This is a genomic window from Streptomyces sp. PA03-1a (genome assembly GCF_033792805.1).
Lineage (GTDB): Bacteria > Actinomycetota > Actinomycetes > Streptomycetales > Streptomycetaceae > Actinacidiphila.
On the sequence record NZ_JARAVO010000039.1, the window covers coordinates 1 to 49006 of the forward strand.

Consider the following 49006-nt stretch of genomic DNA (forward strand, 5'->3'; position numbering starts at 1 on the left):
GACCTGGTGGTCACCCCGGAGCGGGGCGTACGGGCGGTGGACGGCCTCCTCACCGGGCTGCACGACCCCGCGGCGTCGCATCTGCTGATGCTGGAGGCGGTGGCCGGGCGCGAGCTGCTGGAACGGGTCTACGCCGCTGCGGTGGGGGCCGGTTACCTCTGGCACGAGTTCGGGGACGTGAACCTGTTGCTGCCCTGACGGCCCCGCCCGGTGCACCCGCAGTCGCCCCGCGGTCGCGGTGCGCGACGCGCCTGTGAGGCGGCACATAGGGCGTACGTCACGTACGAGGACGCCTAGTAGGAGGCGGGGCGGCCGGATCGGCCGGAAGTGCGGGATGTGCCTACCCGGTCGGTCCGGCCGCTACGACTTCGGGTAGTAATGGACGGGTTTGGTCGGGGAATTTCCCGGGGCTAAGAATGCTCGGGTCGCTCCGCGCCGCGTTCGACACGCGGCGCCTCTCCTTGCCCGAGGGCGGAGTGGGGCGCAGCCGAATGGAAGAGGTCACTCCCCCATGCAGCTCCCGACGATCCCGAAGTTCGACCGCCTGACCAAGACCCACAAGTTCTCCGCCGCCGGCCTCGCCGCGGCCGGTGTGGGTGTCCTGGCCATCACCGGTGTGACCGGGACCAGCGGGACGGCGCAGGCCTCCGGCAAGGCACCGGAGGCGGTCGCCGGACAGGCACGGTCCGCCGCCGCCAAGCAGCACGCGTCGCACGTCGCGCACGTGGCGCACCGCAAGGCGCTCGCCAGGCAGCACGCCGCCCACGTCGCGCACCAGGCCGCGGTGCGCAAGCGCCACGCCGAGGAGCGCGCCCGCCAGGCCGCGCACGAGGCGCACCGGGCCCACGCACGCCTGCAGGAGCAGCAGGCCGCCAACCGCAGCCACGAGCGCAAGGCCCTCGTCCCGCAGCAGCGGCACGAGACCTCGCGTCCGGCACCGCGCGCGGCCGCCCCGGCGGCCCCGTCCGGCAGCCCGCAGCAGATGGCGCAGCAGATCATCGGCGACGCGGCCCAGTTCCAGTGCTTCGCCAACATCGTGATGCACGAGAGCACCTGGAACCCGTACGCGGTCAACCCCTCCTCCGGGGCGTACGGCCTGGTCCAGGCGCTGCCGGGCTCCAAGATGGCCTCCGCGGGCGCGGACTGGCGCACCAACCCGGCCACGCAGATCAAGTGGGGCCTGGACTACATGAACGGGCGTTACGGCAGCCCCTGCGGCGCCTGGTCGTTCTGGCAGGCCAACCACTGGTACTGAGCCGGCGGGCGCGGACCGTACGGACATGCGGAAGGCGGCGGTTCCCCTCCCCGGGGAGCCGCCGCCTTCCGCATCCGTACGCGGGGGCCGCTACTTGCGCATGACCTCCGGCTCGTGGCGGCGCAGCAGCCTCAGGACGAGGATGCCGCAGACGAGGGCGATGCCGAGCAGGATCGCCATGTCGAAGCCCCACTGGCTCGCCGAGTGCTCCCACAGCGGGTCCACGTTGTCGGGCTTGGCCTGGTCCCACGGCGGCATGAGCCGGCCGAGGTCGAGGGTGGCACCGGCGGCGCCGACGGCCCAGCGGGAGGGCATCAGCCAGGCGACCTGCTCCAGGCCGACGGTGCCGAAGATCTGGAACAGGACGCCGGTGAAGACGACCTGGACGATCGCGAACATCACCAGCAGGGGCATGGTCTTCTCGGCGGTCTTCACCAGCGAGGAGATGACCAGGCCGAACATCATCGAGGTGAAGCCCAGGGCGATGACCACCAGGGTGATCTCCGCGGCCGGGAAGCCCTTGACGATCAGGCCCTCCTCGGGGAGCTTGCGCACCGACAGCCCGATGGCGCAGATGATGACGCCCTGCAGGGCGCTGATCAGGCCCAGCACGAAGACCTTGGAGACCAGGTACGCGGAGCGGGACAGGCCCGTGGCGCGTTCCCGTTCGTAGATCACCCGTTCCTTGATCAGCTCGCGCACCGAGTTCGCCGCGCCCGAGAAGCAGGCGCCGACGGCGATGATCAGCATGATGGTGCCCGCGTCGGCGTTGAACTTCCCCGCCTCGTCGGGCGGGGCCAGGCCGGACTTCGCCGGGATGACCACGCTCACCAGGCCGAGGACGGCCGGGAGGATCACCATCAGCGCCATGAAGCCCCGGTCGGAGGCGATCACCGACAGGTAGCGGCGGACGAGGGTGACGAACTGCGCCGGCCAGCTCTGCGGCTTGGGCGGCTTGGCCCGCTGCGGGGCGGCGCCTACGGACTGCGGGGCGACCGCGTCCAGGTCCGCGGCGTAGATCTGGTAGTGCTGGGAGCCGCGCCAGCGACCGGACCAGTCGTAGTCGCGGTAGTTCTCGAAGGCGGAGAAGACGTCGGCCCAGGTTTCGTAGCCGAAGAAGTTCAGCGCCTCCTCGGGCGGGCCGAAGTAGGCCACCGCGCCGCCCGGCGCCATCACCAGCAGCTTGTCGCACAGGGCGAGTTCGGCCACCGAGTGGGTCACGACGAGCACGGTGCGGCCGTCGTCGGCGAGGCCGCGCAGCAGCTTCATGACGTCGCGGTCCATGCCCGGGTCGAGGCCGGAGGTGGGCTCGTCCAGGAAGATCAGCGAGGGCTTGGTGAGCAGTTCCAGGGCGACGGAGACGCGCTTGCGCTGGCCGCCGGAGAGCGAGGTGACGCGCTTGTCGGCGTGCACGTCGAGCTTCAGCTCGCGCAGCACCTCGTCGATGCGGGCCTCGCGCTCGGCGGCCTTGGTGTCGCCGGGGAAGCGGAGCTTGGCCGCGTAGCGCAGGGCCCTGCGGATCGTCAGCTCCTTGTGCAGGATGTCGTCCTGCGGGACGAGGCCGATGCGCTGCCGCAGCTCGGCGAACTGCTTGTAGAGGTTGCGGCTGTCGTACAGCACCTCGCCCTCTTCGGCCGGACGGTAGCCGGTCAGGGCGCGCAGCAGCGTCGACTTGCCGGAGCCGGACGGGCCGATGACGGCGACCAGCGACTTCTCGGGGACGCCGAAGGAGACGTCGTTGAGGATGGTCTTGGTCGTGCTGCCCTGCGGCACGCGGACGGTGAGCCGGCGGGCGGAGAAGGAGATCTCGCCGGTGTCGACGAACTCCTCGAGCTGGTCGCCGACGAGCCGGAAGGTGGAGTGGCCGACGCCCACGATGTCGTTGGGGCCCAGCAGATGACGCTGTATCGGCTGGCCGTTGACGTACGTGCCGTTGTGGCTGCCGAGGTCGACGATCTCGTAGCGGCCGTCGGGGTGCGCGCGGAACTCCGCGTGGAAGCGCGAGACCTGCAGGTCGGAGACGACCAGGTCGTTCTCCAGGGCACGGCCGATCTTCATGACGCGGCCGAGCACAAGGTGGTGGAAGGTGGTCGGGCTGCGGTCGCCGTAGACGGGCGGCGCGCCGGAGGCGCCCGACGGCCCGTGCGGGGACGGGATGTGCGCCTGCGGTGCGCGCTGGTCCGGCCGCGGGGCCTGCGAGGGCTGCGGCACGTGCGCGGCGGACGACCCGTTCCCCCAGCCGCCCTGCCGCGGCGGGGCGACGGAGTGGGGCGTCCCCTGCGCGGCGGGGCCGGACTGCCGGGCCTGCTGCTGCGGCTTGGCCAGTGCGGTGTCGGCGCTGTAGATGTCACCGCCGGCCGCGGCGCCGCCGCTGAAGCTCAGGCGCGGGCCGTCGGTGGCGTTGCCGAGGTTGACGGCGGCCCCGGCGGCGACGTCGTAGGCGTGGACGCGCTGGCCCTGGACGTAGGTGCCGTTGGTGCTGCCGAGGTCCTCGATGACCCAACCGCGTTCGCCCCGGCGGATGGTGGCGTGCCGCCAGGAGACCCGCGCGTCGTCGAGGACGACGTCCGACTGCGGATCCCGGCCGAGGCTGTAGGACCTGGCCGGATCGAGCGCCCAGGTCTGTCCGTTCAGTTCGAGTACGAGTTCAGGCACCCCAAGCCCCACAAAGTTGTCCCCCGGGTTATCCCCCATGGGGGGAGTCTAGGGATTGCGAACATCGGGAGGAACCATTCCAGGCACGCCCACCCGTCGGGAAGCCGCGCGAGGGGAGTGATGTGGACCCTCTTCCGAGAAGCCGTTGACGGCGCCGAAACACCACCGGAGAGTGGTAACCGCCCATGAACCGTGCGGATCATGACGGATCAGGGCACCATGCAGCGCAGGCGGTTCGGACGCGAGACCTCGGGGGCGGGCATGACCGCGTACACCTCCACACCTTCCAACGCGCCCGCGCGCCCGGGGCGCCCGGTCCCCTGGGGCGGTGTGCTGCTCTCCGCGGTCGCCGCGGTCAGCTGGGCGTACCTGGGGATGGTGGGGGCCGCCGCGCTGGGGCTGCACCTGCTCGGTGCCGACACCGCGGGCTCGCTGGGGCCGATGACGGCGGCCGTGGTCGCGATGGCGGTGGGCGGCAAGGTCGTCCCCTCCGGTGACGTCGCGGTGTTCGGGCTGGGCGGTGCGGGCGGCGAGGGCCGTCTCGACCTCATGCCGCTGGGCGTCGGCCTGGTGGGGGCCCTGCTGCTGGCCTGGGTGTTCCTGCGGTCGCTGCGCGGTGCGGGGCTGACCGTCTCCGGGGGTGAACTCGCCGCGCGGGCCGGGGCGGTGGTGGTGCTCTTCGTGACGCTGCTCGGCGCACTCGCCTGGGCCGGGGAGGACACCATCGCCCTCGACGGCGCCGCGCTGAGCGGGGGGAAGGGCGGTGGCCTGACGGACGGGATCCCGGGCATCGGTGACATCGGCGGGGGGCTCGGGGACGGGCTGCAGGACCTGATCGACGCCAAGGCCTCGGTGAGCTTCCACGTCGCCACCGGCCGCACCCTGCTGGGCGGCCTGCTGTGGGTGCTGGTCCTGCTGCTGCTGGCCCTGCTCACCTCGCGCCGTACGCCGCTGCCGCCCGCCCTCGAAGGGCTGCACCGGGCCGTGCGGCCCGCCGCGTCGGCGCTGCGCTGGGTGCTGCTGCTGGCCGTCGTCGCGGGCTGCGCCGCCGCGGGGTACGCGGCGGTGACTGGTGACGAGCCCGGCCGGATCGCCGGGGCCACCCTGCTGGGGGCGCCCAACGGGGTGTGGCTTGCGGTGCCGCTCGGGCTGTTCGTGTCCTGGCGGGGCACGGCCACCGGGGAGCTGGCGAAGGTGCTCCCGGATCCGCTGGACCGGCTGCTGTCGACCAGCGTGGCGGAGCCGGTGACGCCCGCCCGGCTGGCCGAGTACGACCAGCGGGTGTGGCTGCTGACCGTCGCCGCGGCGCTGATGATGCTGGCGGCGGGGGCGCTGGCGGCGGCCCGCACCCCGCTGTGGGGGGCGACGCGGGCCGGGTACGCGGGGCGTTGCGCGGTGCGGCTCGGCCTGGTCACGGCGGTCGCCTTCCCCTTGCTGGTGTGGGTGACGGGGGTCTCGGTGAACGCGGGCGTCTCGGTCTTCGGGTTCGACGCCGTGGGCGCCGGCGTCGACCTGCACGGCAGCCTTCCCCTGGCGTTCCTGCTGGGCGCCGCCTGGGGGGCGGTGGCGGGCGGCGCGGGGGCGCTGCTGGCCCTGCTGACGGGCACCGCAGGGCGCCGGGTGTCGCCGTACGCGCTGCGCCGGGCCGCCGAGGCGGCGGCCGGGGAGAGCAGCTCCCGCACGTACCCGGGCATCGCCTACCAGCCCGGTCCCTACATCCCGAGCGCCGGTTACGGCCGGCCGGACGCCGGGCCCAACCCCTACCGGCAGCCCCCGCAGGGCCAGGCGCCGCCGCAGGGACGCCCGCCGCAGGGCCAGGCGCCGCATTCCGCGCGGACCGTCACCGGGGCGCCGCTGCCCCCGCCGCCCGGGCCGCCCGGGCCTCCTCCGGGGCCGCCGCCCGGCCCGTCGCGCGAGGGCCCGCCGCCGCCCGGCGCGCCCGGAGGCCGCCGCTGACCACGGACGGTGTCCGCCAGGCGGAACACATGTCCGTCCGGGGCGCGGTGCCCGATACGGTGGAGGCACCATGAACGACGCATCGCAGGCGACCGCTGCCACCGCCGCCAATGTGCCGACGCTGCTGGTCAAGATCTTCGGGAAGGACCGGCCGGGGATCACCGCCGGGCTCTTCGAGACGCTGGCCCGCTTCCAGGTGAACGTCATCGACATCGAGCAGGTCGTCACCCGTGGGCGCATCGTGCTCTGCGCCCTGGTGCCCGCCCCCGCGGGCCGTTCGGTGGAGGGCGAGCTGCGCGCGACGGTGCATGCGTGGGCGGAGTCGATGCGCCTGCAGGCCGAGATCATCTCCGGCATCGGTGACAACCGGCCGCGCGGCGAGGGCCGCTCCCACGTGACGGTGCTGGGGCACCCGCTGACCGCGGAGTCCACTGCGGCCATAGCGGCCAGGATCACCGGCACCGGCGGCAACATCGACCGCATCTTCCGGCTCGCGAAGTACCCGGTGACGGCCGTGGAGTTCGCCGTGTCCGGTGTCGCCACCGCCACACTGCGTCCCGCGCTGGCCCTGGAGGCCCACGAGCGCGGGGTGGACGTGGCCGTGGTCTCGGCCGGCCTGCAGCGCCGGGCGCAGCGCCTGGTGGTCATGGACGTGGACTCCACCGTCATCCAGGACGAGGTGATCGAGCTCTTCGCGGCGCACGCGGGCTGCGAGGACCAGGTCGCCGAGGTGACGGCCGCGGCGATGCGCGGCGAACTGGACTTCGCGCAGTCCCTGCACGCGCGGGTCGCCCTGCTCAAGGGGCTGGACGAGTCCGTGGTGGACAAGGTCCGCCAGGAGGTGCGGCTGACGGCCGGGGCCCGCACGCTGATCCGCACGCTCAAGCGGATGGGCTACCAGGTGGGCGTGGTCTCCGGGGGCTTCACGCAGGTCACCGACGACCTCAAGGAGCGGCTGGGACTGGACTTCGCCGCCGCCAACACCCTGGAGATCGTGGACGGCAAGCTCACCGGCCGGGTGACCGGCGAGATCGTCGACCGGGCGGGCAAGGCCCGGTTGCTGCGGCGCTTCGCGGCGGAGGCCGGGGTGCCGCTCAGCCAGACCGTCGCCATCGGCGACGGCGCCAACGACCTGGACATGCTCAACGCGGCGGGCCTGGGGGTCGCCTTCAACGCCAAGCCGGTGGTGCGGCGGGCCGCGGACGCCGCGGTCAACGTGCCGTTCCTGGACACCGTGCTCTACCTGCTGGGCATCACGCGCGAGGAGGTCGAGTCGGCCGACGCCGGGGACGGCGCGCCCGCCGGGGCCTGACCGGCGCGGACCCACGGGCAGGGAAAGGGCTCCGGAGCAGGTGCTCCGGGGCCCTTTCCGTACGGTCCCTGCGGCGCTGCGTGTCGGCGGCTCGGCCGGCTGCGGGCTCAGTCGTGCGGCGACCAGAAGTCGACGAGGCGGCCGACGCCGTGCTCGACCGTCTTCCACGGACCGGAGAAGGTGATCACCGCGATGGCCGCCGTCGGGAATCCGGTGCGGTTCATCCGCGCACGGGCGTCCCCGTCGCTCTCCCCCGCGAGGGCGTCGGCCAGTGCGTGGATGGTCGGGTTGTGGCCCACCAGCAGCAGGTCGTCGACGTCCTCCGGGGTCTCGTTGAGCAGGGCGATCAGGTCACCGAGGGTGGCGTCGTAGAGGCGCTCCTCGTAGACGGTCCGCGGGCGGTGCGGGAGTTCGTGGGCGGCCAGCTTCCACGTCTCGCGGGTGCGCGCGGCCGAGGAGCAGAGGGTCAGTTCGAACGGGATCCCCAGTTCGGCGAGCCTGCGGCCGGCGACGGGGGCCTCCTTGCGTCCCCGTTCCGCCAGCGGTCGCTCGTGGTCGGGGACGTCGGGCCAGTCGGCTTTGGCATGCCGGAGCAGGACGATCCGGCGGGGCGATGCAGCTGCGCTCATGACCCTCAGCTTTCCAGAAATCCTGCCGCCAGGCGCGGGCTGCGGGACGGATCACGGATCGCCGCGGGAGCGTCACAGCAGGTGCTGCAGGAGCCCCGGGAGCCCTTCGCCGACCGCGTGCAGGAGCTGTCCGACGGGCTCCGCGGCCGAGGCGTCCGCGGCACCGGGGCCGGCGACCAGGGCGAGCAGCGCCACGAAGGCGAGTGCGGGCAGGGCGAGCGCCCACCACGGCAGGCGCGTCTGCGTGCCGCCCCCGACCGCCGGGCGGGCGGCGCGGGTTCGCGGGGTACGCGAGGGAACAGCCTGCAGGGACACGGGACGCCTCCGTGGGTCAGCCGGGGTGCCGGAGCGGTGTCCGACCTTGCACCACGACGCTACGGAAGGACGGGCGCCGGGCCCATCGGGTGGCCCACCCACTCGACCCTGACCCTGGCCCCCTAGGGGAGGTGGGGTTGTCCCTACCCCGGGTCTCGGGGTGGCAGGTCAGCCGAACTTGGCGCCGATGATCGCGATCACCGCGACGAGGGCGGGCACGGCCATCATGAGGCCGAAGATGATCAGGAGCTTCTTCTGCGGCTGCGGGGGGTCGGGCTCGAGCACGGGCATGCGGCCCAGTCTCGCACCCGGCCGTGGCGGCCGCGCACGCGGGTGGTCAGAGCTCGTCCTCCACGGAGCGGTCGCGGCCTGCGACCACGCCCGCGGCGATCTGCGGCACCAGCAGGGCCAGCATGAAGGCCACCGGCAGGTCCCAGCCGCCGGTGTGCTGGTAGAGGGCCCCGACGAGGATCGGACCGGGGATGGAGAGCAGGTAGCCCGTGCACTGCGCGAAGGCCGACAGCCGCACCACCCCGCCGCCGGTGCGCGAGCGCATCCCGATCATGGTGAGGGCGAGCGGGAACGAGCAGTTGGAGATGCCCAGCAGCAGGGCCCACACCCAGGGCGCGGCGGCCGGGGCCGCCCACAGGCCGCCGTAGCCGACGATCCCGAACAGGCCGAGGCCGACGGCGAGTCCGCCCTGGTGCCGCATCCGGCCGGCGAGCGCGGGCAGCACGAAGGAGAGCGGTACGCCCATCACCATGGTGACGGCGAGCAGCACGCCCGCGGTGGAGGCGGAGACCCCGGCGTCGCGGAAGATCTGCGGCAGCCACCCCATGGTGATGTACGCGCCCGTGGCCTGGAGCCCGAAGTAGACGGCGAGTGCCCAGGCGGTACGGCTGCGGGCGATGCTGCCGGCGGGCGCCCGCTCCGCGGGCGGGGCTGCGGGGGTGGCGGCGGGGGCCGTGGGGGCGTGGTCCCGGTCCCGGACGAGGGCGAGCCAGGGCAGTACGGCGACGGCGGCGATCACGCCCCAGGCGGCGAGGCCGAGCCGCCAGTCGCCGCCGAAGGCGCGGGTCGCCGGGACGGTCGCCGCGGCGGCGAGGGCGGTGCCCAGGGACAGGGCCATCGAGTAGAGCCCCGTCATGGTGCCCACCCGGTCCGGGAACCAGCGCTTGACGACGACGGGCATCAGGACGTTGCCGACGGCTATGCCGCCGAGCGCGAGGGCGCTGGCGGCGAGGAAGAGCGCCGTGCCGCCGGCGAACGGACGCAGGAAGAGCCCGAGGGTGATCGCGACCAGCCCCGCGCAGACCACGGCGCCGGGGCCGCGGCGGCGGGCCAGCCGGGGCGCGGTCACCCCGAACACGGCGAAGCACAGCGCGGGGACGGAGGTGAGCAGGCCCGCGACGGTGCCGCTCATGCCCAGGCCGTCGCGGACCTCCTCCAGGAGGGCGCCGAGGCTGGTGATGGCGGGCCGCAGATTGAGGGCGGCGAGCACCAGCGCGACCGCCACCAGGATCCGGGTGCGCCGTACGCCTTGCGCGGCGAGGGGAAGGTGTGCGGGCATGGTGGCCCGTTCCGTGGCAGGGTCGAGCGTCGCTTCGTCGTCACGCATGCCGACCATCATAGAATGATGGGATGAATGTTGAGGAGACCCCATGCCCCTGACCTCACCCCGGCGCTCCGCCCTGGCCGACCAGGTGATCGCGCAGCTGCGCGCCCAGATCACCTCCGGTGAGTGGCCGGTGGGGTCGCGGATCCCCACCGAGACCCAGCTGGTCGAGCAGCTCGGGGTGGCCCGCAACACCGTCCGCGAGGCGGTGCGGGCGCTCGCGCACAACGGACTGCTCGACATCCGGCAGGGCTCCGGCACCTATGTGCTGGCCACCAGCGAGCTCGCCGGGGTGATGCACCGCCGCTTCGCCGACGCCGACCCGCGGCACGTGGCCGAGCTGCGCAGCGCCCTGGAGGCGTCCGCGGCCGCGCTCGCCGCGCGGCGGCGGACGGACCGCGACCTGAAGCAGCTGGACGCGGCCTTGGCCCGGCGCGAACGGGCCTGGGAGTCGGGCCGTACCGAGGCCTTCGTCGACGCCGACGCGGCGCTGCACCTGTCCGTCGTGGCGGCCTCGCACAACGACGTCGTCGCCGAGCTCTACGCCGACCTCGGCGAGGTGCTGCGCGCCTTCCTGCGCGCGGACGTCGGCGAGGAGCTGCGCGCCGAGCAGTACGTGGACCACGCCCGCCTGGTCGAGGCGATCCGGGCCGGCGATCAGGAGGCGGCTTCCGCCGAGGCCTCCGCGCACGCCTTCAGCTGCCGCTTCAGTCCAGCGTCCCGGTGACCCAGACCTCCTGGATCTCCTTCCAGCAGCGGTCGCTGAGCGTGACGGTCTGCGCGGGTCCGACCGGGACGGGGGCTCCGTCGACGTCCGGGTCCCACCACTGGAGGCACTCGATGTGCAGCTGCACGCGGTCCAGGTCGGGGTCGGGATTGAAGCACACGGCGACGCCCTCGCTGCCCTGCACCGAGGTCCGGCACTGCGCGACGTCCGGAAGCCGGGCCGCGGCCCCCGCCGCCGCGGCCGCCGGGCCCACACCCGCGGCGAGCGCCGCGACCACCGCCGCGGCGCATACGTAGGGACGCACGATCGACGCCCTCCCTCCGCTCACCCCCGGGCCCCCGCACAGCCATCCTCCCGGCCCGGGGGGTCCGGCCACCCGGTCTGCTGGGCCGAACGGGGGACGGCGCCCCGAACGCGCGTACGGCCTTGGTGCCGCCCGAGGGCGGCACCAAGGCCGTACGCGAAGGGGCCGGAACGGGCCCGTACGATCAGGCGCCGACCGCGTGCAGACCGCCGTCGACGTGGACGATCTCCCCCGTGGTCTTGGGGAACCAGTCGCTCAGCAGCGCGACGACACCGCGGCCGGCCGGCTCGGGGTCGGCGAGGTCCCACTCGAGCGGGGCCCGGTGGTTCCAGACGTCGGCCAGCTCACCGAAGCCCGGGATGGACTTGGCGGCCATGGAGCCGATCGGGCCGGCCGAGATCAGGTTGCAGCGGATGTTCTGCTTGCCCAGGTCCCGGGCGATGTAGCGGGAGGTGGCCTCCAGCGCCGCCTTGGCCGGGCCCATCCAGTCGTACTGGGGCCAGGCGAACTGCGCGTCGAAGGTGAGGCCGACGACCGAACCGCCCTCCTGCATCAGCGGCAGGCAGGCCATGGTGAGCGACTTCAGCGAGTACGCGGAGACGTGCATCGCGGTGGCGACGGACTCGAACGGCGTGTTGAGGAAGTTGCCGCCGAGCGCGTCCTGCGGCGCGAAGCCGATGGAGTGCACGACGCCGTCGAGGCCGCCCAGCTCCGCGCCGACCACGTCGGCGAGGGAGGCCAGCTGCTCGTCGTTGGTGACGTCGAGCTCGATGACCTTGACCGGCTTGGGCAGCTTCTTGGCGATGCGCTCGGTCAGCGTGGGCCGCGGGAACGCCGTGAGGATGATCTCGGCACCCTGTTCCTGGGCGAGCTTCGCGGTGTGGAACGCGATGGAGGACTCCATCAGCACGCCGGTGATGAGGATGCGCTTTCCAGCGAGGATTCCGCTCATGGTGCTCAGTGACCCATACCCAATCCGCCGTCGACGGGAATGACGGCTCCGGTGATGTATGCCGCCTCGTCGGAGGCGAGGAAGCGGACCGAGGAGGCGATCTCCTCGGGCTGCGCGTAGCGGGCCAGCGGGACCTGGCTGACGATGTTCTTCCGCTGCTCGTCGGTGAGCACACGGGTCATGTCGGTGTCGACGAAGCCGGGGGCGACGACGTTGACGGTGATGTTGCGCGAGCCCAGCTCACGGGCGAGGGAGCGCGCGAAGCCGACCAGGCCGGCCTTGGACGCGGCGTAGTTCGCCTGGCCCGCCGAGCCGAGCAGCCCCACCACGGAGGAGATCAGCACGATGCGGCCCTTGCGGGCGCGCAGCATCTTCCTCGACGCGGCCTTGACCACGCGGAAGGTGCCGGTGAGGTTGGTGTCCACGACGGACGTGAAGTCGTCGTCGGACATCCGCAGCAGCAGCTGGTCGCGGGTGACGCCGGCGTTCGCCACCAGCACCTCCACCGCGCCCTGCTGGGCCTCGATCTCCTTGAACGCCTGCTCGACCTGCTCACCGTCGGTGATGTCGCACTTGACGGCGAAGAGCCCCTCCGGGGGCTCGCCCGAGCGGTAGGTGACGGCGACCTTGTCGCCCGCGTCGGCGAACGCCCTGGCGATGGCGAGGCCGATGCCCCGGTTTCCTCCGGTGACGAGAACCGAGCGGCTCAACGGATCACCCTTTCCCTAGAGGTCTGGTACTCCAGAAAACTATCTGCCTACCTCGCGGTACGGGGAATCGACCCCCGACAGGGGCGTGTGCGAGTCGCTGTCGAGTCTCTACAGAAAACCGCAGGCGGGCGGATTGTCGGAGCGGCATGATTCACTGCGGAGACCTTGACGATTGGACAGAACGGGAGGCCGTCGTGCCCCACGAGGTCGATCAGTCATTCCTGGCGCTGCCGCTGCGGGCGCTCGCGGACGCGGCGCTGGCACGCGCCCGCGCCCTGGGTGCCGAGCACGCGGACTTCCGCCTCGAGCGGGTGCGCAGCGCCTCGTGGCGGTTGCGCGACGGCAGGGCGTCCGGGTCGTCGGACACCACGGACGTCGGCTATGCGGTGCGCGTGGTGCACGGCGGGGCGTGGGGCTTCGCCTCCGGGGTCGACCTGACGATGGACGCCGCGGCGCGCGTGGCCGGGCAGGCGGTCGCGATGGCGAAGCTGTCGGCCAAGGTGATCGCCGCGGCGGGCTCCGACGAGCGGGTGGAGCTGGCGGCCGAGCCGGTCCACTCCGACAGGGTGTGGGTCTCCTCGTACGAGGTCGACCCCTTCGAGGTGCCCGATGCCGACAAGACGGGTCTGCTGTCCGAGTGGAGCGGGCGGCTGCTGGCCGCCGACGGCGTGTCGCACGTCGACGCCTCCCTGATGACCGTCCACGAGAACAAGTTCTACGCGGACACCGCGGGGACGACCACGACCCAGCAGCGGGTGCGGGTGCACCCGGAGCTGACCGCCGTCGCGGTGGACCCGGGTTCCGGGGAGTTCGACTCGATGCGCACCCTGGCGCCGCCGGCCGGCCGCGGCTGGGAGTACCTGACCGGCACCGGCTGGGACTGGGACGCGGAGCTCGCGCAGATCCCCGGGCTGCTCGCCGAGAAGATGGCGGCGCCCTCGGTGGAGGCGGGCTCGTACGACCTCGTGGTCGACCCCTCGAACCTGTGGCTGACCATCCACGAGTCGATCGGCCACGCCACCGAGCTGGACCGTGCGCTGGGCTACGAGGCCGCCTACGCGGGCACCTCCTTCGCGACCTTCGACCAGCTGGGCACGCTGCAGTACGGTTCCCCGCACATGAACGTCACCGGTGACCGCACCGCCGAGCACGGCCTGGCGACCATCGGCTACGACGACGAGGGCGTGGCCGGGCAGTCCTGGGACCTGGTCAAGGACGGAGTCCTGGTCGGCTACCAGCTCGACCGCAGGATCGCCCGGCTCACCGGCTTCGAGCGCTCCAACGGCTGCGCCTACGCGGACTCCCCCGGCCACGTCCCGGTGCAGCGGATGGCGAACGTGTCGCTGCAGCCCGCGCCGGACGGGCCGTCGACGCAGGAACTGATCGGCGGCGTCGAGCGCGGCATCTACGTCGTGGGCGACCGCTCCTGGTCGATCGACATGCAGCGCTACAACTTCCAGTTCACGGGCCAGCGCTTCTTCAGGATCGAGAACGGCCGGCTGGCCGGGCAGCTGCGCGACGTCGCCTACCAGGCCACCACCACGGACTTCTGGGGCTCCATGGAGGCCGTCGGCGGGCCGCAGACCTACGTCCTGGGCGGCGCCTTCAACTGCGGCAAGGCCCAGCCGGGTCAGGTCGCCGCCGTCTCGCACGGCTGCCCCTCCGCGCTCTTCCGCGGCGTCAACATCCTCAACACCACGCAGGAGGCCGGTCGATGAGCTCCGTTTCGAAGCCCCACGAGATCGTCGAGCGCGCCCTGGAACTGTCCCGGGCGGACGGCTGCGTCGTCATCGCCGACGAGGAGTCCTCGGCCAACCTGCGCTGGGCGGGCAACGCGCTGACCACCAACGGCGTGACGCGGGGCCGCACCCTCACGGTGATCGCGACGGTGAACGGCTCCCAGGGCACCGCCTCGGGCGTGGTGTCCCGCGCCGCGGTCACCGCGGACGAACTGGAGCCGCTGGTGCGGGCGGCCGAGGCGGCCGCGCGCGCCGCCGGCCCCGCTGAGGACGCCCAGCCGCTGGTCGAGGGGGTGCCGGCGAGCGCCTCCTTCACCGAGCCGCCGGCCGAGACCTCCTCCGAGGTGTTCGCCGCCTTCGCGCCCGCCCTCGGCGAGTCCTTCGCCGCGGCCCGGGCCGGCGGCCGGCGGCTGTACGGGTTCGCCTACCACTACGTCACCTCCACCTACCTGGGCACGTCCTCGGGGCTGCGGCTCCGGCACGACCAGCCCAGCGGGACCCTGGAGCTCAACGCCAAGTCGCAGGACATGTCGCGCTCGGCGTGGGCCGGGGCCGGCACCCGCGACTTCACCGACGTCGACCCGGCAGCCCTCGACGCCGACCTGGCGCAGCGCCTGGCCTGGGCCGAGCGCCGGATCGACCTGCCCGCCGGGCGGTACGAGACGCTGCTGCCGCCCTCCGCCGTGGCGGACCTGGTGATCTACCAGCAGTGGAGCGCGGCGGCCCGGGACGCCGCGGAGGGCCGTACGGTCTTCAGCCGGCCGGGCGGGGGCACCCGGGTCGGCGAGAAGCTCTCGGAACTGCCGCTGACGCTGCGCAGCGACCCGGCCGAACCGGGCCTGGAGTCGGCGCCGTTCGTCATCGCGCACGCCTCGGGTGACGCCGCGTCGGTCTTCGACAACGGGCTGCCCGTCGAGGCGACCGACTGGGTGCGCGAGGGCGTGCTCAACCGCCTGTCCACCACGCGGCACAGCGCCGGTCTGACCGGGCTGCCGTTCACGCCGTCCGGGGGCAACCTGATCCTGGACGGCGGCGGCAAGCGGTCGCTGGAGGAGATGGTGGCGGACACCGAGCGCGGCCTGCTGCTGACCTGCCTGTGGTACATCCGCGAGGTGGATCCGGCCACCTTGCTGCTGACCGGGCTGACCCGGGACGGGGTCTACCTGGTGGAGGGCGGCGAGGTGACCGGAGTGGTCAACAACTTCCGGTTCAACGAGTCGCCGGTGGACCTGCTGGGCCGGGCCACCGAGGTGGGCCGCACCGAGCGGACGCTGCCGCGCGAGTGGAGCGACTGGTTCACCCGGGCCGCGTTCCCGGCCATGCGGGTCCCGGACTTCAACATGAGCTCGGTCAGCCAGGGGGTCTGACCAGGACGATGGGTGGGGCGATGGACGAGAAGCAGACGGTCAAGGTCTCGAAGTTCCTGGCGCGGGTGCTACGGCACGACCCGGCCTCGATCGGGATCACCCTGGACGAGTCCGGCTGGGTGGACGTGGACGAGCTGATCGCCGCGTCCGGCCGGGCGGGCCGGCGCTTCTCGCGCACCGACCTCGACCACGTCGTGGCCACCAACAACAAGAAGCGGTACGCGTTCTCGGAGGACGGGCGGCGGATCCGGGCCAGTCAGGGGCACTCGGTGGAGGTCGACCTCGGGCTGTCGCCGGCGGAGCCGCCGGCCGTCCTCTTCCACGGCACGGCCAGCACCACCCTGCCGACCGTGCTGCGCGAGGGGCTCAAGCCGATGTCCCGGCAGGACGTCCACCTGTCCGCGGACGTGGAGACGGCCGTGCGCGTCGGTGCGCGGCACGGCCGTCCGGTGGTGCTGGCGGTGGACGCGGCCGGACTGGCGGCCGCGGGCCACGAGTTCCGGGTGAGCGCCAACGGCGTGTGGCTCACCGACCTGGTGCCCCCGACGCATCTGCGGCCGCACGTCCCGTGAGCCCTGAGCGGGGCGCCCCCGTCAGGTGGCCGTCCGCCGCCGCCTGCCGCGGATCGAGGCCCACAGCGGGGTGATCACGGCGACGACGAGGATCGCGCCGAGGATCTGGAGCACGTGACGGATCCAGTCGATGCCACCGGTGTGCCGGACGCCGATCCATCCGGCGACCGCGTTGCCCAGGAAGGCGCCGAGGATGCCGCAGATGATGGTGAGCCACCAGGGGATGTCCTGCCTCCCCGGCAGGAGCAGCTTCGCCAGGAACCCGAGCACGATGCCGACGATGATCGCCCAGAACCAGTTCATGCGGCCAGTCTCGGCGTGGCCCGGGTACGCCGCATGCCGAAGGCGGCCATACGCCGTACGGCGGGCGCTGTCACACGCAGACGGCCTCCCCGGTCTCCTCTGCGGCAAACCCACGGCGTACCGTGGACAGTGCCGGAACCGGGTGGCTTCCGGCGTTTCGAGCAGGTGGTGGAACGTGATGCGGAAGCGGAGCGGTACCGAGGTCTTCCGGATCACCGGGACCGCGGCAGGGCTCACCGACGACGTCCGCGGAAGGCAGCGGCGCTACATCATCTCGATGTCGGTCCGCACCCTGTCCTTCATCCTGGCGGTCGTCCTGTGGCACGTCTCGACGCCGCTGGCCTGGATCGCGCTGGTCCTCGGCCTGGTGCTGCCGTACATCGCGGTCGTCATCGCCAACGCGGGCCGGGAGAACGCCCCCGGACTGCCGTCGGCCCGGATCGCGCCGCCCGTACGGCCGGCGCTCGGCCCCGGCGAACCGCTGCTGCCGGCGGAGCGGACCCCGGAAGAGGACGGACGCTCCCCCTCCGGTCAGGTCTGAACCTTTCCACCGCTCCGGGCCTGCTCAGGGGCCGCTCCGAAGCTCAAGAAAACCTCAGATCAATCATGGGGATCCACTGCACTGCGGGCCTTTCCGCGTGACATACTGCGTACGCGCTCCGCATCCCCCGTCGGAGCGACGGACCGACGCCGGGCGGCTCCCCCCGTGGCTGCCCGGCGTCGCCATGTTTGGATGGGGTTCGTGAACGACGAATCCCCGATCTGCTCCGCCAAGGGTTGCCGCGCCCCCGCCGTGTGGGTGCTCGCCTGGAACAACCCGAAGATCCACACGCCCGAGCGCCGCAAGACCTGGCTGGCGTGCGAGGAGCACCGCGAGCACCTCTCGTCGTTCCTGGGCGTCCGCGGCTTCCTGAAGGACGTCGTGCCCTTCGAGGAGTGGGAGTCGAACTCAGCCGCCGATGGCTGACATGGGCCGCTCGGGCTGCAGGAACGTGGGGTCGTCCAGGCCGGAGCCGGCCTTCTTGCCCCACATCGCGGTCCGCCAGAGTTCGGCGACCTCCTCGTCGGAGCCACCGGAGCGGAGCGCCGCGCGCAGGTCGGTCTCCTCGCGCGCGAAGAGGCAGTTGCGCACCTGACCGTCGGCCGTGAGCCGGGTGCGGTCGCAGGCCCTGCAGAAGGGCCGGGTGACGGAGGCGATCACACCGACCCGGGCGGGCCCGCCGTCCACCAGCCAGCGCTCGGCGGGGGCGTGACCGCGGGCCGCGTCGGGCTCGGCGGTCAGCGTGAACCGGGTCCGCAGGCTCTCCAGGATCTCCTGGGCGGTGACCATGTCGCTGCGCTGCCAGCCGTGCTGGGCGTCGAGCGGCATCTGCTCGATGAAGCGCAGCTCGTAGTCGCGCTCCAGGGCCCAGGCCAGCAGCTCGGGGGCCTCGTCGTCGTTGATGCCGCGCATCAGCACGGTGTTGACCTTGACCGGGGTCAGTCCCGCGGCGTGGGCGGCCTCCAGGCCGCGGACGACGTCATCGTGCCGCTTGCGGCGGGTGAGGGTCTGGAAGACGTCGGGACGCAGGGTGTCCAGGGAGACGTTCACCCGGTCCAGACCGGCCCCCCTCAGCGCCTGCGCGGTACGGGCGAGGCCTATGCCGTTGGTGGTCAGGGAGAGCTTGGGGCGGGGCTCCAGCTCCGCGCAGCGCTCGACGATCCCGACCAGACCGGGGCGGAGCAGGGGCTCGCCGCCGGTGAAGCGGACGTCCTTGACGCCGAGCGTGGTGACGGCGATCCGCACCAGCCGGACGATCTCGTCGTCGGTGAGCAGTTCGGGCTTGCCGAGCCACTGCAGGCCCTCCTCGGGCATGCAGTAGGTGCACCGCAGATTGCACCGGTCGGTCAGCGAGACCCTCAGGTCGGTCGCGATCCGGCCGTAGGTGTCGATCAGCACGGCGCGCCTCCCTTTGAGGGTCCGGTCGGTGGGACGGCAGTGCCGTCCCGTTACTTCGCAGCCTACGGGACGGCACCGACGTTCAACAGTCTGTTTAATGCGCTCCGGCTCCGGTGAGGGAGCGGACCTCCAGCTCCGCGTACTTGCGGTCGGCGTCCTCTTCCGGCTTGGACAGGAGCGTGCCCACCACACCGAGCAGGAAACCGACGGGGATGGAGACGATCCCGGGGTTCTCCAGCGGGAACCAGTGGAAGTCCACGCCGGGGAACATCGCGGTCTCCTTGCCCGAGACCACGGGCGAGAAGACCACCAGGACCACGGAGGTGATCAGACCGCCGTAGATGCTCCACAGCGCCCCGGTGGTGTTGAAGCGCTTCCAGAACAGGCTGTACAGGAGCGTCGGCAGGTTCGCGGACGCCGCGACGGCGAAGGCCAGGGCGACCAGGAAGGCGATGTTGAGCTTGCCCGCGAAGATGCCGAGCAGGATCGCCACGGCCCCGATGGCGACCGCCGCGATCTTCGCCGCCGCGACCTCCTCCTTCTCGCTCGCCGTGCCCTTGCGGATGACGTTGGCGTACAGGTCGTGCGCGAAGGACGACGAGGAGGCGAGGGTGAGGCCCGCGACCACGGCCAGGATCGTGGCGAAGGCGACCGCGGAGATCACGGCGAGCAGGATCGCGCCGCCCGTGGAGTCCGCGCCGCCGCCGATCTCCTGGGCGAGCAGCGGGGCCGCGGTGTTGCCGGCCGCGTTGGAGGTGGTGATCGTCTCCGGGGTGAGCAGGGCGGCGGCCCCGAAGCCCAGCGCGATCGTCATCAGGTAGAAGCAGCCGATGATGCCGATCGCCCAGTTCACCGAGGTACGGGCGGCCCGGGCGGTGGGCACGGTGTAGAAGCGGATCAGGATGTGCGGCAGGCCCGCGGTGCCGAGCACGAGGGCCAGGCCCAGCGAGATGAAGTCGATCTTCGAGGTGGCCGTGACGCCGTACTTCAGGCCCGGCTCCAGGAAGGCCGCGCCCTTGCCGCTCTTCTCCGCGGCGGCGCCGAGCAGCGACGACAGGTTCCAGTGGAACTTGGCGAAGACCAGGAACGTGATCAGCAGGGTCCCGCCGATCAGCAGCACCGCCTTGACCATCTGCACCCAGGTGGTGCCCTTCATGCCGCCGATGGTCACGTACAGCACCATGACGACGCCGACGAGGATGACGATCAGGCGGCGCGGCCCCTCACCGGTGATGCCGAGCAGCAGGGCCACCAGGGCGCCCGCGCCGACCATCTGGGCCAGCAGGTAGAAGATGCTGACAACGATGGTCGAGATGCCCGCGGCCGTGCGCACCGGACGCTGCCGCAGCCGGAAGGCGAGGGCGTCGGCCATGGTGAACCGGCCGGAGTTGCGCAGGGGTTCGGCGACCAGCAGCAGCGCCACCAGCCAGGCGACGAGGAAGCCGATCGAGTAGAGGAAGCCGTCGTAGCCGACGAGGGCGATCGAACCCGCGATGCCCAGGAAGGACGCGGCCGACATGTAGTCGCCGGAGATCGCCAGGCCGTTCTGGAAGCCGCTGAAAGAACGGCCGCCGGCGTAGAAGTCGGTGGCGTCCTTGGTCTGGCGGCCGGCCCAGACGGTGATGCCGAGCGTCGCGACGACGAAGACCGAGAACAGGGTGATGATGAGCGGTCGGTGTTCGCTCGCGCCGACCGCGACCACCTGGACTCCCGTGGTGTGCAGCGCGGTCATGCGGTGGCCTCCGTGCTCTCGGTGTCGTCGGTGCCCTGGGGGCCAGGGCCTTCCAGGCTCGCCTTGATGGCGTCCGCGCGGGCGTCGAGCTTGGCGTTCGCGTGCCGGGAGTACCACACGGCGATCCCGAAGGTGGTGGCGAACTGCGCGAGCCCGAAGACGAGGGCCACGTTGATGTGGCCCACGACCTTGGTGTCCATGAAGCCGCCGGCGTAGTTCGACAGCAGGACGTAGAGCAGGTACCAGGTGATGAAAGCGACCGTGAGCGGGAACGCGAACGAGCGGTATGAGCGGCGCAGTTGGGCGAACTCCGCGCTCGCCTGCACCTCGGCGTACGAGTCGGCAGACGGCGGACCGGAGCTTGCCGACGGTCGTGCGGGGTCCACGATGCCTCCTGTGGGGCGGAGCTTGAGAGGGCACGAACAGGCGACGCGACCCGCGTGGGCGCACGGGGGCGCCGACGTGAGCTACGTCACGTAAAGATCGGACCCGCGCATGGTAGATGCGCGACCACGGCCGCCGACAGGGGGCGGTAGTTGAAAACTGGTTGTTCCTCGGCAACCGGAACTTGAGCTTTCTTTACCAATCCATTGATAGCGCGCCGACGGCGGCGATAGCTTCCAGCGTCATGTACCCGTCCAAGGGCAACACGGCCGCCAGGACGGGCGTTTGGACGATTGGAGATCCCATGGCTCCACTGCCAAGACGGCGCCGCGCCTTCGCGATACCGATCGGTGTCGCTGTGGCGAGTGCTCTCGCCTTCCTGCCGAACGCCGCCTCGGCCGCCACCGCCGGATCCGCCTCTGGCGGCGGCAGTGCCGCGTACGACGGCCCGACGCTGTCGTACGTGGTCAACACCAAGACCGACCGGGGAACCATCAAGTCCGTGGAGCGGGCCGTGTCCCGCAACGGTGGTGACGTCGTCACCACCTACGACCGGATCGGCGTGATCGTCGTCCACTCGGCGAACCCCGCGTTCGCCTCCGAGATGCGCAAGGTCCGCGGTGTGCAGACCGCCGGGGCGACCCGGACGGCCGCGCTGTCCACGGCGTCGACGACGGAGCTGGGCGCGGTGCAGGAGATCACGGCCGCCGACGCCGCCCGGGCGAAGTCCGCGGCCACCGCCGCGCAGGAGCCGATGGAGCCGGACCAGTGGGACCTGCCGGCCATCAGGGCCGACAAGGCCGCCCGGATCAACCCGGGCAGCCGCAAGGTCACCGTCGCCGTCATCGACACCGGCGTCGACGACACGCACCCGGACCTCACCGCCAACTTCTCCGCCTCGCAGTCCGCCAACTGCGTGGGCGGCAAGGCCGACACCAGCCCCGGCGCCTGGCGCCCGTACACCCCGGACGCCTACCACGGCACGCACGTCGCGGGTGAGATCGCCGCGGCGCGCAACGGGATCGGCGTGGCCGGTGTGGCCCCGGGCGTGAAGGTCGCCTCCATCAAGGTGGCCGACCCCGTCACGCAGCTGTTCTTCCCGGAGAGCGTGGTCTGCGCCTTCGTCTTCGCCGCCGACCACGGCGTCGAGATCACCAACAACAGCTACTACATCGACCCGTGGCTCTACAACTGCTTCGGCGACCCCGACCAGCGGGCCATCGTCGACGCCGTCAACCGGGCCGCGCAGTACTCCCACAAGAAGGGCGTGCTGAACGTCGCCTCCGCGGGCAACTCCAACCACGACCTCGACTCGGACGCGATCGTCGACGCGACGAGCCCCGACGACACCACCCCGGTCACCCGGACCATCGACCCGCACGTCTGCTGGGACATCCCGACCCAGCTGCCGGGCGTCGTCACCGTCTCCGCGACCGGTGTGCAGAAGCTGAAGTCGTACTACTCCAGCTACGGTCTCGGCGTCGTCGACGTCGCGGGCCCCGGCGGCGACCGCTACCAGATCCCCGCCACCCCCTCGGCCAACGGGCGGATCCTGTCCACCCTGCCCGGCAACACCTATGGCTACCTGCAGGGCACGTCGATGGCCAGCCCGCACGTGGCCGCCGTCGCCGCGCTCATCAAGAGCCGCCACCCGCACGCCTCCCCGGAGCAGCTGCAGTGGATGCTCAAGGCCCAGGCCGACGACCCGGGTTGCCCGACGGGTCTGTACGACCCGGACGGCAATGGCGTGCAGGACGCCACCTGCACCGCCGGCCGGCACGTGACCAGCTTCTACGGCCACGGCGTCGTCGACGCCCTGGACGCCGTCACGAAGTGACGCGCCCCGCGTGAGACGAGGAACGCCCGGCGGGATCCCCGCCGGGCGTTCCGCTGTCCGGGCGTTCCGCCGCCCGGGCAGCGGTCAGGCCTTGACGAGGACCTTCAGCGCGGTGCGCCCGTCCATCGCCTTGTAGCCGCCGGGGACGCCGTCCAGGCCGACGGTGAGGTCGAAGACCGGGGACGGGTCGATGGTGCCGTCGAGGACGTCCGGGAGCAGTTCGGGGATGTAGGTGCGGACCGGGGCGACGCCGCCGCGCAGGGAGACGTTGCGGTCGAACATGTCGCTCAGGTCGAGGCCGGTGCCGCTGCCGTGCGGGACGCCGACGTAGCCGACGGCGCCGCCGTCGCGGGTGATGGCGACGGCGGTGCGCATCGACTGCTCGGTGCCGACGGCCTCGATGACCGCGTGGGCGCCGTGGCCGCCGGTCAGTTCGCGGACCGCCGCGACGGCGGCCTCGCCGCGCTCGGCGACGACGTCGGTGGCGCCGAAGGTGCGGGCGATCGCGGTACGGGCCTCGTGCCGGCCGAGCGCGATGATCCGCTCCGCGCCGAGCCGCCGGGCGGCCAGCACACCGCACAGGCCGACCGCGCCGTCCCCGACGACCGCGACCGTGGCGCCGGGCCGCACACCGGCGCCGACGGCGGCGTGGTGGCCGGTGCCCAGCACGTCGGAGAGGGTGAGCAGACCGGCCAGCAGGCGGTCGTCGGAGAGCGCCTCGGCGGGCAGCCGTACGAGGGTGGCGTCCGCGAACGGCACGCGCACGGCCTCGCCCTGGCCGCCGTCGGAGCCGACCTGGCCCCAGAAGCCGCCGGCCGGGCAGGAGGTCGTCAGACCCTCCGCGCAGTAGGCGCACGTGCCGTCGGACCACACGAAGGGCGAGACGACCAGGTCGCCCGGCGTGAGCCCGGACACCTCGGAGCCGGTCTCCTCCACGACGCCGAGGAACTCGTGCCCGATGCGCTGTCCCGGCTGCCGGGCCGACTCGCCGCGGTACGCCCACAGGTCGCTGCCGCAGATGCAGGCCAGCACCACGCGCACCACCGCGTCGGTGGGCTGCCGGACCGCCGGGTCCGGCACCTCCTCCACCCGTATGTAGTGGGGGGCGTGGATCACGGTGGCGCGCATACGGTGGTCGTCCTCGCTGGTCGTACGAATGGGGTCGTACCACCGTACCGGCCGGTGGCGAGCAGGGACTGCGCCCCGAGATAGGTGAGCATGATCCAGAAGTCGGCCGCCGGGAGCTGCGCGAGGTCGGCGAGCCTGGTCGCGAGCAGGGTGTCGGAGAGCAGGAACAGCGCCCCGCCCACCGCCGTCGCCCGCGGGCCGAGCGCGGCCGCACCGGCCGCCATCGCCGTCAGCAGCAGGCTGTACGCGGCGACCGGGATCCGCAGCCCGGAGGGCAGGCCCGGCCACACCACGACGAGCGCGGCGACCCACACGACCGTGTAGCCGGCCGCCGTCGCGGCGGCGCGCCGCCGGTCGGAGAACGCTCCGCGGGCGGCGAAAAGTGTGAGGTAACAGACGTGCCCGGCCGCGAAGGCGCCCATCCCGGCGAGGAAGGACGTGTCCCCGTCGAGCTGCAGCAGCACGTCCCCGGCCCAGCCGCACAGCAGCGCGGCGACCAGCAGCCGGGGGCCGCCCCGCAGTGCCGCGCAGACCGCGAGCAGCGGCACCAGGACGGGCTTGGTGAGGTGGTCGGCCGTCACCGACCCCGCGAGCTGGGCGGCCAGGTGGACCGCGGCCACCACCGCGAAGACGGCCAGTGCCGCGCGGGCGGCGCGCTCCCGGGTCACGCCGCCGGCTCCTCGCCCCGCGGCCGCCAGCCGGGACCGCGCAGGACGTGGCCCGCTCGGTCCCGCCAGGTGCGGGCGGCGGCCACGTCCCGGGCGATCGCGGCGTACTCGTGGGTGGCCACGCGCAACGGGTTGAACGTGGTGATGTTCTTGGTGAGTCCGAAGACCGGGCGCTGCACCTCCGCCGCGAAGGAACCGAACAGCCGGTCCCAGACGATCAGGATGCCGCCGAAGTTGCGGTCCAGGTAGCCGCCCTGCGAGGCGTGGTGCACGCGGTGGTGCGAGGGCGTGTTGAGGACGAACTCCACCGGGCGGGGGAGCTTGTCGACGCGCTCGGTGTGGATCCAGAACTGGTAGACGAGGTTGAGCGAGGAGCAGAAGGCCAGTGCCGCCGGGTGCACCCCGCAGACGATCATCGGCAGGTAGAACACCCACGACGTCATGCCGGTCCAGGGCTGGCGCAGCGCGGTGGAGAGGTTGAACTTCCGGCTGGAGTGGTGCACCACGTGGGACGCCCACAGGATGCGGACCACGTGGTGGCCGCGGTGCTGCCAGTAGTAGAGGAAGTCCTGCGCGAGCAGCATCAGCGGGATCGTCCACCACACCACGGGCACCCGCAACGGGGTGAACGCGTACACAGCGGTGTAGACCGCGACGATCGGGATCTTCCAGAGGAAGTCGAAGAACAGGCTGCCGAGTCCCATCGACAGGCTCGTCGCGGTGTCCTTGGCGGCGTAGCCGGCGGCGTCCTCGTCCGGATGGATCCGGTAGCTGATCAGCTCCAGGACGGTGAGCAGCACGAACGCGGGTATGGACCACATCACGGCATCGGGCAGTTGCGGCATGCGCGCACCTTAAGGGCGTGCGGCGGCCCGGGCTAGAGGTCGTTACCGATCGGTTCTACCCGGGGGTACCCGCGGGATCACGCCGGGCCGGCCGCCTCGGAGGGGCGACGGCCCAACCGGGTCCGCGCGATTGATGGTTGACCCACGGAGGCCGCGCGCGGCGGGCCCCGCGCGCCGCCGCGGCCGACCCGTCCCCGGCGGGATCCGACGGTGCGCCAGGGACGGGTGACGGCGGGCACTGTCGGTGGCCGCCCGTATTGTGTTCCTCCATGCACGCGCCCCAGCTTCCGCACCCGTCGTGGCCAGAGGCCTACCCCGACGGATACGCCGTCGTGGACGTCGAGACCACCGGCCTCGGCCGCGACGACCGGATAGTGTCCGCGGCCGTCTACCGGCTGGACGCGCGCGGCGAGGTGGAGGACCACTGGTACACCCCCGTCAACCCGCAGCGTGACCCGGGCCCGGTGTGGATCCACGGCCTCACCTCGGCCATGCTGGCCGACGCCCCGCTCTTCGGCGAGGTCGCCGCCGAGCTCGCGGACCGGCTGTCGGGCCGGGTGTTCGTCGCCCACAACGCGGTCTTCGACTGGTCCATGCTCGCCCGGGAGTTCGCGCGGGCGGGCACCGTGGCGCCGGTGGAGCACCGGCTGTGCACCATCGTGCTCTCCAAGGCGCTGGGGCTGCCGCTGGCCAACCACAAGCTGGAGTCCCTGGCCGCGCACTTCGGCGTCGTCCAGCAGCGCGCCCACCACGCCCTGGACGACGCGCGCGTGCTGGCGGAGGTGTTCCGCCCCAGCCTGCGGCAGGCCGCGGCGGGCGGACTGCAGTTGCCGCTGCACGCCTGCCGTCCCCTGACGGAGTGGATCGACACGGCCGTCCCCCGGCAGTCGGTCTCCGCGGGCTACCGCAGCACGTACCGGCCGATGAACTGGCGGACCTCGCGGAAGCGGCCGGCCTGCCCCTATCCCAACCCGGGGCGGCTGGAGTCCGGCGGACCGCTGGTCCAGGGGATGCGGGTCGCCTTTTCGGGCGACACGGGCATCGACCGCGAACTGCTGGAGGACCGCGCCACCGAGGCGGGTCTGCACGTGTCGTCCTCCGTGAGCCGGCTGACCAGCCTCCTGGTGACCAACGACCCCGACTCGCTCACCACGAAGGCCGTACGGGCCCGGCAGCTCGGCACCCCGGTCGTCGACGAGCGCCGCTTCGCCGAGTTGCTGCGGGACGTCGCCCCCGCGCCGGACGTGCACGGCTGACGCCTCCGTTCGAGTGGTGCGCCCGCGACGCACCCGGTCACCGATTGCCGCGCCAGGGCCCGGCCCGCACCCTGGGCCTCATGGCCCGATGCGAAGTATGCGGAAACGACTACGTGATGAGCTTCGAAGTGCACGCCCAGGGGGCCGTGCACGTCTTCGACAGCTTCGAGTGCGCGATCCACCGGATGGCGCCCATCTGCGAGCACTGCCGGGTACGGATCGTCGGCCACGGGGTCGAGGTCGACGGCCACTGGTACTGCGGCGGCCACTGCTCCAAGGCGGAGGGCCGCAGCGGCATCGTCGACCGGGTCGGCTCGCTGCCCGGCGGCGGCTGATCCCGGTGGCCGCGCCCGGGCACCGTCCGACCCCTCCGGAAGGCGCCCCGCGACCGAGTTGTACGGTCATGGGGTGTACCGCTTCCTGTTGTCCCGGCAGTGGGTGATCCTCACCCTCATCGCACTGCTCCTGATGCCCGCCATGGTCGAGCTGGGCTTCTGGCAGCTGCACCGGCACGAGCGCCGGGTGGCCAGCAACCACCTGATCGCGGACAACCTCGAGGCGGAGCCCGTCCCGGTGGAGTCCCTGACCGCCCCCGGCACGGCCGTGCCGAAGCGGCAGATCTACCGCACGGTCACCGCGACCGGGCACTACGACACCGCCCACGAGGTCGTCGCCCGCCAGCGCACCGCCGCCGACGGGGACAGCATCGGCTACCACGTGATCACCCCGCTGGTCCTGGCCGACGGCCGGTCGGTGCTGGTCAACCGGGGCTGGATTCCCGCCGGCACCGACCTGACCACGTTCCCCGAGGTCCCCGCGGCACCGTCCGGCGAGATCACCGTCACCGGCCGGCTGCGCCCGGACGAGACCACCGCGGCGACCGGCATCAGGAACAAGGGCGGGCTGCCCGACCGCATGATCATGCTGATCAACAGCGGGATGGTGGCCAGGGACCTGCCCGCGGCGGAGCGGCCGGTCGGCGGCTACATCGAGCTGGTGGCGACCTCCCCCAAGCCCTCCGGGCGGCAGCCCGAGCTGATCCCGGATCCCGACCACGGCAGCATCGGCATGCACATGGGGTATGCGATCCAGTGGTGGCTGTTCACCGCCATGGTGCCGGTCGGCTGGGTCATCCTCGTCCGCCGGGAGCGGCGGGAGCGGCTCGCCGCCCGCGACGCGGCGGCGCAGGAGAGCACCACGGCCGAGCCGGCCGCCGCTGCGGTCGCGTCGCCCTAGTGCCGGGGGCACCCTCGTAGAGCGGGGACCCTCGTAGCGGGAGAGACGGAGGCCGACCGTGGCGGCACTGATCGAGGACTACGCGGTCATCGGTGACCTGCAAACCGTCGCGCTGATCTCCAGGAGCGGCTCCATCGACTGGCTGTGCCTGCCCCGCTTCGACTCCGGCGCCTGCTTCGCCGCGCTGCTGGGCGACGAGGACAACGGTACCTGGCGGATCGCCCCGGCCTCCGCCTGGGACGAGGAGCCGTGCACGCGCCGCTCGTACCGCGAGGGCACCCTGGTGCTGGAGAGCGTGTGGGAGACCCGCGACGGCACCGCCAAGGTGATCGACTTCATGCCGCAGCGCGATCGCGCACCGGACGTCATGCGCATCGTCGAGGGCGTGCGCGGACACGTCGCCATGAGCAGCGAGCTGCGGCTGCGCTTCGACTACGGGCGGGTCGTCCCCTGGATGCGCCGCACCGACGGCCACCGCGTCGCGATCGCCGGGCCGGACTCGGTGTGGCTGCGCGCCGAGCCGCAGGTGCCCATGTACGGCCGGGGCTTCGCCACCCACGCCGACTTCACCGTCGCCGAGGGCGAGCGGATCGCCTTCGTCCTGACCTGGCACCCCTCCCACGAGAGCCGGCCGCGCCTGATCGACCCCTTCCGGGCACTGGAGCAGAGTTGCGCGGACTGGGAGTCCTGGTCGGCCAAGTGCCGCTACGACGGTCCCTGGCGGGACGCGGTGCTGCGCTCGCTGATCACCCTCAAGGCGCTCACGTACGCGCCCAGCGGCGGCATCGTCGCGGCGGCGACCTCCTCGCTGCCCGAGGAGATCCGCGGGGTTCGGAACTGGGACTACCGCTTCTGCTGGCTGCGCGACGCGACGCTCACCTTGAACGTGCTGGTGGAGACCGGCTACCTCAAGGAGGCCTACCACTGGCGCGACTGGCTGCTGCGCGCCGTCGCCGGCGACCCCGCCGACCTGCAGATCATGTACGGGCTGGCCGGTGAGCGCCGGCTGCCGGAGGAGGAGCTGGACTGGCTCGCCGGGTACGAGGCGTCCCTGCCGGTGCGGACCGGGAACGCCGCCGCCAAGCAGCTCCAGCTCGACGTCTACGGCGAGGTCCTGGACTCGCTCTTCCTGGCCCGCAGCTTCGGGCTGCGCGACGAGCCCCACGCCTGGGCGGTGCAGCGCACGCTGATGGACTTCCTGGAGTCCAAGTGGCACGAACCCGACGAGGGCCTGTGGGAGGTGCGCGGCGACCGGCGGCACTTCGTGCACTCCAAGGTGATGGCCTGGGCGGCCGCCGACCGGGCGGTGCGCACCCTGGAGGGGCAGCCGCACCTTTCCGGTGACGCGGACTCCTGGCGGGCGATGCGCAGCGAGGTGCACCGGGAGGTGTGCCGCAAGGGCTTCGACCGCGAGCGCAACACCTTCACGCAGTACTACGGCTCCAAGGAACTGGACGCGGCGACCCTGCTGATCCCGCAGGTGGGCTTCCTCCCCGTCAGCGACAGCCGGGTGGTCGGCACGGTGGAGGCGGTGCGCCGCGAGCTGGACCACGGCGGCTTCGTACGCCGCTACACCCTGGAGGACAGCAGCGTGGACGGGCTGCCCGGCGGCGAAGGCGCCTTCCTGGCCTGCTCGTTCTGGCTCGCCGACGCGCTGCACCGGATCGGCCGCACCGACGAGGCGCGCGAGCTGTTCGAGCGGCTGCTGGGCCTGCGCAACGACGTCGGCCTGCTGGCGGAGGAATGGGACCCGGTCGACCGGCGCCAGCTGGGCAACTTCCCGCAGGCGTTCAGCCACATCGGCCTGGTCAACACCGCGCTCACCCTCTCCGGCCGCGATGGGGCACGATGACGCCATGGACCTCGGGCTGAAGGACAGGGTGTACGTCGTCACGGGCGGGACCCGCGGGCTGGGCTTCGCCGCCGCACGGGAACTGGTGGCGGACGGCGCGCGGGTGGTCGTCAGCGGCCGGCACGAGGAGTCGGTGGCCGCCGCCGTGGCGGCGCTCGGCGGCGCGGAGCGGGCGACCGGCGTCGTCGCGGACAACGCCGGGCCCCAGGCGCCGGAGCGGCTGGTCGCCGCCGCCCGCCGGGCGTTCGGCAGGCTCGACGGCTTCCTCATCAGCGTCGGCGGGCCGCCGGCGGGCGGCGCCGACGTCATCGGCGACGACCAGTGGCGGGACGCGTTCGAGTCCGTCTTCCTCGGTGCCGTACGGCTGTCCCGGGCGGCCGCCGACGAGCTCGGCGAGGGCGGCGTCATCGGCTTCGTGCTCTCGGGCTCGGTGCACGAGCCGATCCCCGGGCTCGTGGTCTCCAACGGCCTGCGGCCGGGCCTGGCCGGCTACGCCAAGAGCCTGGCCAACGAACTGGGACCGCGCGGCATCCGCGTGGTGGGGCTGCTGCCCGCCCGGATCGACACCGACCGCGTCCGCGAGCTCGACGCCCTCACCGGGGACGCGGACGCCGCCCGCGCCCGGCTCAGCGAGCGCATCCCGCTGCGCCGCTACGGCACCCCGCAGGAGTTCGGACGAACCGCCGCCTTCCTGCTGTCGCCCGCGGCGTCCTACCTGACGGGGGTCATGCTCCCGGTGGACGGCGGGGCGCGCGGCGGCTTCTAGCGGCGCGCCCCGCCGCCCCGTCCGTCGCGCAGTCCGTCGCGCACCGGCGCGGTCAGCTGACGCGGGCGGCCCGGTGGCTGACGGCGCGCAGGCGCGCCTCGGCGGGGAGCCGGGGGAGGCCGGCGCTGACGCGGGCGCGGTCCAGGACGGCGGAGTCGAGCCCGGCGAGGACGTCGCCGGGGACGGCATGCGGGGACAGCGCGAGCTGCAGCCGGGCGCGGGGCGCGGTGGGCGTGCCCATGAGCGCGGTGGTGGCATGGTCGACGCCGTGGAGCTGCTCGGCGTCGGCGGCGATGATCTCCTCCAGTGCGCGGCCGCGCAGCAGGGCCACACCGTCGTCGTCGGCGTCCACCGCCAGCCGGCGCAGCCTGCGGTCGCGCACCTGGGCGAGCAGCCACCACAGGGCGCCCAGCACGAGCAGCGCCAGCACGCCGATCACGACGGGCCACCACCACGAGGAGTCCTCGTAGCGGCTCCGGTCGCCCCCGCTGAGCAGCACGTCGTCCCGCCCGGTGTACGGGCGGCGCAGCAGGCCCGTCGCGGAGCACAGCACGGCGGCGCCGGCGAGCACCAGGGCCAGCCCGACGAGGGCGAGGACGACACGATTGACGGTGGCGCGCACCGCGCCTCACCCCTCTTCCATGCGGCGGACGTGCAGCGCGAGGCCCAGCGGCCGGGCCAGGCCCAGCTGTTCCATGGCGTCGGCCAGGGAGGACGCCAGATCGGCGCGGACCGCCTCCGTCTCCCGGAAGGCGATCACGGCGCGCACGGTGGCGGTGCGGCGGGTCACCGTGACGCGCGCCGAACGCACCCCGGAGACCTCCACCGCGCGGTCGCGCAGGGTGAGTTCGGCGGCGTGGCGGTCGAGTCCGGCCCGTACGGGCGCCGTTCCGGCGCGCATGGCGAGCACGTCGCGCAGCCCCGGAGTGACGGCGAGGACGAGCAGCCACAGGCCGAGCAGGACCGCCACACAGGCCCCGGCCAGGATCCACGGGTCGTCCATGGGGCGGGTGGCCAGTTCGTCCGCGAGGATCCGGCGCCAGGCCATCCCGGGCCGTCCGGCGCGCACCGCGGCGACGTCGTACAGCAGCAGCCCGGCCGCGGCGGCCAGGAGGGCGGCGGTGATCGCGGCCGGGAGGCGGCGCGGGGACCAGAAGCGCCGCGGGCGGGAGCCGTACGGCGGCCGTCCGGTCGGCGGCAGGGGTGCCGGGCCGAGGTCGCTCACCGGACCCTCGCCTCCTCCACGATGTGGCTGGCCCGTGAGTGCAGCCGCTCGACCTCCACGGTCACCCCGAAGACCACGACGCCGGTCAACTCCTCGACCCGGACCGCGACATGACGGCGCACCGCGCGGCACACCGCGGCGATGTCCACCGGGTAGCCGAGTTCGACGGAGAGCCGTACGTACACCTGCTCGCGGTGGACGGAGACGCCGGCCTGGGGGCGCGCCCCGCGCGGCACGTACTCCCTGCCGGGGGCGTCGGCCAGCGCCTCGCGGGCCGCCTGGGAGGCGATCTTCGCCAGCACGCGGTCGGCGAGGCGGAGCGAACCGCGCTCGCCGGGGACGAGGGGCGGCGGAACGGAGGACGCCGGCGTCGGCACCGCGGTCGTCATCCGGGGGCTCACCGCCTCCGGTCACGGCTGCGGAAGAACTCCCCTGGTTCCAGGTCGCCGTCGAGGAACCGGCCGACGACGAACCCGACGGCGCCGAGCGCCGCCACGAGCAGGAAGGCCGCGAACCCACCGAAGTACCCGGCGAATCCGAGCGCCATCCCGACGATCAAGCCGAGCACGGCCATGCTCATCGTCCGCTCCCTGTTTCCCGCCCGGGGCCCGTCACTGGACCCGCTGCTCCTGGTCGTCGTCGTCCGTGTCCTCGGGCAGCTTGACGTCGCCCACCGCGATGTTGACCTCGATGACCTCGAGGCCGGTCATCCGCTCAACGGCCGCGATGACGTTCTCGCGCACCCCGTGCGCGACCGCCACGATCGAGACCCCGTAGTCCACGACGACGTCGAGGTCGAGGGCGGCCTGCACCTCGCCCACCTCGGCCCGGACGCCCCGGGTCACGGACTTGCCGCCGGGCACCCGGTCGCGGACCGCACCGAAACCGCGGGAGACCCCGGAACCGAGGGCGTGCACGCCCTCCACGTCACGCGCCGCAAGCCCGGCGATCTTCTCGACCACGCCGTCCGCGATGGTGGTCCGCCCGCGCGTCGCGGGATCGCCCAGGGGCGCCCGCCGCTGCCCTGACGTGGCGTTGCCGGCCGGGCTGGTCCCCTTCTCCAGGGTCCGGCCCCGCCCCTCCGGCTGCTGCGCGGTGTCGGTCATCGCACCTCTTCCCTTCGGGATTCCGATGGCGGGAGCGGTACGGGCTGCTCCGTGCACCACACTATGTGGGCATGCCCCGTCGCGCCGTGAGGATGCAGCGATCAGGGCCAGGATGGCGGTCCGCGCGGACGCGCGCGGTGGAGGGAGGCGACGGCCGATGACCGCGGACCGGCTGGCTCGTGCGGTACGCCGGCAGCTCGGGCACGGCCGGGTGCTCCCCCTCGGCGGGCCCGGGGACACGGTGTGGGTCACCGAGCGGGCGGCGGCCGGGGTGCTGCGCGCGGCCGCCGACGCGGTGCCCGGGATCCGCCTGGGCACCCTGCGCATCGGCACGGCGGACGGACCTGACGGACGGGACGCACCCGACGGACCACAGGACGGGGAGCCCGGAAACGCGACAACGGTGCTGCCGGAGTCGGCGCCGTCCGGGGCGCTGCCGAGGCGGCCGCTGCGGGTGGAGGCCGGCTTCGAGGCCACCCCGGAGCTTCCGCTGCCCGAGTCGGCCGGACGGCTGCGCGACGCGCTGTGGGAGGCGGCGACCGAGGGCGTCGGTCTGGAGCCGGAGGCGGTCGACCTGACCGTCACCGGACTGCTGGAGGAGGGCGGACCGTCGGCGGCGCACCCCGCGGACGCCGACGACCCGCCGGAGGGCGGGCGAACCGCCACCACCGCGGGCCGCGTCGCGGCGGCGGTGCCCGGGGTGGCCGGGCTGACCTCGCGACTGGGCGGCAGGCGGCATCCGTCACAGGTGCAGATCGCGGTGGACGCGGGTCACCGTGCCCTGGACGTCGGGCGGGCGGTGGCCACGGCGGTGACGGCCGTGACGCAGGAGATCACGACCGTCGTGGTCACCGACATCGCCGAGCGCTGAGCCACCGGGACCCGGCCCGCGACACCGCGGCCGCGGAGCGGCGCGCGGACGCCGTCGGCGCCGGGCGCCCGGTCCGGTGCGCGCGCCCGGTCGGGGCGTTACTCCCCCACGCCCGCCAGGTCCCGCAGCCGGCGGCCCTGCGCGGCGCGTTCGGCCACCCGCTGCGCGTCGTACGAACGGCCGGCGGCCTCGCGGAGCAGGGCCTTGGTCTCGATCACCGCGTCGCGTGGCGCGGCCAGCAGGGCGCCCACCAGGTCCTTGACCGTGGCGTCCAGTTCCGCGGCCGGGACGGCGACGTTGGCCAGGCCGCTGGCACAGGCCTCCTCGGCGCCGACGAAGCGGCCCGTGGCGCAGATCTCCAGCGCCCGGGCGTAGCCGACCAGTTCGGTCAGCGGCTTGGTGCCGGCGAGGTCGGGGACCAGGCCCAGGCTGGTCTCGCGCATGGCGAACTGCACGTCGTCGGCGACGACGCGCAGGTCGCAGGCGAGGGCCAACTGGAAACCCGCTCCGATGGCGTGCCCCTGCACGGCGGCGACGGTGACGACGTCGTTCCGCCGCCACCAGGTGAACGCCGCCTGGTACTCGGCGATCGTGGCGTCGAGTTCGCCCTCGGGAGCCCGTGCGAGGTCGATGAACGACGGCTCGCCGTCGAACCCTTCAGGCGTGAAGGCCTGACGGTCCAGCCCGGCGGAGAAGGACACGCCCTCCGCGCGGAGCACGACGACCCGTACGCCGCCCGGGAGCAGACGACCGGCCTCGACCAGCGCCCGCCACATGGCGGGCGACTGGGCGTTGCGCTTGGCCGCGTTGCACAGCGTGACGGTGGCGACGGAATCCTCCGTCACGAGTCGTACGCCGTCACGTTCCAGCAACACAATGGGGTCGGACATCGGGCACCTCCTGGCGATCCGCAGTCTGGATTACCGAAGAGTAACCACCCGGTCGGCCGTTTCCGCGACCGGGTGGTGCTGCCACGACTCCGAGCCGCCGCACGGGGCGCCCGGCTGTGTCAGGCCGTGGAAACCTTCTTGCCCCGTGTCGCCCCGCCGCGACCGCGCAGGGTCACGCCGGACTCACTGAGCATCCGGTGGACGAAGCCGTACGAGCGGCCGGTCTCCTCGGCCAGCGCCCGGATGCTTGCTCCACCGTCGTACTTCTTCTTGAGGTCTGCCGCGAGCTTCTCGCGCGCGGCGCCGGTCACCCGGCTGCCCTTCTTCAGAGTCTCGGCCACCCGTGCCTCCTCTAGGGAAGTGCGCTCTGTGACTCTCATGATCACCCCTAGGAGACTTCCTGGCCACCCATTCGGCAAGGTCCGTGCGACAACATTTGGCGCGCCGTTGACGCGGACACCCGGCGCCGGGCAAGTGGAATCCGGCATTCCGCCGGGCCGTCCCGGACTCCCTCCGGAGCGCGGCGGAGAAAAGGCAGGTCACCCGGGCCGGTAAGGAGTTTCCCCATGTGACGCGGCTGATCCATTCCTACGTCCGGTATTTCGCACGTTCCCGCGCCGGTGTACGAGCCGGTCTCACACAGATGAAGGATCACCCGTCGGCCGAATGATCCAGTGGAGTGATCCACACGGATGATCGGCAGCGGGCACCGGAAGGATCAGGCGAGCGTGACGAGGTCGGCGTAGTCCTGGCCCCACAGGTCCTCGACGCCGTCGGGCAGGAGGATGATCCGCTCCGGCTGCAGCGCCTCCACCGCGCCCTCGTCGTGGGTGACGAGGACGACCGCGCCCGTGAAGGTGCGCAGCGCGCCGAGGATCTCCTCGCGGCTGGCCGGGTCGAGGTTGTTGGTGGGCTCGTCGAGCAGCAGCACGTTGGCGCTGGAGACGACGAGGGTGGCGAGCGCCAGCCGGGTCTTCTCGCCGCCGGACAGCACGCCGGCGGGCTTGTCGACGTCGTCGCCGGAGAAGAGGAACGAGCCGAGGATCTTGCGGACGGCGACCAGGTCCATGTCGGGCGCCGACGAGCGCATGTTCTCCAGCACGGTCCGGTCGGGGTCGAGGGTCTCGTGCTCCTGGGCGTAGTAGCCGAGCTTGAGGCCGTGCCCGGGCACGACCTCCCCGGTGTCGGGCTGCTCGACGCCCGCCAGCAGCCGCAGCAGCGTCGTCTTACCGGCGCCGTTGAGGCCCAGGATGACGACCCGGGAGCCCTTGTCGATGGCCAGGTCGACGTCGGTGAAGATCTCCAGCGAGCCGTACGACTTGGACAGGCCCTCGGCGGTCAGGGGCGTCTTGCCGCACGGCGCGGGGTCGGGGAAGCGCAGCTTGGCGACCTTGTCGGACTGCCGCACCGCCTCCAGCCCCGACAGCAGCTTGTCGGCGCGGCGGGCCATGTTCTGGGCGGCGACGGTCTTGGTGGCCTTGGCGCGCATCTTGTCGGCCTGGGCGTTGAGGGTCGCGGCCTTCTTCTCGGCGTTGGCGCGCTCGCGCTTGCGGCGCTTCTCATCGGCCTCGCGCTGGGTCAGGTACTGCTTCCAGCCCATGTTGTAGACGTCGATCTGGGAGCGGTTGGCGTCCAGATAGAACACCTTGTTGACGACCGTCTCGACCAGGTTGATGTCGTGGGAGATGACGATGAACCCACCGCGGTAGGTCTTGAGGAAGTCCCGCAGCCAGACGATCGAGTCGGCGTCGAGGTGGTTGGTCGGCTCGTCGAGCAGCAGGGTGTCGGCGTCCGAGAAGAGGATGCGGGCCAGCTCCACGCGGCGGCGCTGACCACCGGAGAGCGTGTGCAGCGGCTGGGCGAGGACCCGGTCGGGCAGGCCCAGGGCGGCGGCGATGGTGGCGGCCTCGGCCTCGGCGGCGTAGCCGCCCTTGGTGAGGAACTCGGTCTCCAGGCGCGCGTACTTCTTCATCGCGTTGTCGCGGGTGGCGCCCTTGCCGTTGGCCATCCGGTCCTCGTTCTCGCGCATCTTGCGCAGGACGGTGTCCAGGCCGCGGGCGGACAGGATGCGGTCGCGGGCCAGGACGTCGAGGTCGCCGGTACGCGGATCCTGGGGCAGATAACCGACCTCACCGGAACGCGTCACGGTGCCGCCGGCGGGCAGGCCCTCGCCCGCGAGCACCTTGGTGAGGGTGGTCTTGCCGGCGCCGTTGCGGCCGACCAGGCCGACGCGGTCGCCGCGGGCGATGCGGAAGGAGGCGGACTCGATGAGGACGCGGGCTCCGGCGCGCAGCTCGATGCCGGTGGCAGTAATCACGGGAAGAAGCTCCAGAACGTGGCGGACGGCAGTCGGACGATGTGGTCGCGGTGGGTCGCGGTCGGACGCCGTCTAATGCGTGAGGATCACTGCCATGTCTCCAGTCTACCGGGGGCGGCACGGGTCCCCGGCAAACGGTTTTCGGCCGGGGCCCCGGGGCGGGCCCGGCCGGGGACCGTTCAGGGGGCCGTGACGGGGGCCGTGACGGGCCGGGAGGGACAAAGCGGCAGATAATCGTAGGTATGCAGTTCGACGACGACGCATCGCTCGACACGTCCCAGGTGGAGGACCGGCGAAGCGGCGGACGGTTCGGCGGCAGGCCGCGGGGCAAGATGGTGGGCGGCGGTCTCGCCGGGCTGATCGTTCTGGTGATCGGGCTGATCTTCGGCATCAGTCCCGACCAGCTGGGGCTCTCCTCCGATCCGCCGGGCCAGGCCCCGGGCACCACCTCGGGCTCGGACCTCGCCGCCGGCTGCCGCACCGGCGCGGACGCCAACGCCCACCAGGAGTGCCGCATGGTCGGGGTGATCAACAACGTGCAGGCGTACTGGGCGTCGGAGTTCCGCAAGCGCGGCATGACCTACGAACCCGCGCCGACCGTCTTCTTCGACCAGCCCATCCGCACCGGGTGCGGGGTCGCGGACCCCGCGTCGGGCCCGTTCTACTGCCCCGTGGACCGCAAGGTCTACCTGGACCTGGACTTCTTCTCGACCCTGAGCAGCCGTTTCGGCGCGCAGGGCGGCCCGTTCGCCGAGAGCTACGTCGTCGCCCACGAGTACGGGCACCACGTGCAGGACCTGGTGGGGACGCTGGGCAAGGCGCAGGACCGGCTCACCGGTCCCAGCAGCAACTCGGTGCGCGTGGAGCTGCAGGCCGACTGCTACGCGGGGGTGTGGGCGCACAACGCCACGCGGACCCCGGACGAGGACACGGGCAGGCCGATGATCAGCGCTCTCGACGAGGAGGACATCCGGCGGGGGCTGGACGCCGCCGCGGCGGTAGGCGACGACGCGATCCAGTCCCGGGTCCAGGGCCGGGTGACCCCGGAATCCTGGACGCACGGCTCGTCCGCGCAGCGGCAGCAGTGGTTCACCACCGGACTGGACACCGGCGACCCCGGCGACTGCGACACCTTCCAGCGCTGACCGGCCGGAATGTCCGTGTGCGGGGCCATTGTCGGACCCCCCTGCCAGACTGGGATCCACGTCACACAGGACGTCAGGTCCCGGAAGGGGAGGGTGATCTTCATGGCCGGCAGGGGAACCGCGCCCACCGTCTACCCGACGCTGCACTACAAGGACGCGAAGGCCGCCATCGCCTTCCTCAAGCAGGCCTTCGGCTTCACCGAGGTCGCGGTGCACCAGGGCGAGGACGGCGTCGTGGAGCACGCGGAACTCGCCTACGGCAACGGCGTGGTGATGCTCGGCGACGAGCGTTCGGGGAAGGCTTTCAGCCGGATCGCCGCGGACCTGGGCGCCGTGTCGGTGTACGTGGTCGTGGAGGACACCGACGCCCACCACGAGCGCGCCGTCACGGCCGGGGCCGAGGTCGTGCTGCCGCTCACCGACCAGGACTACGGGTCGCGGGACTACACGGCCCGCGACCCCGAGGGCAACCTCTGGTCCTTCGGCACCTACGTGCCGCGGATACCGGACGAGTAGGCCTCGCCTCCGCGGGTCCGTCGCGGCCCTGTCGTCACTCTCCCCCGGTGTGCACCTGGAAGGCGGCCCGGCGGATCATCTTGGACAGGGCCGGGTCGGGGTGGGCGGCGGCGAGGGCGACCAGCACCTGGACGGTGCGGGGGTGGCCCGCGTGGCGCAGCTCCTCCAGCAGGCGGCTGACCGAGCCCTGGACGGCCGTCTCCAGATGGCTCACCAGCAGGTGGCTCTCGCCGTGGTCGGCGACGGCCGCGGCGGTGTCCACCCACAGCCAGGTGGACTCCTCGCGGGTGAGCAGCGCGGCGACGTCCTCCGGGTCCCCGCCCTCGTGCTCGGCGAGCCACAGCAGCGCGTAGGGCCGCAGGCCGGCTTCGTCCACCACGACGCGCACGGCCGGCTCCGCCGGGCCGCCGACGACGCGCAGCGCCTCGAAGGCCAGGGCGCGCAGCAGGGCGTCGTCGCCGCGTGCCACGTCCAGCAACTCGCCCACCGCCTGGGCCACCGGGCGGGCCGCCAGCCAGGCCTTGTACTCGTCGCGGGCGGCACCGGGCGGCATCCCGATGCAGGCCTTGAGCATCTCCTCGGCGGAGTGCTCGAAGTGCCCGGCGGGGCCCTGCGCGGCCACGCAGATCTGCTCCAGCTTCACCCACACCGCCCAGCTGCCGAGCGCGGTGACGGTGACCTCGCCGGGGCGGGCGGGGTCGCGGGGCCTGAGCGCGCCGACCCGGGCGAGCGCGTCCAGCGTCCAGTCCAGCAGCGCGGGCAGTTCGTCGCGGGCGGCACCGGCCGGGGGCTCGTGGCGCTCCGCGCGTAGCTCGGCCACACGCTGCCGCAACAGGTCCAGCAGTACGGCCACGGCGACCGGACCGGAGGAGAGGTGGAGCAGGGAGAGCAGTTGCGGTGCGGCCTCGACGACCTCGGCGACGAGCGAGGGGTCGGCGTCGGCGCACTCCGGCTCGAGCGCCGCTGGGTGCGCGAGCGACCACGCGTCGAAGAGCGCGACCCAGCCACGCAGCACGGCGGTGTCGTCGCGGTCCCAGGCGCGCAGTCGCCAGCCGGGCCGGGCGGCCCCCCCTTTGTGCAGCTCGATCAGGCCGGTCAGCCGCGCCCGGTCCCAGGCGGTGCGCACCTGCCGCTCCGTCAGGCCCAGAGCGGCGGCCGCCCGCAGCACGTCGGGGTCCCGTAGTATCCCGGCGGTCCCGGGGGCGGCGGCGCCGGTCTCCGCGTCGGCCCAGCGGGCCAGCCGTACGGCGTCCGCGAGTTCGGTGCGCGCCCTGCGGGCGAGCTCGGGCAGCGCCGGGATTCCCTCCGGAGGCCGCGGCGGACGGCTTCGCCGCACTGTGGCGGCACGGCGCGCGGTGGCGAGTGGCCTGCGCGGGACAAGACGCAGCGGAGTGTCTCGCGGGATACGGGACGTCACGGGAGCAGTCTTGCGGGTGAGCACCCGGAAACCCAAACGAGCGTCCCCGTAACGGGATTGATCCCGCCCGAATTGAAGGGAGAGATAGGTCTTTGTACGGATATAAAGACCACGTATGGTGAGCGTCAGAGGAGGGGGGTGAGGAAGCGCCGGAGGGCCTCCTCGTATGTTGAGGGGTTGGCGTTCCACATGGCCGCGTGCGAGGCGCCGCTGATGGCGTGCAGCGTGACCAGGTCCGGGCGCTGCCGGGCGAGTTGGCGGGACGGCCCCCATGGGGCGAGCGTGTCGTCGGGACCGTGGAAGACGAGTGCCGGGACGTCCAGCCGCTCGGGGTGGGCGGCCTCGGCGATCCGCTCCGCGTGCAGTCCGGTGCGGCCCTCGGTGGCGCGCACGCCGAGCGGCAGCAGCGCGCGGGGCGCACCCCGGGAGGCGGCGGCGGCACGGACCGTGCTCTGCCAGTCGAGCACCGGGGAGTCCAGGACCATCCCGGACACCAGGGAGCGCAGCGGGGAGTGGCAGGCGGCCCGGAGCGCCATCGTCGCGCCGGTGGACCAGCCGTGCAGCACCAGCCGGCGCGCGCCGTGCCGCACGGCGTAGCGCATCGCCGCGTCGAGGTCGCGCCACTCGGAGTCGCCGAGGTGGCCGATGCCGTCCCACGAGGGGGGCGCACCGGCGTCGTTGCGGTAGGAGAAGGCGAGCACGGGCAGCCGCAGTTTGGCCAGGAACGCCATGACGTTCATGCCGAGCTCGCGGGAGGTGCCGAGGCCGTGCGCGAGGACGACCCAGGTGTCACGGGCGCCGGGCACGAACCAGGCGGGCAGCAGGCCGAGTTCGGCGGGTATCTCGGCGTCCCGGTACTCCAGGCCGAGGGCCGATCCCGGGGTGCCGACGTGCGTCTGCGGGGTGAGCCGCACCTGGTCGCCCGGCGCGACGCCGCCGCGGTTGATCCGCACCAGACGGCGGGTGACCGAGTCCGGGGCCGTCGAGAGCACCTCGCCGACGGTGACGTGCACCCCGGCGGCGATCAGGCCGTGCACACCGCGCCGGGCGGTGCCCAGGGTCCGGCTGAGGGTGACGTCCTGCCCGGTCACGGCGTGGACGGTGAGCGGGTCCGGGTCGACGCCGTTCGCGGTCGGCCTCAGGGCAAGCTCGGAGACGTGCCGCCCGGCCGCCACCGCGGCCGCACCGGCACCGAACGCTGTCGTGGCGGCGAGGGCCGCCGCCGTGGTGAGGCGCATCGCTTCCAGTCTCCGCGCGCTCACCCCGCGCGGCCAGTGGGCGGGGCCGTCCGGGCTCAGTCGTTCTCGGCGTCGTGGGCCGCGCGGGGCCGGGGGACGTCGGCACGTGCGGCCCGGTGCTCCCCCTGCTCCCCCTGCTCGCCGTGCTCCCCGTGGGCCTCGTGATCGCCGTGCGCCCCGTACCCTTCGTGCTCCTCCTCCGTCTCGTCCCCGGGCTGGCCGTACTGGCGCAGCCTCTCCGCGACACGGGCGAGTTCGCGCTTGGAGAGCAGGGAGGGCGAGAACCCGGCGACGGAGCGGGCGGCGAGCCAGACCTGGCACATCCACTCCAGCTGGGCGGTGCGGTCGTAGGCCTGCTCGAGGTCGTCGCCGTAGACGATGGTGCCGTGGTTGCGCAGCAGGCAGCCCGTGCGGTCGCGGAGCGCGCGCAGGACGTTGGCGGCCAGTTCCTCGCTGCCGTACGTCGCGTAGTCGGCGACGCGTATCCGGCCGCCCAGGGCCGCGGCCATGTAGTGGATGGCGGGCAGCTCGTACAGGAGCGTGGAGACGGCCGTGGCGTGCACGGCGTGGGTGTGCACGACGGCGCCCGCGTCGGTGTGCCGGTAGATCGCGAGGTGCATCGCCAGCTCGCTCGTCGGGCGCAGCTCGCCGAGCACCTGCTTGCCGTCCAGGCCGACGCCGACCGTGTCGTCCGGGCCCAGGCGGTGGTAGGGCACCCCGCTGGGGGTGACGAGCACGAGGTCGTCGCCCACCCGCACCGACACGTTGCCGGACGTACCGACCACGAGACCGTCGTCGACCGAGCGGCGGGCCGTGTCCACCAGCTCCGACCAGGCCCGTGCCACCGCGTTCCGCACCGACATCCGTGTCACCTCCGAGCGCTGATCCTGACAGGTTGACCGTTGCCGCACGTTCCCGGGGCACAGTAGCGTCCCGGCACAGTTTCCGGACCGACCACGTATACGAATTGCAGGGGCACCATGACCACCGTCAACGGCGGCATCTCCTTCTGGTACGCGAAGTCAGGGCTCCCGGTGCCGCGTGAGCCCCTGCCCGGGGACACCACCGCCGACGTGTGCATCGTCGGGGGCGGCTACACCGGACTGTGGACCGCCTACTACCTGAAGAAGGCCGTGCCCTTCCTGCGGATCGTCGTCCTGGAGCAGCGCTTCTGCGGCTACGGCGCCTCCGGCCGCAACGGCGGCTGGCTCTACAACGGCATCGCCGGCCGCGACCGCTACGCCGCGCTGCACGGCCGTGAGGCCGCCGTGGCGCTGCAGCGCGCGATGAACGCGACCGTGGACGAGGTGATCCGGGTCGCCGCCGAGGAGGGCATCGACGCGGACATCCACAAGGGCGGGGTGCTGGAGGTCGCGCACTCCCCCGCGCAGCTGGCGCGGCTCAGGGCGTTCCACGAGGCCGAGGTCGCCTTCGGCGAGAAGGACCGCCTGCTGCTGGGCGCCGCCGAGTCCGCCGCGCGGATCCGGGTCGCCGGGACGGCCGGGGGCACCTGGACGCCCCACGGGGCGCGCGTCCACCCGGCGAAGCTGGTGCAGGGGCTGGCCCGGGCGGTGGAGGCGCTCGGCGTCGTCGTCCACGAGTCGACCCCGGTGACCGAGATCCGGCCGAAGCACGCGCTCACCCCGTTCGGGAGCGTGCGCGCCCCCTACGTCCTGCGCTGCACCGAGGGCTTCACCGCCTCGCTCAAGGGCCAGAAGCGGTCGTGGCTGCCGATGAACTCCTCGATGATCGTGACGGAGCCGCTGCCGAAGGAGGTCTGGGACACCATCGGCTGGGAGGGCCGGGAGACGCTCGGCGACATGGCGCACGCGTACATGTACGCGCAGCGCACCGCCGACGACCGGATCGCCATCGGCGGCCGCGGGGTGCCGTACCGCTTCGGCTCCCGTACGGACAACGACGGCCGCACGCAGGCGGCGACGGTCGAGGCGCTGCGCGAGATCCTGGTGCGCTTCTTCCCGGCGGCGGGGCGGGTGGCGGTCGACCACGCGTGGTCCGGGGTGCTCGGCGTGCCGCGCGACTGGTGCGCGAGCGTGGAACTGGACCGCTCCACCGGCCTCGGCTGGGCGGGCGGCTACGTCGGCAGCGGGGTCGCGACGGCGAACCTCGCGGCGCGGACGCTGCGCGACCTCGTCCAGCTGGACTCCGGCCAGGCGCACGGCACGGAGCTGACGTCCCTGCCGTGGGTGCACCACCGCGTGCGCCGCTGGGAGCCCGAGCCCTTCCGGTGGATCGGGGTGCACGGGCTGTACGCGGCCTACCGCGCCGCCGACCGGCGCGAGCAGACCGGACGCAGCGCGGAGACCGACCGGGTGGCGCGCATCGCGGACCGCATCTCGGGCCGCCACTAGGCCCTCCCCCCCCTGCCGGGCCACGACGGCCCCGGGCCGTGACCAGGATCTCTTCCGGAGGTGCCGGGAAGGGCGATCGAAGCACGTCAAAGGCCGGATTCCGGGGCGAAGTCCGCACGGGCCCACACCCCCCGCACGCACCGGCACCGCCGCGCCTCTCCTCGTTCACCTTCCGTTCATCCAGACTCCGTACGGTCGCCACGCCACTGTCCGATCGAACGAATGCCTGGGTCAATGGAACACATCACGCTCCTGATCGGAATCGTGATCATTACCGCACTCGTGTTCGACTTCACGAACGGTTTCCACGACACCGCCAATGCGATGGCGACCACCATCTCCACTGGCGCGCTCAAGCCCAAGACGGCGGTGGCCATGTCCGCCGTGCTCAACCTCGTCGGCGCCTTCCTCTCCGTCGAGGTGGCGAAGACGATCTCCGGCGGAATCCTCGACGAGAGCGCGGGCATCAAGCCCGAGGTGATCTTCGCGGGGCTCGTCGGCGCGATCGTCTGGAACCTGCTGACCTGGCTGGCGGGCCTCCCCTCCAGCTCCTCCCACGCCCTGTTCGGCGGCCTCATCGGCGCCTCCGTCGCCTCCGCGGGCTTCAGCTCGATCAACGGTGACGCGGTCGTCATGAAGGTCCTGATCCCGGCCGTCTGCGCCCCCGTGGTCGCCGGTCTCGCCGCGATGCTGGCGACCCGCCTGACCTACCGCATCGGCCGCAACGCCGACCCGAAGGCGACCGCCAAGGGCTACCGGGCCGGGCAGATCGCCTCGGCCGGTCTGGTCTCCCTCGCGCACGGCACCAACGACGCACAGAAGACCATGGGTGTCATCACCCTCGCCCTGATCGCGGGCAACGTCGTCGCCCCCGACTCCGACCCGCCGCTGTGGGTCATCGTGTCGGCCGGCATGGCGATCGCGCTCGGCACCTTCATCGGTGGCTGGCGGATCATCCGCACCATGGGCAAGGGCATCACCGACATCCAGCCGCCGCAGGGCTTCGCCGCCCAGACCGGCGCCGCCACCGTCATCCTCGCCTCCTCCCACCTCGGCTTCTCGCTCTCCACCACGCAGGTCTGCTCCGGCTCCGTCATGGGCGCCGGTGTCGGTCGCAAGGGCGGCGTCGTCCGGTGGAGCACCGCGGGCCGCATGTTCGCCGCGTGGGGGCTCACCCTTCCGGCCGCGGGTCTGGTCGCGGCGGGCGCCGCGCTCCTGGCCGACCAGGGGGACCTGGGCGTCACCGCGGTCGCCGTCCTGGCACTCGCCGCTTGCGTCGCGATCTGGATCGCCTCGCGCCGCAAGCCCGTCGACCACACCAACGTCAACGAGGCCCACGGCGACGCCGAGGAGCCGGGCGTCATCACCACGGCGATCGCCGCCGTGATCCCGCCGCCCGCCGGACTCACGGCCGCCACCGTCGACGCCGACCCCGCCCAGGCCCCCGCCTGACGGCGGTGCCGCACCGGCCCCGGAAGGAACCAGCATCATGCACATCGACTGGGCTGCCCTCGGCTCCGTCTTCGGCGTCAGCCTCGCCGTGACCATCGGACTCGTCGGCCTGTTCACCCTCGGCATCGTGGGCCTGTCCAAGCAGGGCGCGGCCACCGGCGAGGCGGGCAGCGGCTCCGCCGCCGGCTCGACCGCGCTGGCCCGCAGCGGCGCGTACCTGTGCTTCGCGCTGTGCGCGGCAGCCGTCGCGTACGGGATCTTCCTGATCGTCGCCTGACCCGCGGGTCCCCGGGCCGCGTGCGCGCGGCCCGGTGTGAAGTTGACCTCAGCTCCCGGCTTTCCCGCCGTGAGCTGGGGTTTCTTCTTTTCCACAGACCGTCGCGGTGAGTTGACGGGCCGGAGCGGCGCGTGGTGGTATCGGAACCGCCAAACGGCGGCAGGAGAGGAAGTCCGGTGCGAATCCGGCGCGGTCCCGCCACTGTCACCGGGGAGCGGACCCCCGCCCATGGCCACGGCCCCGTGAGGGGCTGGAAGGCCGGGGGTGCCGCCGATCCGGGAGCCAGGAGACTCTCGTCGCCGGTCACGTCGAACCAGGGCGCGGACCCTGAGTGAGGACTCCTGTGATGCGCGGCCCCGGCCGTTCACCCGACACCGGCGTCGCGGCGCCGTGCGCGTTCGCCACCGGTGCCGCCCTCGGCTGGCTCGCCGACCTCGCCCTCGCCGACCCGCGCCGCGGTCACCCCGTGGCGGTGTTCGGCAGCGCCGCCGCCGGCCTGGAACGTGCCCTGTGGCGCGACCACCGCGGCCGGGGCGCCCTCCACACGGCGCTGTGCGCGGGCGGCGCGGTGGCGGCCGCGGCCGGGCTCCAGCGTGCGGCACGCCGTTCCGGCCCCGCCTCCGTCGCCCTGACGGCGGCGGCGACCTGGGCCGTGCTCGGCGGGACCTCCCTGGTACGGGAGGCGCGCGCCATCGGCGCCGCCCTGTCCGCCGGGGACACCGAGGCGGCGCGCGGGCGGCTGCCCCATCTGTGCGGCCGCGACCCGCAGGCGCTGGACGAGGCCCAGTTGGCCCGGGCGGTCGTGGAGTCCGTCGCCGAGAACACCTCGGACGCCGTCGTGGGCGCCCTGGTGTGGGGCGCGCTGGGCGGAGTGCCCGGGCTGGTGGGCTTCCGGGCGGTCAACACCCTCGACGCGATGGTGGGCCACAAGTCGCCGCGGCACCGGCGGTTCGGCTGGGCGGCGGCCCGGCTGGACGACGTGGCCGGCTACCCCGGCGCCCGGCTGACCGCCGCGCTCGCGGTGCTGTCCGGGCCCGACCCCCGGGGGGCCTGGCGGGCCTGGCGCAGGGACGGCTCCCGGCATCCCAGCCCGAACGCGGGGCCGGTGGAGGCCTCGTTCGCAGGGGCGTTGGGCGTGCGCCTCGGGGGGACGCTTGCCTATGGCGGGCGGGTCGAGCACCGGCCCGTCCTGGGGGCGGGGAACCGGCCGGTGGAGGTACGGGACATCGAACGGGCGGCACGGTTGTCGCGACGGGTCGGCGCGCTGGCGCTGGCGGTCGCGGTGGGCGGGCGCCTGGCGTCGGGCGCGGTCGCCCGGAGGAGGAACGCATGAGGGGCGGGGGCCTGCTGGTCGCCGGGACCACGTCGGACGCCGGCAAGAGCGTCGTCACGGCGGGGATCTGCCGGTGGCTGGCGCGGCAGGGTGTGTCCGTGGCGCCCTTCAAGGCGCAGAACATGTCGCTGAACTCGTACGTGACGCGCGAGGGCGCCGAGATCGGCCGCGCCCAGGCGATGCAGGCCCAGGCGGCGCGCGTGGAGCCCTCGGCCCTGATGAACCCGGTGCTGCTCAAGCCCGGCGGGGACCGCACCAGCCAGGTCGTCCTGATGGGGCGCCCGGTGGGCGAGATGAGCGCGCGCGGCTACCACAACGGGAGCCGCGCGCAGCTGCTGGAGACCGTCACCGGCTGCCTGGAGGAGCTGCGCGGCCGGTACGACGCGGTGATCTGCGAGGGTGCCGGCAGCCCCGCGGAGATCAATCTGCGGCGGGGCGACATCGTCAACATGGGCCTGGCGCGGGCCGCCAGGCTCCCGGTGGTCGTGGTCGGCGACATCGACCGGGGCGGGGTCTTCGCCTCGTTCTTCGGGACGACGGCGCTGCTGGCCCCCGAGGACCAGGAGCTGGTCTGCGGCTACCTGGTCAACAAGTTCCGCGGCGACGTGTCCTTGCTGGAGCCGGGTCTTGAGATGCTGCGCGGGCTGACCGGGCGCCGCTTCTACGGGGTGCTGCCGTACCGGCACGGCCTCGGCATCGACGAGGAGGACGGCCTGCGGATGTCGCTGCGCGGCACCGTCAGGGAGTCGGACACGGCGGCGCCACACGGTGAGGACGTCCTGCGGGTCGCCGTCGCGGCGGTCCCGCTGATGTCGAACTTCACCGACGTGGACGCGCTCGCCGCCGAGCCCGGTGTGCTCGTCCGCTTCGTCGACCGGCCCGAGGAACTGGCCGACGCCGACCTCGTCGTCCTGCCCGGCACCCGCGGCACGGTCAAGGCCCTGGAGTGGCTGCGGCAGCGGGGCCTGGCCGATGCCGTCACCCGCCGGGCCGCGCAGGGGCGCCCGGTGCTGGGGATCTGCGGCGGCTTCCAGATGCTCGCCGAGACGATCGAGGACGACGTCGAGTCCCGCGCCGGTACGGTCGCCGGGCTCGGCCTGCTGCCGGTGCGGGTCCGCTTCGCCGTGGCGAAGACCCTGGCCCGGCCCTCCGGGAAGGCGTACGGCGAACCGGTCGAGGGGTACGAGATCCACCACGGGGTCGCCGACGTCCGCGGCGGCGACGAGCCCTTCCTGGACGGCTGCCGCAGCGGCGCGGTCTGGGGCACCCACTGGCACGGCTCGCTGGAGAGCGACGGCTTCCGCCGCGCTTTCCTGCGCCGCGTCGCCCTGGCCGCGGGACGGCGCTTCGTCCCGGCCCCCGGCACCGCCTTCGGCGCGCTCCGCGAGGAGCAGCTGGACCGGCTGGGCGACCTGATCGAGGAGCACGCCGACACCGGCGCGCTGCTCCGCCTGATCGAGCAGGGCCCCCCTGCGGGGCTGCCCTTCGTCCCCCCGGGGGCGCCGTGAGCACCCCGTCGCGGCCCCGGAGCGGGGCCGTCCGTGAGCACCGCCGCAACGACCGTTCGACCCAGGAGGCCGCGTGAGCACCCCTTACCCCTTCACCGCGATCGTCGGGATGGCGGACCTGCGCCTGGCGTTGCTGCTGAACGCGGTCAGCCCGGCGGTGGGCGGTGTACTGGTGCGCGGCGAGAAGGGCACGGCCAAGTCGACCGCCGTACGGGCGCTGTCGGCGCTGCTGCCGCCCGTGGACGTCGTGCCCGGCTGCCGCTTCGGCTGCGACCCGGCGGCGCCCGACCCGGCCTGCCCGGACGGGCCGCACGGCCCGGACGCCGGCGCGGAGAGCCGGGCGGCGCGCATGGTGGAGCTGCCGGTCGGCGCGTCCGAGGACCGCCTCGTCGGCGCCCTGGACATCGAACGGGCCCTGGCGGAGGGCGTGAAGGCCTTCGAGCCCGGGCTGCTGGCCGACGCGCACCGCGGCGTGCTGTACGTGGACGAGGTCAACCTCCTCCACGACCACCTGGTGGACCTGCTGCTGGACGCGGCCGCCATGGGCGCCTCCTACGTCGAGCGGGAGGGCGTCTCCGTGCGCCACGCCGCGCGCTTCCTCCTCGTCGGCACGATGAACCCCGAAGAGGGCGAGCTGCGGCCGCAGTTGCTGGACCGCTTCGGTCTCACGGTGGAGGTCGCGGCGTCGCGGGAGACCGACGAGCGGGTGCAGGTCGTCCGGCGGCGCCTCGCCTACGACGCGGACCCGGCGGGCTTCGCCGCCGCCTGGCAGGCCGAGGAGCGGGAACTGCGCGAGCGGATCGCGGCGGCGCGGGCACTGTTGCCCGCGGTGTCGCTCGGCGACGGCGCGCTCCGCCAGATCGCGGCCACCTGCGCGGCCTTCGAGGTGGACGGGATGCGCGCGGACATCGTCATGGCGCGCACGGCGACCGCCCTGGCCGCCTGGGCCGGACGCACCGACGTGACCGACGCCGACGTACGGCAGGCCGCGCTGCTGGCGCTGCCGCACCGGCGCCGCCGCAATCCCTTCGACGCGCCGGGCCTGGACGAGGACAAGCTCGACGAGACCCTGGAGCGCAACCGCGCCGAGGACGACGACCGGTGCGGCCCTCTACGGTCCCGCTCTCCGACCCCGCGGCCCCTCTCTACCAGGCTCGAGCGCTACTTGTATTCACCCTAACACAGGAGGCCAGTGCACGCCATCAACAGGCTCGTAACTGGATCTCTTATAAACATACAGGCTCACCAGCGCTCTCACACAGACACCAGTGATCATTTTTTTGAA

General features: G+C 73.1%; 49 protein-coding genes, 2 pseudogenes and 1 riboswitch. Of the genes and pseudogenes, 25 read left to right on the top strand and 26 right to left on the bottom strand.

The window, feature by feature from the left end; all coding sequences use genetic code 11:
• Both PV341_RS11370 and PV341_RS11375 read left to right on the top strand, forming a co-directional pair.
• On the top strand, window positions 1–198 hold a 198-nt coding region (locus tag PV341_RS11370; RefSeq protein WP_500357585.1), incomplete at its 5' end, for an S-adenosylmethionine:tRNA ribosyltransferase-isomerase.
• A 313-nt stretch (window positions 199–511) separates the two neighbouring features.
• Window positions 512–1255, top strand: coding sequence for an aggregation-promoting factor C-terminal-like domain-containing protein (locus PV341_RS11375; RefSeq protein WP_500327388.1), 744 nt, complete (start codon window positions 512–514; stop codon window positions 1253–1255).
• Between the two features lie 90 nt (window positions 1256–1345).
• Here the strand turns inward: PV341_RS11375 and PV341_RS11380 are convergent, their stop codons facing one another.
• Window positions 1346–3910, bottom strand: a complete 2565-nt coding sequence (locus PV341_RS11380) for an FHA domain-containing protein (RefSeq protein ID WP_500327386.1) — start codon at window positions 3908–3910, stop codon at window positions 1346–1348.
• Between the two features lie 261 nt (window positions 3911–4171).
• Between PV341_RS11380 and PV341_RS11385 the strand changes: the two genes are divergently transcribed.
• Both PV341_RS11385 and serB read left to right on the top strand, forming a co-directional pair.
• A complete protein-coding gene (locus tag PV341_RS11385; protein WP_500357597.1) occupies window positions 4172–5866 on the top strand; it encodes a streptophobe family protein in 1695 nt (564 codons plus the stop codon).
• 70 nt (window positions 5867–5936) lie between these two features.
• Entirely contained in the window at window positions 5937–7178 is a 1242-nt protein-coding gene (gene serB, locus PV341_RS11390) for a phosphoserine phosphatase SerB (RefSeq protein ID WP_500327385.1), read from the top strand.
• Between the two features lie 107 nt (window positions 7179–7285).
• Here serB and PV341_RS11395 read toward each other — a convergent pair whose 3' ends face one another.
• The 4 genes from PV341_RS11395 to PV341_RS11410 all read right to left on the bottom strand — a co-directional run bounded on the left by PV341_RS11395 (window position 7286) and on the right by PV341_RS11410 (window position 9740).
• On the bottom strand, window positions 7286–7807 hold the full coding sequence (locus tag PV341_RS11395; RefSeq protein WP_499511114.1) for a SixA phosphatase family protein: 522 nt from the start codon (window positions 7805–7807) through the stop codon (window positions 7286–7288).
• A 72-nt stretch (window positions 7808–7879) separates the two neighbouring features.
• Window positions 7880–8122, bottom strand: a complete 243-nt coding sequence (locus PV341_RS11400) for a hypothetical protein (RefSeq protein WP_500327383.1) — start codon at window positions 8120–8122, stop codon at window positions 7880–7882.
• A gap of 168 nt (window positions 8123–8290) precedes the next feature.
• On the bottom strand, window positions 8291–8413 hold the full coding sequence (locus tag PV341_RS11405) for an SGM_5486 family transporter-associated protein (protein ID WP_500327381.1): 123 nt from the start codon (window positions 8411–8413) through the stop codon (window positions 8291–8293).
• Between the two features lie 46 nt (window positions 8414–8459).
• Window positions 8460–9740 carry a CynX/NimT family MFS transporter gene (locus PV341_RS11410; RefSeq protein WP_500327380.1) on the bottom strand — a complete coding sequence of 427 codons (1281 nt, stop codon included), beginning with the start codon at window positions 9738–9740 and terminating at the stop codon, window positions 8460–8462.
• A 43-nt stretch (window positions 9741–9783) separates the two neighbouring features.
• Here PV341_RS11410 and PV341_RS11415 point away from each other — a divergent pair, with 43 nt between their 5' ends.
• On the top strand, window positions 9784–10464 hold the full coding sequence (locus PV341_RS11415) for a FadR/GntR family transcriptional regulator (protein WP_500327378.1): 681 nt from the start codon (window positions 9784–9786) through the stop codon (window positions 10462–10464).
• On the opposite strand, the gene PV341_RS11420 is transcribed toward PV341_RS11415, so the two are convergent.
• From PV341_RS11420 to fabG, 3 genes are all read right to left on the bottom strand, one after another.
• Complete coding sequence (locus tag PV341_RS11420) at window positions 10445–10768, bottom strand: hypothetical protein (protein ID WP_500327377.1); 324 nt, start codon at window positions 10766–10768, stop codon at window positions 10445–10447. The two genes, PV341_RS11415 and PV341_RS11420, sit on opposite strands and share 20 nt — an antisense overlap.
• A 184-nt stretch (window positions 10769–10952) precedes the next feature.
• Window positions 10953–11720: an enoyl-ACP reductase FabI gene (gene fabI, locus PV341_RS11425; protein WP_500327375.1), complete on the bottom strand. Its 768-nt coding sequence runs from the start codon at window positions 11718–11720 to the stop codon at window positions 10953–10955.
• A 5-nt stretch (window positions 11721–11725) separates the two neighbouring features.
• A complete protein-coding gene (gene fabG / locus PV341_RS11430) occupies window positions 11726–12430 on the bottom strand; it encodes a beta-ketoacyl-ACP reductase (RefSeq protein WP_499511121.1) in 705 nt (234 codons plus the stop codon).
• Between the two features lie 194 nt (window positions 12431–12624).
• Between fabG and PV341_RS11435 the strand changes: the two genes are divergently transcribed.
• From PV341_RS11435 to PV341_RS11445, 3 genes are read left to right on the top strand one after another with little or no spacing between them, the layout of a single operon-like run.
• Window positions 12625–14148, top strand: coding sequence for a TldD/PmbA family protein (locus PV341_RS11435; protein WP_500327374.1), 1524 nt, complete (start codon window positions 12625–12627; stop codon window positions 14146–14148).
• On the top strand, window positions 14145–15536 hold the full coding sequence (locus tag PV341_RS11440; protein ID WP_500327372.1) for a metallopeptidase TldD-related protein: 1392 nt from the start codon (window positions 14145–14147) through the stop codon (window positions 15534–15536). The genes PV341_RS11435 and PV341_RS11440 overlap by 4 nt, the downstream gene beginning before the upstream one ends.
• A gap of 20 nt (window positions 15537–15556) precedes the next feature.
• Complete coding sequence (locus tag PV341_RS11445) at window positions 15557–16108, top strand: RNA 2'-phosphotransferase (protein ID WP_500327370.1); 552 nt, start codon at window positions 15557–15559, stop codon at window positions 16106–16108.
• Between the two features lie 21 nt (window positions 16109–16129).
• Here PV341_RS11445 and PV341_RS11450 read toward each other — a convergent pair whose 3' ends face one another.
• Window positions 16130–16411 carry a GlsB/YeaQ/YmgE family stress response membrane protein gene (locus PV341_RS11450; protein WP_499511125.1) on the bottom strand — a complete coding sequence of 94 codons (282 nt, stop codon included), beginning with the start codon at window positions 16409–16411 and terminating at the stop codon, window positions 16130–16132.
• Window positions 16412–16589: 178 nt separating this feature from the next.
• Between PV341_RS11450 and PV341_RS11455 the strand changes: the two genes are divergently transcribed.
• Together PV341_RS11455 and PV341_RS11460 are read left to right on the top strand one after the other, a co-directional pair.
• Window positions 16590–16952, top strand: coding sequence for a DUF3099 domain-containing protein (locus PV341_RS11455; protein ID WP_500327368.1), 363 nt, complete (start codon window positions 16590–16592; stop codon window positions 16950–16952).
• Window positions 16953–17144: 192 nt separating this feature from the next.
• Window positions 17145–17378 (top strand): hypothetical protein, encoded by a 234-nt coding sequence (locus PV341_RS11460; protein ID WP_500327367.1) that lies wholly within the window; start codon window positions 17145–17147, stop codon window positions 17376–17378.
• On the opposite strand, the gene moaA is transcribed toward PV341_RS11460, so the two are convergent.
• The 3 genes from moaA to PV341_RS11475 all read right to left on the bottom strand — a co-directional run bounded on the left by moaA (window position 17361) and on the right by PV341_RS11475 (window position 20468).
• Window positions 17361–18350 carry a GTP 3',8-cyclase MoaA gene (moaA, locus tag PV341_RS11465; RefSeq protein ID WP_500327366.1) on the bottom strand — a complete coding sequence of 330 codons (990 nt, stop codon included), beginning with the start codon at window positions 18348–18350 and terminating at the stop codon, window positions 17361–17363. The two genes, PV341_RS11460 and moaA, sit on opposite strands and share 18 nt — an antisense overlap.
• Before the next feature lie 94 nt (window positions 18351–18444).
• Entirely contained in the window at window positions 18445–20082 is a 1638-nt protein-coding gene (locus PV341_RS11470; protein ID WP_499511129.1) for a monocarboxylic acid transporter, read from the bottom strand.
• Window positions 20079–20468, bottom strand: a complete 390-nt coding sequence (locus PV341_RS11475) for a DUF485 domain-containing protein (RefSeq protein ID WP_499511130.1) — start codon at window positions 20466–20468, stop codon at window positions 20079–20081. Before PV341_RS11475 ends, PV341_RS11470 begins: the two co-directional genes overlap by 4 nt.
• A gap of 302 nt (window positions 20469–20770) precedes the next feature.
• On the opposite strand from PV341_RS11475, the gene PV341_RS11480 reads away from it, so the two are divergent.
• Window positions 20771–22303, top strand: a complete 1533-nt coding sequence (locus tag PV341_RS11480) for a S8 family peptidase (protein WP_500357587.1) — start codon at window positions 20771–20773, stop codon at window positions 22301–22303.
• Window positions 22304–22387: 84 nt separating this feature from the next.
• Here the strand turns inward: PV341_RS11480 and PV341_RS11485 are convergent, their stop codons facing one another.
• Genes PV341_RS11485 through PV341_RS11495 form a run of 3 tightly spaced genes read right to left on the bottom strand, consistent with a single transcriptional unit; the run spans window position 22388 to window position 24944 of the window.
• Entirely contained in the window at window positions 22388–23431 is a 1044-nt protein-coding gene (locus tag PV341_RS11485; RefSeq protein ID WP_500357589.1) for a zinc-dependent alcohol dehydrogenase family protein, read from the bottom strand.
• On the bottom strand, window positions 23416–24099 hold the full coding sequence (locus PV341_RS11490) for a lysoplasmalogenase (protein ID WP_500357590.1): 684 nt from the start codon (window positions 24097–24099) through the stop codon (window positions 23416–23418). The genes PV341_RS11485 and PV341_RS11490 overlap by 16 nt, the downstream gene beginning before the upstream one ends.
• Window positions 24096–24944, bottom strand: a complete 849-nt coding sequence (locus tag PV341_RS11495; protein WP_500327362.1) for a sterol desaturase family protein — start codon at window positions 24942–24944, stop codon at window positions 24096–24098. Before PV341_RS11495 ends, PV341_RS11490 begins: the two co-directional genes overlap by 4 nt.
• 269 nt (window positions 24945–25213) lie before the next feature.
• On the opposite strand from PV341_RS11495, the gene PV341_RS11500 reads away from it, so the two are divergent.
• The 5 genes from PV341_RS11500 (at window position 25214) to PV341_RS11520 (ending at window position 30054) form a co-directional block, all read left to right on the top strand.
• Window positions 25214–26200, top strand: coding sequence for a DEDDh family exonuclease (locus PV341_RS11500; RefSeq protein ID WP_500327360.1), 987 nt, complete (start codon window positions 25214–25216; stop codon window positions 26198–26200).
• A gap of 80 nt (window positions 26201–26280) precedes the next feature.
• Window positions 26281–26535, top strand: a complete 255-nt coding sequence (locus tag PV341_RS11505) for a metallothionein (RefSeq protein WP_431963558.1) — start codon at window positions 26281–26283, stop codon at window positions 26533–26535.
• A 73-nt stretch (window positions 26536–26608) separates the two neighbouring features.
• Entirely contained in the window at window positions 26609–27436 is an 828-nt protein-coding gene (locus PV341_RS11510; RefSeq protein WP_500357592.1) for an SURF1 family cytochrome oxidase biogenesis protein, read from the top strand.
• Between the two features lie 58 nt (window positions 27437–27494).
• Window positions 27495–29288, top strand: a complete 1794-nt coding sequence (locus PV341_RS11515; RefSeq protein ID WP_500327355.1) for a glycoside hydrolase family 15 protein — start codon at window positions 27495–27497, stop codon at window positions 29286–29288.
• A gap of 4 nt (window positions 29289–29292) precedes the next feature.
• Window positions 29293–30054, top strand: a complete 762-nt coding sequence (locus tag PV341_RS11520) for an SDR family oxidoreductase (protein ID WP_500327353.1) — start codon at window positions 29293–29295, stop codon at window positions 30052–30054.
• Window positions 30055–30106: 52 nt separating this feature from the next.
• Here PV341_RS11520 and PV341_RS11525 read toward each other — a convergent pair whose 3' ends face one another.
• The 5 genes from PV341_RS11525 to PV341_RS11545 are packed head-to-tail and all read right to left on the bottom strand — an operon-like array spanning window position 30107 to window position 32385.
• Window positions 30107–30676: an alkaline shock response membrane anchor protein AmaP gene (locus PV341_RS11525; protein WP_500327351.1), complete on the bottom strand. Its 570-nt coding sequence runs from the start codon at window positions 30674–30676 to the stop codon at window positions 30107–30109.
• Window positions 30677–30682: 6 nt separating this feature from the next.
• Window positions 30683–31279: a DUF6286 domain-containing protein gene (locus PV341_RS11530; RefSeq protein ID WP_500327349.1), complete on the bottom strand. Its 597-nt coding sequence runs from the start codon at window positions 31277–31279 to the stop codon at window positions 30683–30685.
• The gene (locus PV341_RS11535) at window positions 31276–31668 is read right to left on the bottom strand and encodes an Asp23/Gls24 family envelope stress response protein (RefSeq protein WP_500327348.1); all 393 of its coding nucleotides are present in this window, start codon (window positions 31666–31668) and stop codon (window positions 31276–31278) included. Before PV341_RS11535 ends, PV341_RS11530 begins: the two co-directional genes overlap by 4 nt.
• Before the next feature lie 8 nt (window positions 31669–31676).
• Window positions 31677–31859, bottom strand: a complete 183-nt coding sequence (locus PV341_RS11540; RefSeq protein ID WP_018560608.1) for a hypothetical protein — start codon at window positions 31857–31859, stop codon at window positions 31677–31679.
• Window positions 31860–31890: 31 nt separating this feature from the next.
• Window positions 31891–32385: an Asp23/Gls24 family envelope stress response protein gene (locus PV341_RS11545; RefSeq protein WP_500327347.1), complete on the bottom strand. Its 495-nt coding sequence runs from the start codon at window positions 32383–32385 to the stop codon at window positions 31891–31893.
• A gap of 157 nt (window positions 32386–32542) precedes the next feature.
• Between PV341_RS11545 and PV341_RS11550 the strand changes: the two genes are divergently transcribed.
• Complete coding sequence (locus PV341_RS11550; RefSeq protein ID WP_500327345.1) at window positions 32543–33256, top strand: hypothetical protein; 714 nt, start codon at window positions 32543–32545, stop codon at window positions 33254–33256.
• A 98-nt stretch (window positions 33257–33354) separates the two neighbouring features.
• On the opposite strand, the gene PV341_RS11555 is transcribed toward PV341_RS11550, so the two are convergent.
• From PV341_RS11555 to PV341_RS11565, 3 genes are all read right to left on the bottom strand, one after another.
• Entirely contained in the window at window positions 33355–34146 is a 792-nt protein-coding gene (locus PV341_RS11555; RefSeq protein WP_500327343.1) for an enoyl-CoA hydratase/isomerase family protein, read from the bottom strand.
• 119 nt (window positions 34147–34265) lie between these two features.
• On the bottom strand, window positions 34266–34487 hold the full coding sequence (locus tag PV341_RS11560; protein ID WP_018560612.1) for a helix-turn-helix domain-containing protein: 222 nt from the start codon (window positions 34485–34487) through the stop codon (window positions 34266–34268).
• 377 nt (window positions 34488–34864) lie between these two features.
• Window positions 34865–36463, bottom strand: coding sequence for an ABC-F family ATP-binding cassette domain-containing protein (locus PV341_RS11565; protein ID WP_499511146.1), 1599 nt, complete (start codon window positions 36461–36463; stop codon window positions 34865–34867).
• Window positions 36464–36705: 242 nt separating this feature from the next.
• Between PV341_RS11565 and ypfJ the strand changes: the two genes are divergently transcribed.
• On the top strand, window positions 36706–37608 hold the full coding sequence (gene ypfJ, locus PV341_RS11570; RefSeq protein WP_500357594.1) for a KPN_02809 family neutral zinc metallopeptidase: 903 nt from the start codon (window positions 36706–36708) through the stop codon (window positions 37606–37608).
• Between the two features lie 102 nt (window positions 37609–37710).
• On the top strand, window positions 37711–38124 hold the full coding sequence (locus PV341_RS11575) for a VOC family protein (RefSeq protein ID WP_500357595.1): 414 nt from the start codon (window positions 37711–37713) through the stop codon (window positions 38122–38124).
• A 34-nt stretch (window positions 38125–38158) separates the two neighbouring features.
• Here the strand turns inward: PV341_RS11575 and PV341_RS11580 are convergent, their stop codons facing one another.
• The 3 genes and pseudogenes from PV341_RS11580 to PV341_RS11590 form a co-directional block, all read right to left on the bottom strand.
• Window positions 38159–39541, bottom strand: a complete 1383-nt coding sequence (locus PV341_RS11580) for a hypothetical protein (protein WP_500327338.1) — start codon at window positions 39539–39541, stop codon at window positions 38159–38161.
• Window positions 39542–39666: 125 nt separating this feature from the next.
• A complete protein-coding gene (locus tag PV341_RS11585) occupies window positions 39667–40779 on the bottom strand; it encodes an alpha/beta hydrolase family protein (RefSeq protein WP_500327337.1) in 1113 nt (370 codons plus the stop codon).
• Window positions 40780–40988: 209 nt separating this feature from the next.
• Window positions 40989–41642 (bottom strand): annotated as a pseudogene (locus PV341_RS11590) (class II aldolase/adducin family protein); the annotation flags it as partial.
• Window positions 41643–41759: 117 nt separating this feature from the next.
• Between PV341_RS11590 and PV341_RS11595 the strand changes: the two are divergent.
• From PV341_RS11595 to PV341_RS11620, 6 genes and pseudogenes are all read left to right on the top strand, one after another.
• Window positions 41760–43151 (top strand): NAD(P)/FAD-dependent oxidoreductase, encoded by a 1392-nt coding sequence (locus tag PV341_RS11595; protein WP_500327335.1) that lies wholly within the window; start codon window positions 41760–41762, stop codon window positions 43149–43151.
• A 234-nt stretch (window positions 43152–43385) separates the two neighbouring features.
• Window positions 43386–44603, top strand: a complete 1218-nt coding sequence (locus PV341_RS11600) for an inorganic phosphate transporter (protein ID WP_499511152.1) — start codon at window positions 43386–43388, stop codon at window positions 44601–44603.
• Window positions 44604–44640: 37 nt separating this feature from the next.
• Window positions 44641–44880 (top strand): hypothetical protein, encoded by a 240-nt coding sequence (locus tag PV341_RS11605; RefSeq protein ID WP_500327331.1) that lies wholly within the window; start codon window positions 44641–44643, stop codon window positions 44878–44880.
• Between the two features lie 166 nt (window positions 44881–45046).
• A riboswitch (cobalamin riboswitch) is annotated at window positions 45047–45172 on the top strand.
• Between the two features lie 54 nt (window positions 45173–45226).
• The gene (locus PV341_RS11610; protein WP_500327329.1) at window positions 45227–46213 is read left to right on the top strand and encodes a cobalamin biosynthesis protein; all 987 of its coding nucleotides are present in this window, start codon (window positions 45227–45229) and stop codon (window positions 46211–46213) included.
• Complete coding sequence (locus PV341_RS11615) at window positions 46210–47721, top strand: cobyric acid synthase (RefSeq protein WP_500327328.1); 1512 nt, start codon at window positions 46210–46212, stop codon at window positions 47719–47721. Before PV341_RS11610 ends, PV341_RS11615 begins: the two co-directional genes overlap by 4 nt.
• 73 nt (window positions 47722–47794) lie before the next feature.
• Window positions 47795–48832, top strand: a pseudogene (locus PV341_RS11620) (magnesium chelatase ATPase subunit I); the annotation flags it as partial.
• Window positions 48833–49006: the final 174 nt, after the last annotated feature.

Excerpts from the sequence above, each read along its gene's own strand:
- PV341_RS11375 (WP_500327388.1), top strand. The coding sequence starts at position 512 with ATGCAGCTCCCGACGATCCCGAAGTTCGACCGCCTGACCAAGACCCAC.
- PV341_RS11385 (WP_500357597.1), top strand. The coding sequence starts at position 4,172 with ATGACCGCGTACACCTCCACACCTTCCAACGCGCCCGCGCGCCCGGGG.
- serB (WP_500327385.1), top strand. The coding sequence starts at position 5,937 with ATGAACGACGCATCGCAGGCGACCGCTGCCACCGCCGCCAATGTGCCG.
- PV341_RS11395 (WP_499511114.1), bottom strand. The coding sequence starts at position 7,807 with ATGAGCGCAGCTGCATCGCCCCGCCGGATCGTCCTGCTCCGGCATGCC.
- PV341_RS11405 (WP_500327381.1), bottom strand. The coding sequence starts at position 8,413 with ATGCCCGTGCTCGAGCCCGACCCCCCGCAGCCGCAGAAGAAGCTCCTG.
- PV341_RS11410 (WP_500327380.1), bottom strand. The coding sequence starts at position 9,740 with ATGCGTGACGACGAAGCGACGCTCGACCCTGCCACGGAACGGGCCACC.
- PV341_RS11415 (WP_500327378.1), top strand. The coding sequence starts at position 9,784 with ATGCCCCTGACCTCACCCCGGCGCTCCGCCCTGGCCGACCAGGTGATC.
- fabI (WP_500327375.1), bottom strand. The coding sequence starts at position 11,720 with ATGAGCGGAATCCTCGCTGGAAAGCGCATCCTCATCACCGGCGTGCTG.
- PV341_RS11440 (WP_500327372.1), top strand. The coding sequence starts at position 14,145 with ATGAGCTCCGTTTCGAAGCCCCACGAGATCGTCGAGCGCGCCCTGGAA.
- PV341_RS11445 (WP_500327370.1), top strand. The coding sequence starts at position 15,557 with ATGGACGAGAAGCAGACGGTCAAGGTCTCGAAGTTCCTGGCGCGGGTG.
- PV341_RS11450 (WP_499511125.1), bottom strand. The coding sequence starts at position 16,411 with ATGAACTGGTTCTGGGCGATCATCGTCGGCATCGTGCTCGGGTTCCTG.
- PV341_RS11455 (WP_500327368.1), top strand. The coding sequence starts at position 16,590 with ATGCGGAAGCGGAGCGGTACCGAGGTCTTCCGGATCACCGGGACCGCG.
- PV341_RS11460 (WP_500327367.1), top strand. The coding sequence starts at position 17,145 with ATGGGGTTCGTGAACGACGAATCCCCGATCTGCTCCGCCAAGGGTTGC.
- PV341_RS11470 (WP_499511129.1), bottom strand. The coding sequence starts at position 20,082 with ATGACCGCGCTGCACACCACGGGAGTCCAGGTGGTCGCGGTCGGCGCG.
- PV341_RS11480 (WP_500357587.1), top strand. The coding sequence starts at position 20,771 with ATGGCTCCACTGCCAAGACGGCGCCGCGCCTTCGCGATACCGATCGGT.
- PV341_RS11485 (WP_500357589.1), bottom strand. The coding sequence starts at position 23,431 with ATGCGCGCCACCGTGATCCACGCCCCCCACTACATACGGGTGGAGGAG.
- PV341_RS11495 (WP_500327362.1), bottom strand. The coding sequence starts at position 24,944 with ATGCCGCAACTGCCCGATGCCGTGATGTGGTCCATACCCGCGTTCGTG.
- PV341_RS11500 (WP_500327360.1), top strand. The coding sequence starts at position 25,214 with ATGCACGCGCCCCAGCTTCCGCACCCGTCGTGGCCAGAGGCCTACCCC.
- PV341_RS11505 (WP_431963558.1), top strand. The coding sequence starts at position 26,281 with ATGGCCCGATGCGAAGTATGCGGAAACGACTACGTGATGAGCTTCGAA.
- PV341_RS11520 (WP_500327353.1), top strand. The coding sequence starts at position 29,293 with ATGGACCTCGGGCTGAAGGACAGGGTGTACGTCGTCACGGGCGGGACC.
- PV341_RS11535 (WP_500327348.1), bottom strand. The coding sequence starts at position 31,668 with ATGACGACCGCGGTGCCGACGCCGGCGTCCTCCGTTCCGCCGCCCCTC.
- PV341_RS11540 (WP_018560608.1), bottom strand. The coding sequence starts at position 31,859 with ATGAGCATGGCCGTGCTCGGCTTGATCGTCGGGATGGCGCTCGGATTC.
- PV341_RS11545 (WP_500327347.1), bottom strand. The coding sequence starts at position 32,385 with ATGACCGACACCGCGCAGCAGCCGGAGGGGCGGGGCCGGACCCTGGAG.
- PV341_RS11550 (WP_500327345.1), top strand. The coding sequence starts at position 32,543 with ATGACCGCGGACCGGCTGGCTCGTGCGGTACGCCGGCAGCTCGGGCAC.
- PV341_RS11555 (WP_500327343.1), bottom strand. The coding sequence starts at position 34,146 with ATGTCCGACCCCATTGTGTTGCTGGAACGTGACGGCGTACGACTCGTG.
- ypfJ (WP_500357594.1), top strand. The coding sequence starts at position 36,706 with ATGCAGTTCGACGACGACGCATCGCTCGACACGTCCCAGGTGGAGGAC.
- PV341_RS11575 (WP_500357595.1), top strand. The coding sequence starts at position 37,711 with ATGGCCGGCAGGGGAACCGCGCCCACCGTCTACCCGACGCTGCACTAC.
- PV341_RS11585 (WP_500327337.1), bottom strand. The coding sequence starts at position 40,779 with ATGCGCCTCACCACGGCGGCGGCCCTCGCCGCCACGACAGCGTTCGGT.
- PV341_RS11595 (WP_500327335.1), top strand. The coding sequence starts at position 41,760 with ATGACCACCGTCAACGGCGGCATCTCCTTCTGGTACGCGAAGTCAGGG.
- PV341_RS11600 (WP_499511152.1), top strand. The coding sequence starts at position 43,386 with ATGGAACACATCACGCTCCTGATCGGAATCGTGATCATTACCGCACTC.
- PV341_RS11605 (WP_500327331.1), top strand. The coding sequence starts at position 44,641 with ATGCACATCGACTGGGCTGCCCTCGGCTCCGTCTTCGGCGTCAGCCTC.
- PV341_RS11610 (WP_500327329.1), top strand. The coding sequence starts at position 45,227 with ATGCGCGGCCCCGGCCGTTCACCCGACACCGGCGTCGCGGCGCCGTGC.
- PV341_RS11615 (WP_500327328.1), top strand. The coding sequence starts at position 46,210 with ATGAGGGGCGGGGGCCTGCTGGTCGCCGGGACCACGTCGGACGCCGGC.